Genomic DNA, 57,671 nt, shown 5'->3' on the forward strand with positions numbered 1-57,671 from the left:
CGCCCGGCCACCTCGCCGCGGTCCCCGGTCCGGTCATCACGGCCGACGGAGACGGAGGCCCGGCCGGGCCGCACGCGACCGCCGAGCCCGGCGCGCCCCTCTCGGCGGTAGGCGACGGCCGCGCCGACAACCCAGCCGCGAGGGACAGCGGCCGGGGTTCCGGCGAGTCGGACGCGGCCGGTGGCCACCACCAAGCCGCCGAACCCGGCACGGCCGGCAGAAGTCAGGGCGTCGCCGAACCCGGCGCGGCCCTCTCGGCGGAAGGCGACGGCCGCGCCGTCGGCCCAGTCGCGCAGGACACTGGCCCGGGTTCCGCCGAACCGAACGCGCACGGTGGCCACCACCGGACCGCCGAATCCGGGACGGCCGGCAGAAGTCAGGGCGTCGCCGAACCCGGCGCGGCCCTCACGGCCCTCGGGAGCCAGAGCGCTTCCGAGCCCGACACTCCCCTCGCGGTCGGCGACGGCCCGGGTCCGGCGGATGAGCCGTCCGAGGCGGCGTTCCCGGCCCGGGCGCTGGTGATGCTGGGAGAGCCGCACGTCGGGGCCTACGCCCTGGCGGCGCGTCGGCGTCTGGAGTTGCTGTCCGAGGCCAGTACCCGCATCGGCACCACCCTGGATGTGCGCCGCACCGCCGAGGAACTGGCCGAGACCGCGGTCCCCGGGCTGGCCGACTTCGTCACCATCGACCTGCCCGACGCCGTGCTGCGCGGCGAGGAGTCCGCCGATCCCCTCGCCGACCTGCGTCGTACGGTCGTCCACGGGATTCGTGAGGGCCTGCCCTTCACCGCGCCCGGCGAGCGCATCGACTTCGGTCCGACCGCGCCCCAGTTGCGCTGTCTCACCAGCGGCGAGGCCGTGCTGGAACCGGACCTGAAGGCCGCCGCGGGCTGGCTCGCCCAGGACCCCGAGCACACCGCGCGCCTGCTGGCCCACGTCCAGTCCCTCATCGCGGTCCCGCTGCTCGCCCGCGGTGTCGTCCTGGGGATCGCCAGCTTCTACCGATTCGGCGCCTCCTTCGGGGACGACGACCGCTCGCTGGCCCAGGAACTCGCCTCCCGTGCCGCCCTGTCCATCGACAACGCCCGGCGCTACACCCACGAGCGCAGCATGGTCCTGGCACTGCAGCGCCGGCTCCTCCCACAGGGCCTGCCCGACCAGGACGCCGTCGAGGTCGCCCATCGCTACCTGCCCGCCGAGTCCGACGTGGGCGGCGACTGGTACGACGTCATCCCCCTGTCCGGCTCCCGCGTCGGGCTCCTCGTAGGCGACGTCGTCGGTCACGGCATGCTCTCCGCGGCCACCATGGGCCGCCTGCGCACCGCCGCCCGCAGCTTCGCCGAGCTCGACTTCCCGCCGGACGAGGTCCTCACCCACCTGGACAACCTCGTGGGCCGCCTGGACCGGGAGGATCCGGACGGCAAGGGCGCCGGCGTCATCGGTGCGACCTGCCTCTACGCCATCTACGACCCGACCACGCAGCGGTGTCTGATGGCCCGCGCCGGGCACCCACCGCCCGCGCTCGTCCACCCCGACGGCACCGTGACCTACCCCGAACTCCCCGCCGGGCCCCCGCTCGGCCTCGGGGGCCTGCCCTTCGACGCCGCCGAGGTCGATCTTCCTGCGGGCAGTCAGCTGGTCATGTACACCGACGGGCTCATCGAGGACCGGCACCGTGACGTCGACGAGGTCCTGGAGCAGCTGCGCGAGGCCCTGGCCCGCCCCGAGCGCGCCCCCGAGGAGACCTGCCGGGCGGTCCTGGACACCGTCGCTCCCGCGCACCCGCACGACGACATCGCGCTGCTCGTCGCCCGCGTCCACGCCCTGGACCCCGACCGGATCGCCGGCTGGGAGATGGCCGCCGACCCGGCCCTCGTCGGCGACGTGCGGGCGTCCGCCATGCGGTGGCTGTCCGACCGGGGACTCGACGAGGCCGCGTTCGCCGCGGAGCTGATCCTCAGCGAGCTGATCACCAATGCCATCCGGCACGGCGCGGAGCCCATCCGGGTGCGGCTGCTCTACGGCCGGACCCTGATCTGCGAGGTCTCCGACGCCAGCAACACCGCCCCGCACCTGCGCCGCGCGGCCAGCACCGACGAGGGCGGCCGCGGTCTGTTCCTCGTCGCGCAGCTCTCGCAGAGCTGGGGCACGCGCTACCTGCCGGAGGGCAAGGTCATCTGGGCCGAATGCGGGCTCGACGCCGCGTGACGAGGCACGGCCCCATGCCCGCGCCTTTTCCGTCCAGCCTTCCGTCCAAGAGGGCGTTTCATCGGTGTCGCGCCGACCCGAAGGATGCCCGAAATGCTGTAGTTTGATCAGGTGTGTGATGCTCCCGGCATGCAGGCGAAGGCGGCTTCGCCCTTCGGGCCCGAATCCCTGGTCCGTATCCGCGGACTCAGCAAACGATTCGGCGGCACCGTCGCGCTGGCCGGGGTCGATCTGGACGTCCACCCCGGCAGTGTCCTCGCCCTGCTCGGGCCCAACGGCGCCGGGAAATCAACCCTCATCAAGATCCTCGCCGGAGTCCACGACGCCGACGCTGGACAGATCACCGTCGCCGGAGAGCCGCTCGGCCACCCGACCGCCACCCGGAGCATGTCCTTCATCCACCAGGACCTCGGGCTCGTGGAGTGGATGACGGTCGCCGAGAACCTCGCCCTGACCACCGGGTACGCACGACGGTCCGGGCTGATCTCCTGGCGACGCACCGCCGAGCGCTGCGCCGATGCCCTGCGGATCGTCTCCGCCCGGCTCGACCCCGGCGCTCCGGTCTCCGCACTCGCGGCGGCCGACCGCTCGCTGGTCGCCATCGCCCGGGCACTGGCGGCACACGCACGGATCATCGTCCTCGACGAGCCGACCGCCCGCCTGCCCGCCGCGGACAGCGCCCGGCTCTTCCGCGTCCTGCACGACCTGCGCGACCGAGGGCACGCCATCCTCTACGTCACTCACCGCCTGGACGAGATCTACCAAGTCGCCGACGCCTTCGCCGTCCTGCGCGACGGCCGTCTCGTCAGCCACGGCCCGCTGGCCGGTCACAGTCCGGCCCGGCTGGTCCACGACATCGTCGGCGAGGTGGACGAACCGGCCCTCCACCGCACCGCCGGAGCCGTGGCCTACGCGCCGCCCGCCCTGACCCTCGACGGCGTGCGCACCACCGGGACCGGGCCCGTCAGCCTCGAACTGAGAGCCGGGGAGATCCTCGGACTGGTCGGCCTCTCCGGAGCCGGGCACATGGACCTGGGCCGCGCCCTCGCCGGCGCCCGGCCCCTCCTGGACGGGCGGGCCGTGCTGCACGGGCGGCCGTACCGCCCCCGCACGGTCACGGAGGCCGTCGCCCTCGGGGTCGGCCTCGTACCGGGCGACCGGCTGCGCGAGGGCTGCCTCGCCGAACTGACCGTACGTGAGAACCTCCTGGCCAATCCGGGCGCCGGAGGCCCGCCCGCACCACGCTGGATCGGCCCCCGCAGCGAACGGGCCCGGGCCGCAGCCCTGATCGAACGGTTCGCGGTGCGCCCCCGGGACACCGAGACCCCCATCGCCACGCTGTCCGGCGGCAACCAGCAGAAGGTCATGATCGGCCGCTGGCTGCGGTCGGACCTGCGGCTGCTGATCCTGGAGGAGCCGACCGCGAGCGTCGACGTCGGCGCCAAGGCCGCGATCCACCGTCTGCTCCAGGAGGCACTGGCGGCCGGCCTCGCAATCCTGCTGCTGTCCACCGACTTCGAGGAGGTGGCGAGCCTTTGCCGACGCACGCTGGTCTTCGTCCGCGGGACCGTCACGGCGCAGCTGAGCGGCCCCGACCTGACCATCGCCGGACTCACCCGGGCGGCCTCGGCCCTGCCCCCGTCCACGACCCGGCACTCATGACGCCGCCGCCCCGGCCCCGCAACCGCACCGGCGGCCACCTCGTCGGCGCCTACGGCCTGCTCGCCCTCACCGCCCTGCTCTACCTGGCCTTCTCCCTAGCCCTGCCGGACACCTTCCCCACCCAGGACACCGTCGACTCGATCCTGTCCAACCAGTCGATCCCGGCAATCCTCGCGCTCGCCGCCATGGTGCCCATCGTCACCGGCGCGTTCGACCTCTCCATCGGCTACGGCCTCGGCCTGGCGCATGTGATGGTGCTGTGGCTCGTCATCGAGGAGGGCTGGCCCTGGCCGCTCGCCTGTCTCACCGTGCTGGCCGGAGGACTGGCCGTGGGCGTCCTCAACGGCGTCGTCGTCGAGTTCGGCCGGATCGACTCCTTCATCGCCACCCTCGGCACCGGCAGCATGATGTACGCCATGACCGGCTGGATCACCGACGGCAGCCGGATCGTCCCCGGCCCGCAGGGCCTGCCGCCCGCGTTCACCGACCTCTACGACTCCTCCTTCCTCGGCCTCCCGGTCCCCGCCTTCTACGTGCTCGCCCTCGCCGCCGTCCTCTGGCTGGTGCTGGAGCGGCTGCCGCTCGGCCGGTACCTGTACGTCGTCGGGTCGAACCCGCGCGCTGCCGACCTCGTGGGCATTGCGACCCGCAGGTACACCGTCTACGGATTCGCCGCCTCGGGCCTGATCGTCGGCTTCGCCGGTGTGCTGCTCGCCGCCCAGCAGCAGATCGGCAACCCGAGCGTGGGCCTGGACTACCTGCTGCCCGCCTTCGTCGGTGCCCTCCTCGGCTCCACGGCGATCAAGCCCGGCCGGCCCAACGCCCTCGGCACCGTCGTCGCCGTCGCCGTCCTCGCCGTCGGCCTCACCGGCATCGGCCAGCTGGGCGCCGAGTTCTGGACGGTCCCGCTGTTCAACGGCGGCACCCTGCTCATCGCCGTGGGCCTGGCCGGCTACGCGGCCCGCCGACGGCTGCGCGGCGGCGTGGCCCGCGACACACCGGCCGCGCCGCCCCCGCCCCCACCTTCTCCGGCGCCGGAGAGCGGGACGTCACCGCCCTGACCCCGCGGCACGCCCGCCGCGTCGATCCCCTCCCTGGAGCTCCCGTGCACCGCACCCGCAAGGCCGCCCCCGCAGCCCGCACCGCGCGGCTCGCCTCCTGCGCCCTGCTGGCCACGGCCGCCGCCCTCGTCGGCTGCGAACGCGGTTCCTCCTCCGACGGCGCTGAGGAGACCGCTACGGGCCCGAACGGCTGCCCCGCCGTCCACACCCGGGCCCGGGAAGCCGTCACGCGGGCGCAGCGCAACGACATCCCCTGGGCAGGGCCCACCAGCGGCCCCAAGGCGGTGTCCGGCAGGACGATCGTCTACGTCGCCCAGACCATGACCAACCCCGGCGTCGCGGGCGCCGCCAACGGGGTGCGGGACGCCGCGCGGGCCATCGGCTGGAACGTCCGGGTGATCGACGGCGGCGGCACCCCGGCCGGCATCCAGTCGGCCATGAGCGAAGCCGTGGCCCTGCGGCCCTCGGGCATCGTCATCGGCGGGTTCGACCCCGACTCGACGGCCCAGCAGACCGCCCGGGCCAACGCACAGGGCATCCCGCTCGTCGGCTGGCACGCGGTCCCCGAGCCCGGCCCCAGCCGGCAGCCCGACCTCTTCACCAACGTCACCACCCGCGTCCAGGACGTGGCCCGGATCAGTGCGCAGTGGATCATCTCCGACTCCGACGGCCGCGCCGGGGTCGTGCTCATCACCGACGCCTCGATCCCGTTCGCGCGGAACAAGTCCGACCTGATCCGCAAGGACCTGGCGAGGTGTCAGGGGGTGCGGCTGCTCTCGGTGGAGAACATCCCGATCCCCGACGCCAGCGTCCGCACCCCCCAGGAGATCTCCTCCCTGCTGTCCCGCTTCCAGGACCGCTGGACCCACTCCGTGGCCATCAACGACCTGTACTTCGCCGACGCCGCCCCCGCCTTCCGCGCCGCCGGTGAGAAGGGCTCCGGCCCGCCCTTCAACATCGGGGCCGGCGACGGCGATCCGTCCGCCTTCCAGCGCGTGAACAGCAGGCAGTACCAGGCCGCCACCGTGCCCGAGCCGCTGTCCCTCCAGGGCTGGCAGATCGTCGACGAGTTCAACCGCGCCTTCTCCGGCCGCCCCCACAGCGGATACGTGGCGCCGGTGCACATCGCCACGGCCGACAACAGCCAAGGCGCCACCACGTGGGACCCGTCGGGCTACCGGGAGGCATACCGGAAGATCTGGGGACAGTGACGCCAGATGATCGTGGGCCATTCCGACGTGTCCGGCCTCTTCGACTCCACCCCGGATCTCGGCAGCGCACCCTGGCCGTTGAACAAACTCGGCCGACGTTGGCTTCGGATCACTCTGGGGAATCTGCTCTCTTCGCCGGCACGGCTTCAGCTTCGCACTGCTCGACGGTTGGTTCGACGTGGCGCACGTACCATCCTTGCCACCGTTGCCAGTTTCAGCACAGCCGGGCTGCTTGTGGCCATGCTCTTCGACGGAGTCTTCCGCTCCCGGATGTCCGCTGCATGGGAGCGGGCGATGACTCTCTTTGTCTCGGTGGTTGTGGGTGCTGGGCTCTTCGGCGGGCTGATCACCTATGCGGGCACACTCACCTGGACGACCTCGAGTGCCGAGGGGTGGGCGTCCCATGTCTGCGTGAATGCCCCGGGCTCGGGCGTGCTTTTTCATGTGGGTGTCAGCCGCCGTTGGCCGCCGAACGGTACGACATCCCCTGCTCAGCGGTCGGCAACACATCCGCGGGCCGACGATCTGGGGGCAGTGACGTGACGGACCCGCCCCAGGGGCTCTCCATGGGGTGACCACGAAGCCACCTACGGCTTGTCAAGGGCGCGTCCACGCGCCTCTCTGCGTGAACCTGATGTCAGCCGTCCTTTGATGGGGCGGTGCCGAGGTGGAGAAGCTGCACTGGAAAATCGCTGACTCTGTCCGGTCGACACTGCAAACGCCCCGGGTCTCTTTGAAAGGGACGGTAATCAATCCATGGGGTAGCCCAGAAACGGCGCCGATGAGCCTGATCATTAGCCGAAAACAGCCGCGAAGGCCAGCCGAATCCCGCGGGTTCGGTCTCGACGGCCCGTCCTCCTCACGGGCGGCGGGCAGTCCCACGCACTGATGTCATTTCGGAGGACCCCGTCTGGATTCTTGTGACCGACGATCTCGGAGATCACCCGGCCCTGGCGCAAACACGCAGATCGCGTCTTCAAACCGCCGCGACCAGCGCTGGCGCCTCGTTCAGATGATGCTCGGCGATCCTCGCATGAACTCCCGTTCGGGAAGTTCCCGTCGAGCTGTTCCGTCGGGTCACGTCTGCGGAGTCGAGGTCAGGTGGTGGGTCGGGGGGCGCGGAGGTGGGCGCGCTGCTTGAGTTCCTCTTCGTCGACGAGTTCGAGCATGGCTTGCCTGGCACGCACATCATGGTGACCACGAACTCGATCGTCTCGTCGGCCAGGGCGTTGCCGTCCTGGTAGTGGATGGCGTCACCTCGCCGCCCTGGTCCAACTCGGCCCGTCCTCGCCACCATCCCCATGAACGTACCCATGCCCGCGATGTCCGTTATCCGGCATGCGTCGCACCTTCCACGACGTCCAACACGTCGTGGGGCTGTGAGGTAGCCGAAGACATGGTGGTGAAGTGGGTCGCCCATCCCGTTGTTCATATGCCCGCTTCACCGGCACCGATCCCGACTTCCGGGCCCGCAGAGTGGCCACGTGGCCACCGCCCGGAACACGGCGTCACCAGCCCTCTGAAGTCAGGGCTTCCGGGACGCGGTGATGTCACAGAACGGACGTCTGCCCTGTCTTACCAACGGTCGGTCCGCGATGCCCTTCCCGCCGACGGCGAAGTGTGTCGTGAAGAGGGTGGTATTCGACGGATCTGACCAGCCGGTGATGCAAGTGGGCAGCATCGGCATCACGCCAATCACTCCTGCACCGAATTGGGAAACCCGTGAATTACGAAGAAGCGTCGCATATCAGCCAGGCAACAGCAGCACGGATCGAAACGCTCGACAGTCTTCGCGAGCACCTTCAATGGGCGATCGAACTGGAACACGCCACCCTGCCGCCCTATCTCTGCGCTCTCTACTCTCTCGACCCGCAGCGCAACCCTGACGCCGCCCAAGCGGTCGGCAGCGTCTTCGTCGAGGAGATGATCCATCTGGCCCTGGCGGCAAACCTGCTCAACGCGGTCGGCGGGCAGCCTCAGTTGGAGCCGGCGACACTGCTGCAGCATCATCCTCGCCCTCTCCCCCATGGCGACCCTTCCCTGCGGTTGTCGCTCGTTCCGTTCGGGACGGAGGCACTCGAGATGTTCCTCCGTCTCGAACAGCCGGCAGCACCCAGCGCTCCGCCGGAAGGAGACAACTACACGACGATCGGTCAGTTCTACGACGCGATCGAAGAAGGGCTGCGTCACCTGTGCGCAGAACTCGGGGAGACAGAAGTCTTCTGCGGTGACGGGGCACGCCAGGTGACAGCTGGTCCCTTCGCCCATACCGGCGGCACCTTGACCGCGGTCACAGACCTTTCTTCAGCGCTCGCGGCTCTGGAGGAAATCGTCGAACAAGGTGAGGGGACGGCACGTGGCGAAGTCTGGGACGGCGACCGAGACATCTTCCATCCCGACCGCGATGAGGTCTCTCATTACTACCGGTTCCAGGAGCTGCAGCTCGGACGCCGCTACCTGCGCGGTGACACACCGCAGTCGGGACCCACAGGTGAGGCCGTCGTGATCGACTCGGACGGCGTCCTGCCGATGCGCCCCAACCCCCTGCTGGCCGACCATCCCCTGGGCAGCCCCATCCGGAACGCTCAGGAGAAGTTCAACCGGACGTACTGCCAACTGCTCCAGCAACTCGAACAGGCTTTCAACGGCAGTCCGCAGATGCTCGGAGCCGCAACAGGCACGATGTACGCACTCAAGGCGCAGGCGCAGAATCTGATGACGATGCCCGACGGAGACGACACGACGGCCGGCCCGACATTCGAATACGTCGAAGCCCGGCCCTGAGAGGCTGCGAGATCTGACTGCTGCCGCGTTCCGGGAGTAGGCGAACCGCACCCGATCGAGCGTCTGCTCCCGGAGTCCGTAACGGCGAACGAGCGGCCCGTCAGACCCCTTCGGTGACCGTCATCCAGCGCCACTGGGTGAACTGCTCCAGATTGGCGGTGCCGCCGATGCGGGAGCCGTTGCCCGATGCTCCCATCCCGCCGAAGGGGGCGTTCGCGGCGTCCTTGGCGGAGACGTCGTTGAGGTGCACCATGCCGGTGCGCAACTGCTCGGCGATGGCCGCGGCCCGCGGCACCGAACGGGAGTGCACGGCCGCCGTCAGGCCGTATGCGGTGTCGTTGGCGATCTCGACGGCCTCCGTGTCGGTACGGAAGGCGACGACGGGGGCGACCGGCCCGAAGATCTCCTCGGTGAAGGCGGGCATGGTCCGCTCGACGTGGTCCAGGACGGTGGGCGGGTAGAACAGCCCGTCGCGGCGTCCGCCGGCCAGCATCCGTGCCCCGGCGGCCACGCTCTCGTCCACGATGCGTTCGATGTTCGCGGCCTGGCGCTCGCTGATCACGGGACCGAGGGCCACACCCTCCTCGCGAGGGTCGCCGACCCGCAGCGCGTTGGCCTGTCCGATCAGTGCCTCGGTGTACGGCTCCACGATGTCGGCGTGCACCAGATGGCGTCCTGCGGCGACGCAGGCCTGCCCCTGATAGCCGAAGGAACTCATCGCCCCGGCCGCCGCGGCGGCGTCGATGTCCGCGTCGTCGAGCACGACGATCGAGTTCTTGCCGCCCAGTTCCAGGGCCACCCGCTTGAGCCCGTCGCCCGCCGCGCGGGCGACCGCCCGTCCCGCCCCGGTGGAGCCGGTGAACACGACCATGGCGACGTGGGGATCGGTCGCGACCGCCGCACCGGTGCCGGGGCCTCCGGGCAGGACGTGGAGCAGCCCTTTGGGCAGTCCGGCTTCCTCGAACAGCCGCGCCACGACGACGCCGCCGGACACCGGCGTGTGGGGATCGGGCTTGAGCAGGACGGCGTTGCCCAACACCAGGGCGGGCGCGAGGGCCCGCATGGCGAACAGCAGGGGAGCGTTCCAGGGGTTGATGACGCCGACCACACCCAGCGGTACCCGCCACGCGTAGCTGGCCGGGCCGGGGGCCGGCGGGCTCAGGATCTCGCCGCGCGGCAGCGAGGCGAGCCCGGCGGCCTGCGACAGCTGACTGAGTCCGGCCGCGATCTCGTAGTCGCCCTTCGCCGGGACGCCACCGGACTCCCTGACGATCCACTCACGGACGGCACCGCCGTGGTCACGCAGTGCCCGGGCGGCACGGAGCAGGACCTCGGCGCGCTCCTGGGGTGCCGTCTCGGCCCAGGCCCGCTGAGCCCGGGCGGCCAGGGCACCGGCCCGGGCGACATCCGCGGGCGCCGCCACACCCACCTCCGCCAGCCGCTCTCCCGTGGCGGGTTCGTTCACCGGCTGAGTCCCGCCCCCGGACTGCCGCCAGCCGCCGCTGTAGATCTTCCCGGTGCAATCGGCCGCGTCCGGCCACGTCCCCTCGCCGGTGGCAGTCATGGCAGGACCCCCATCATCGATACATTGGTAGCCTTTTGGGACCTATGACCTCATTAAGCTTATATGTTCAACCACTTCCCTGTCGGTTGCTCGCGGCCGGGCCGGGACGCACGGTGGAAAGACCGAGGTGAGGGCGGATGAACGTGATGACGGGTTCTGAAGCCGCCGGCGACGACCGGGCGGCCTGGCGGCCGGAGGACCCCGTCGACGAGTCGGCCACGGCCAGAGCCACGGTGGATCCCCACGGCATCGTGACCGGGTGGAGCGAGGGCGCACGGCGACTGCTCGGATTCCGGTCCGCGGAGGTCATCGGCCGGCCCGCGGCGCCGTTGCTCGCCGGGGAGCCGCCCTCCGCGGCGCTGCGCTCCCTGCACACGCTGCCGAGGTGGAACGGGGCGGCGACTCTCCTGCACTCGGACGGCCACCACCTCACAGTGAACCTGCTGGCCCACCGCCGGGAACCCCACTCCGAAGACGACGGGGGCGGCGAGTGGCTCCTGGTCTCCCCCCTGGCCCGGCCGTCGTCGCCCCTCCAGGACGACGCGCTGCTGAGGTGGGCGTTCACCCAGTCCCCGGCCACGTCGGCGCTCTACGACACCGGTCTGCGGCTGCGGCTGGCGAACGCGGACATGGAGCGGGTTATCGGCCTGCCCGAAGCGGCGATGCAGGGGCTTCGGGTGTCGGAGATCGTGGTCGACTCGGAGGGAGACCGGACGGAAGAGTGCATGCGGCGGGCGCTGGAGACCGGGGAACAGCAGCATCTGCAGCAGGTCCTGCGCCTGGCGGGCCACAGGAGCGAGAGCATCTGGTCGACGTCGCTCACCCCCGTGAAGGACGCCGGGGGAACGGTACGGGGCGTGCTCCTTTCCGCCTCCAACGTGACCGAGGAGCACCTGGCCCGGCGCCGTCTGGCCCTGCTCAACGAGGCCAGTATCCGCATCGGCAGCACCCTGGACCTGGCCCGGACCGCGCAGGAACTGGCCGACGTCGCCATCCCGCACCTCGCGGACTTCGTCACCGTCGACCTGCTTCCCGCCATCGAAGGCGGCGACGATCCACGCGCCAGCTCGCCGCCCAGCCCGGTCATGCTGCGCCGTGTCGCCTACCAGTCGGTCCTGGAGGGCTGCCCCGAGGTCGTGGTGGAGCGCGGAACAGTGGCCGCCTACCCGGACGAGTCGACCGCGGCCAGGTGCCTGAGCACCGGCCGACCGCTGATCGAGAACGTGACCCCTTCCGCGATGGACCGGGTGGCGAGCCAGACCCCGGACCGGGCCGAGCGGATGCGACGCTTTGGCTTCCACTCGGTGCTGGCCGTGCCGATGCGCGCCCGCGGCATCACCCTCGGCGTGGCGACGTTCTCCCGCCACCGGCGCCCGGAACCCTTCGAGCGGGACGACCTGCTCCTCGGCGAGGAGATCACCGCCAGGGCCGCCGTCTGCATCGACAACGCCCGCCGCTACGACCGTGAGCGCCGCACCTCCCTCACCCTGCAGAGCAGTCTCCTGCCGCAACGGCTGCCCCCACAGGCCGCCGTCGATGTCGCCTCCCGCTACCTGCCCACCAGTGCGCAGGCCGGCGTCGGCGGCGACTGGTTCGACGTGATCCCGTTGTCCGGCGCCCGGGTCGCGCTCGTCGTCGGCGACGTCGTCGGCCACGGCATCCAGGCCTCGGCCACCATGGGACGGCTGCGCACCGCCGTACGCACCCTCGCCGATGTCGACCTCCCGCCCGACGAGCTGCTGACCCACCTGGACGACCTGGTCATCCACCTGTCCGCCGAAGCCGAAACCGCAGCCGGCACCGTCAGCGACATCGGCGCGACCTGCCTGTACGCCGTCTACGACCCGGTCTCCCGGCGCTGCACCCTGGCTCGCGCGGGCCACCCCGTACCCGCGGTGGCGACCCCGGACGGCGCCGTGGAGTTTCCCGACATCCCCGCGGGTCCGCCGCTGGGGCTCGGCGGCCTGCCCTTCGAAGCCACCGAGATCGAACTGCCCGAAGGCAGCCTCCTCGCGCTGTACACCGACGGTCTCATCGAGGACCGGGGCCGCGACATCGACGAAGGCCTCGACGCGCTGCGCGAGGTGCTGGCCCGGCCTGCTGCGTCCTTGGAGACCACCTGCGACACCGTGATCCAGACGCTTCTCCCCGACCGCCCCGCCGACGATGTGGCGCTGCTGATAGCCCGCACCCGCGCCCTGGACGCGGCACATGTCGCCACCTGGGACGTGCCGGCCGATCCCGCAGCGGTCGCCGAGACCCGAATGAACACCCTTCGGCAGCTGGCCGCCTGGGGCCTGGACGAGGCCGCCTTCGTCACCGAACTGGTCGTCAGCGAGCTGGTCACCAACGCCATCCGCTACGGCGGCGCCCCCATCCAGCTCCGGCTCATCCGGGACCGCAACCTCATCTGCGAAGTCTCCGACGCCAGCAGCACCGCCCCCCACCTGCGCCGTGCCCGCACCTTCGACGAGGGCGGCCGCGGCCTGCTCCTCGTCGCCCAACTCACCCAGGGCTGGGGCACCCGCCAGACGTACGACGGCAAGACGATCTGGGCCGAACAGGCCCTCCCCACGACCTGAAAGCATTGCGCAATCTTCTGTTGAATTCTGTCCGGAACATTGCCCGACCGCGTGGGCTCCTGTAGCACGGTGCGCGGAGTTGTTCCCTCCGCCACCCCTGTAACACCGGGAGCACGTATGTCCCAGTCCACACGGAGCCGTGCACCCAGACTGGGCGCCGTGGTCCTCACCGCACTTGCGCTACTGATGTCCCCCACGGCAAAGGCCGGGGCCGCCGACACGGCCACCACCGCCACCACCGTCACGGTGGACGACTCCGTCCAGGGAAGCGGGCGGGACCAGTTCGACTACCACGGCTCCGGCTGGGGCCACGCGAGCGGCGAGGGAGCACCCGCCAACCCCTACGAGGGCACCAACAGTTGGACCGAGACCACCGGCGACTCGGTCGACTTCGCCTTCACCGGCACCCAGCTCACCTTCCACGCGATCACCGACCCCGGCCATGGCATCGCCGCCGTCTCCGTCGACGGCGACACCCCCGTGGACGTCGACCTCTACAGCGCCGGCCGCACCGGCGACGCCCCCGTGTGGACCAGCCCCACCCTTCCCGACGGCCCGCACACCTTCACGCTCACGTCGACCGGCCGGAAGAACGCCGCTTCCAGCGGCACCGCAGTGACCGTCGACCGGATCGACTTCGTCGGTGAGGCACCCGTTCCGGGCAAGACCGACGTCACCGTGGACGGAGCCGGCACCGGCCGCACCTTCGACGGCATCGGCGCCATCAGCGGCGGCGGAGGCAACTCACGACTGCTCATCAACTACCCCGAGCCGCAGCGCAGCCGGATCCTGGACTACCTCTTCAAGCCCGGCTACGGCGCCGCCCTGCAGATGCTCAAGGTGGAGATCGGCGGCGACACCAACTCCACCGACGGGTCCGAGCCCAGCATCGAGCACACCAAGGGAACCGTGCACTGCGACAGCGGCTACGAGTGGTGGCTGATGGAGCAGGCCAAGAAGCGCAACCCGCACATCAAGCTGTACGGCCTCGCCTGGGGCGCCCCCGGCTGGATCGGCAACACGGCCAACTCCCCCGGCGGCGGCGACTTCTGGTCCCAGGACATGATCGACTACCTGACCAGCTGGCTTGGCTGTGCCCGCCAACACGGCCTGGACATCGACTACCTGGGCGGCTGGAACGAACGCGGCTACGACATCGGCTGGTACGAGAAGCTGCACGCGACGCTCACCGCCAAGCACCTCCCGATACAGATCGTCGGGGCCGACTCGGGCCTGGACGTCGCGGACGACATCGCCTCCGACCCCGACTTCGCCAAGTCCGTCGACGTCGTCGGCGTCCACTACCCCTGCGAGGGCGGCGACGGCGGCAGCGCCAACACCTGCAACAGCTCGGCCACCGCCCAGGCCACCGGCAAACCCCTGTGGGCCAGCGAGAACGGCTCCCTGGACGAGAACACCGGCGCCGGCGCCCTCATCCGCTCCATCACCCGCGGCTACCTCGACGGCAAGTTCACCGCCTATCTCAACTGGCCGCTGATGGCCGCGATCTACCCCAACCTGCCCTACGACACGGTCGGCCTCGCGGTGGCGAACCAGCCGTGGTCCGGGGCGTACGACATCGGCACCAGCCTGTGGACGACGGCCCAGGTCACCCAAGTCACCCAGCCCGGCTGGAAGTTCGTCGACAAGGCGAGCGGCTATCTCGGCGGGGACCGCGTCAACGGCAGCTACGTCACCCTGAAGTCGCCGGACAACTCGGGATACAGCACCATCCTGGAGACCTCCACCGCGAGCACCTCCCAGACCGCCGACTTCACGGTCACCGGCAGACTGCCGACCGGCAAGGTGCACATCTGGGCCACGGACCTCAAGTCCGGCAGCACCTCTGACCGTTTCGTGCACACCGGTGACGTGACGCCCGTGGACGGGCACTTCAGCGTCTCCCTCAAGCCTGGTTACGTCTACTCCCTCACCACCACCACCGGCCAGGGCAAGGGCAGCGCCGTCAGCCCGAAGCAGGGCCACCTCGCGCTCCCCTACAGCGACTCGTTCGAGCAGAAGACCCCCGGGCGGGAGGCGAAGTACCTGTCCGACATGCAGGGTTCCTTCGAGACCGCGCCGTGCAAGGGCGGACGGTCCGGCCAGTGCGTGCGGCAGATGGCCGCACAGCAGCCCATCGAGTGGCAGGACGACAGCGACGCGTTCGCCCTCCTCGGCGACATCGACTGGAAGAACTACACCGTCAGTTCGGACGTCTACCTGGAGCAGTCCGGCACGGTCGAACTCATGGGCCGGGCGGGTGACCAGCAGCGGCCGCAGTCCCACCAGGCGGGCTACTTCCTGCGGGTCGCCGACACCGGTAAGTGGTCGGTGGTCAAGAGCGACACCAGCGGCCGGCCGGCCACACTCGCCGACGGCACCACCCGGGCACTGGGCACCCGCAGCTGGCACAAACTGGCCCTGAGCTTCAGCGGCACCACGATCACCGCGAGCGTCGACGGCAAGCCGGTCGGCGCGGTGGACGACTCCGCGTACGCCTCCGGGCAGGTCGGCATCGGCGTGGTCGGCTACCAGACCGACGAGTTCGACAACCTCAGCATCACCCCCGTGAAGCAGGCCGCCGAAGCCCCGGCCACACTCGCCGCGGACCTCCCGGCGACCATCCACCGGGGCGAGTCGGCAACCCTGAAGTCCACCTTCACCGTCCCGGCCTCGGGCGACGCTGCCACCGGTCTCACTCTGCGGCCCGGCGCCCCGGACGGCTGGACGGTCACCGCCACCACACCGACGACCTTCTCGAAGGTCACCCCGGGCCACTCGGTCACAGCGAGCTGGACCGTCACCGCCCCCACTGCCGCCGCGACCCCGGTGTCCGTCACCTTCTCGCCGCTCGCCACCTACGTCCGCGGCGTCGTGCAGCACTGGACGTACGGCACCGCGAAGACCGAGGTGCCGATCCCCCCGCCCACCGGGAGCCCCTACCTGAGCGACCTGTCGTTCGTCTCCAGCAGCAACGGCTGGGGCCCGGTGGAACGCGACACCTCCAACGGCGAGCAGGCGGCAGGCGACGGACTGCCGATCACGATCCGCGGCACCGTCCACGCCAAGGGCCTGGGCGCCCACGCCGACAGCGACGTGGCGTTCTTCCTCGGCGGCAACTGCAGCAAGTTCACCGCCACGGTCGGCACCGACGACGAGGTCGCCCCGTACGGTTCGGTCACCTTCTCGGTGACCGCCGACGGCCGGACACTGACCACGACCCCCGTCCTCACCGGCACCTCACAGCCCCTGCCCCTGGACGTCGACGTCACCGGTGCCCAGCAACTGCACCTCGTGATCTCGGACAGCGGCGACGGCAACGCCCACGACCACGCGGACTGGGCCGACGCCCGGCTCGACTGCGCGGGGTAGGGCGGGGCAGCACGGTGTCCTCGTACGGGACCCCGTCCGTCTGCCTGCTCTAGTCGATCGCTTGCCGAGTGTGCAGATACTTGGCAAGCGATCCGACGTATCGCCGTCCGAACCCTTCACCCTTCTTCCGAACTCAGCGGAGCTCCCCCTGGTAGACCGCGGTGATCGGCATCCTGTGTTCCGGCCGTTTCGTATCCCGGTTCGGCACCCGGCCGGTGATCGCGCTCGGCAGTCTCGTGATCATCGCGGGCACGGTCGTCATCAGCGCGTCGGCCACCCAGGGGGCCACGCCGTCGGGACAGGTCATCTCCAGCGCGAGGATGACGTGCTCGACGCCACCGCTCGCGGCGCACGGTCGCGCCCGCAGCGGGCCCCTCACGTCGACGCCAGCGCCTCCGTAGGAGGAAGGCGTGCCGCGCGGACCGAGGGCTAGACGCCGGCCGCCATGCCGATCAGTACCGCGCCGAGGCAGCCCCCCGTGACCGAGAGCACGGGGATCACCGTAGGCCAGCCCTGGTAGGCCGCGTAGCCGACGTTGGCGAGGACACCGAACAGGGTTCCGGTGATGGCCCCGAGCAGTGACAGTCCAATGGACTCGGTGAGGAACTGGACGCGGATCTGACCGCGGGTCGCGCCCAGCGCCCGGCGGAGCCCGATGTCCCTTCGGCGCTCCAGGACCGAGATGACCATGGTGTTGGCCACGCCGATTCCGCCGACCAGCAGGGTGACACCGGCCAGGCCGAGGAAGAGGGAGGAGAAGGTGTTCTGCGTGGCGCGCTTGGCCGCCAGGGCGTCGGACGGGCGGCTGACCTGGACCTGTCCGGGCGGCTCCGGGAACATGGTGGCGGGGAGTACGTTCCGTACGTCCTCCAGATCGGCCTCCCGTGCCTTGACGTAGATCACCGTGGGGTTTCCCTCGAAGCGCAGTGTCTTCTTGGCGGTCGGCCATCCCGTCAGTACGGCGTTGTCGAGGTCGTCGGAGAGCGGTACGGAGTGCAGAATGCCGATCACGGTGAACCACGACTTGTTGATCTGTATCTGTGGCGGCGGGTCGTTCTCGGGAATTTCCCCGATGCCGAGTTGGCCGGCGGCCCGGTAGCCCAGTACGGCCGTGGGGAACTGCTAGGGCCTGTCCGGCCGATCATGCGGCTGACCGAGGACCGGTCCGATCCGGGAGGTCAGGAAACGAGGGAGCGCCGGGCCGGGGGAATCTTGGCGTGCTGGCCCTGGTAGAACATGATCGATGGGTATCCAGGAGCGCGAGCGTAAGGTGTACCGGCCGCTGCGGCGGGCCGGCCTTGAGGTGATTCCGAACGCCGTGCCGGACGGCACGATGCCGTTCGTCTTCGGATACGGTCCCGAGGACATCACTGGTGGCTTCTCTCACCGGTACGAAACCCCACGGCTCGTCGAGCGTCTCAACGAGGACTGGTATGACCTGGCGGTCTCCGCGGGCCTTTTCGACCACCGGCGTGAGTTCCTCGTCCTGCTTCCTCACGGCACCCACACGCACCAGGCCGTCCTGCGTAAGCAGAACCAGCACTATGGCCGCCGTGCCGCACCGGCGGTCTGGACCCGGGTCCGGCTCCTGGACCGCTGGGACATCATGGGCCGGGGTGCGGCATCGGCGTTCCTCGGCATACACGGCCACCCGGGCTTCGGCATGATGGCTCTCGACGGCAGCGTGTACGTCAGTGCCTCGACGGGCGAGATCGGCGTCGACGTGCGCGCGGTGGCCCACCCGGACCGCTCTCAGAACATCTTGCAGTACCTGGAATGGTACGCACATTGGGACTATCCCCTCGCCGACAAGGAGGAGCAGAAACGGATCGCCGTCTGGCTCGCGGGCCGCGCACCGGGGACCGTCAGCCGTTCCGACCGATGACCACGCGGTCCCCCGCGGCGATGTCGGCAAGATTGTCGCCCTCCAGCTGATCATGTGACTGCTCCGTTGCCGAATCGTTCACGTGGTCATGGGGCGGGGCGACCTGACGGATGCCGAATGGGAACGACTTCGGCCGTTCCTGCCGGTCAGTAACGGTCGTTGCGGCCGGTGGCGGGATCACCGGCAGGTGATCAACGGGATTCTGCACCGGGTGCGGACCGGCGTGCATTGGCGTGACCTGCCTGAACGGTTCGGCCCGTGGAAGACGGTCTATGAACGCCACCGCCTGTGGTCGGCCGACGGAACCTGGGAACGCCTACTCCAGCAGGTCCAGACCGAAGCCGATACCGCCGGGGAGATCGACTGGGACATCTCGGTCGACTCCACCATCGTGCGTGCACATCAGCACGCCGCCGGCGCCCGCACCGAACCACCGCCGACTCCCGCCTCAAAGGGGGCCGCAGCAGCAGAACACCAGGGCGAAACGCTGTGGCGGAGCCTCGTCGCCCGCCTGGTGGAGGTGGTGCAGAAGGTGAGGGCTTGGGCCGCTCGCGGGGCGGGTTCACGACCAAGCTCCATCTGAGTGCGGACGGCCGTTGTCGCCCGCTGTCTCTGATTATCACCCCGGGACAGCGGGCGGACTGCACACAGTTCGAGCCGGTGTTGGAGAACATTCGTGTTCCGCGGATCGGGCCGGGCAGGCCGCGGAAGACGCCTGACAGCCTCGCGGCGGACAAGGCGTACAGCAACGGCCCCTGCCGCGAGTACCTGCGTCGTCGGGGCATCCGGCACACGATCCCGGAGAAGACTGATAGCCAGGCTGCCCGCTTACGCAAAGGCTCTCGCGGCGGACGGCCACCCGGTTTCGACGAAGAGCGGTACAGGAAACGCAACACCGTCGAGCGGGCAATCAATCGTTTGAAGCAGTGCCGGGCGGTCGCCACTCGCTACGACAAACGCGGCTACGTCTTCCTGGGCACCGTCACAGCAGCAGCCCTCTCCATATGGCTGCGAACGTGATCGCCCGGACAAGACCTAGTCGGCGGCGCTGAAGAACCTTCCCTAGAAGACTTTTCCGCCCACCACGCTCAACAGGTCGCGTCGGGCCGCGAGCACGCTGAGTCCGGTGCCGGAGAAGTCCTCATCGCCGATGAGGTCGGAACGCCGGACCTCGGCATGGGTGTTGGCCACCGCGCTCGCCTCGGTGACCGGTTGGATGCGGTGCACCATGTCGACCGATTCCTCGGGCAGCCGAACCGGCACACCCTGTCCCGAAAACGGCTGCACGCGCAGCATGTTGGACCCCAGCGCCGAGATCTCGTCCATCAGCGCGCGCTGGCTGGACCGCCCGCGCTCACGCGCAGGTGGCCGACGCACGGCGCGAGTTCCACCACCAGCTCTCCACGAGGATCATTCGCGCTCACCAAGCGATTGCCGTTGAGGACCTGGCGGTGAAGGGGCTCGCCCGTACGCGCCTGGCCAAGTCCGTCCACGACGCGGGATGGTCCGCGTGCGTGACGATGCTGGAGTACAAGGCCGCGAAGTTCGGCCGCAGCTTCCACCGCATCGGACGGTTCGAGCCGACCTCCCAGGTCTGCTCGCGGTGCGGCGTCAAGGACGGCCCCAAGCCCCTGCACATCCGCGCGTGGGAATGCGGGGCTTGCGGGGCCGAACTCGACCGGGACATCAACGCGGCGGTCAACGTCGCCAAGGCCGCCGGACTGGCGGTGCCAGCCTGTGGAGCGCGGGTGAGACCGGTACTCGTATCGGCCCAGCGCGGTGAAGCAGGAACCCACCGAGACGGTCAGCCGACCGTGGTAGGAATCACCTCCCCTTAGGGAGGTGAGCGGAAGTCAAAACCGCCGGATCCTGGCCGTGCTGCGGTATCTGGAGTCGTGACGGCAACGACGTGCCTGGCGGCGCAGCCAACCACTCACCCCACTCATACGGATCCTTGTACCTGAGCGGCCAGGGAACCTGCTGACATGTTCCGAACAGGAGGATTCGAGGGGGTCGGAGAGGCTGCACCAACATCTTCGCTGCGTGTGTCTCATAGTGAAACGATCGGTTAGCCAGTGGCGTTGTCAGTGGTGGGAGGCAGGATGACTGCATGACCACACCAGTTGCGCAGATCGTGGACGCCGCTGCCTACGCGCAGGCCGTCGAGGACGTCGTGGCGGCCGCGGCCGCCTACTACACGGACGGCACCTCTCCGCTCGACGACGACGCCTACGACCAGTTGGTGCGCGGCATCGCCGTGTGGGAGGACGCGCACCCCGACCAGGTACTGCCGCACTCCCCCACGGGCAAGGTCGCCGGCGGCGCGGTCGAGGGCGATGTGCCGCACACGGTGGCGATGCTGAGCCTGGACAACGTGTTCTCGCCCGAGCAGTTCACCGCGTGGACGGCCTCACTGACCCGCCGGATCGGACGCGAGGCGGCACGCTTCAGCGTGGAGGCCAAGCTCGACGGTCTCGCCGTCGCGGCCCGCTACACCCAGGGGCGCCTGACCCGGCTGATCACCCGCGGCGACGGGATCGCCGGAGAGGACGTGTCGCACGCGATCGGCACCCTCGAAGGACTGCCGGAGAAGCTGGACCAGCCGGTCACCGTCGAGGTGCGCGGCGAAGTCCTCATGACGACGGCACAGTTCGAGCACGCCAACGAGGTGCGCACCGCACACGGCGGGCAGCCGTTCGCCAACCCGCGCGGCGCGTCCGCGGGCACGCTGCGGGCCAAGGAGCGGGCGTACACGGTGCCGATGACGTTCTTCGGCTACGGCCTGCTGCCCCTGCCGGACACCGATACCGAGCTCGCCGAACGGCTGGACGGGCTCGCCCACAGCGAGCTGATGGCTCTGGCCGCCCGGCTGGGAGTCCACACAGCCGCCGCCACCGCGGTGCCCACTGTCACGGCCACGACCGTGGACGAGGTCCTGGAGCGCGTGCGGGAGATCGCCGCGCTGCGCGCCGAGCTGCCCTTCGGGATCGACGGCATCGTCATCAAGGCCGACCTGGCCGCCGACCAGCGAGCCGCCGGTTCCGGGTCGCGCGCGCCCCGCTGGGCGATCGCCTACAAGCTCCCCGCCGTGGAGAAGATCACCCGCCTGGTGGCGGTGGAGTGGAACGTGGGCCGCACCGGGATCATCGCCCCGCGCGGCGTCCTGGAGCCGGTGCAGATCGAGGGCGCCACCATCACCTACGCGACCCTGCACAACCCGGCCGACATCACCCGCCGTGACCTGCGGCTGGGCGATCACGTCATGGTCCACCGCGCCGGCGATGTCATCCCGCGCATCGAAGCGCCGGTCGCCCACCTGCGCACCGGCGACGAACAGCCCATCGTGTTCCCCGAGATGTGCCCGCGGTGCGGCTCCGCCATCGACACCAGCCAGGAGCGCTGGCGGTGCGAGCAGGGCCGTAACTGCCATCTGGTGGCCTCCCTCTCCTACGCTGCCGGCCGCGACCAGCTCGACATCGAGGGCCTGGGCGCCACCCGCGTGATCCAGCTCGTCGAGGCCGGCCTCGTAGCGGATCTGGCCGACCTCTTCGCCCTGACCCGTGAGCAGCTTCTGACACTGGAGAGGATGGGCGAGACGAGCACCGACAACCTGCTCGCGGCCCTCGCCACGGCCCGGACCCAGCCACTGTCACGGGTGCTGTGCGCACTCGGCGTACGCGGCACCGGCCGCTCCATGTCCCGCCGCATTGCACGGCATTTCGCCACCATGGACAACATCCGTGTCGCCGACGCCGAGGCCCTGCAGCAGGTCGAGGGCATCGGCCCGGAGAAGGCCCCCTCCATCGTCACAGAAATCGCCGAGCTCACGGAGCTCATCGACAGACTCGCCGCGGCCGGGGTGAACATGACCGAACCCGGCGCCACTCCCCCGGCTGCTGCAATCGACGACCCGGCAGCACCGGCCGACACCCCCGACGACCGTCCGCTTGCGGGTATGGCGGTCGTCGTCACCGGCGCGATGACCGGTCCCCTGGAAAGCCTCAGTCGCAATCAGATGAACGAGCTCATCGAGCTGGCCGGCGGCAAGTCCTCCTCCAGCGTCTCGAAGAAGACCTCCCTCGTTGTTGCCGGCGAAGGCGCCGGCTCCAAGCGGGACAAGGCGGAAACCCTCGGCATCCGACTCGCCGCGCCCGACGAATTCGCGCTGCTCGTCGCCGACTACCTGCCCTGAGCCCGTCACCGCCGGCAGCCTGATCGCTGCGCCCAGCGGCACGGGCCAAGGCAATGGACGTCCTCCAAGGCGAGGAGGCCGCCGGCCACGCCGGGAAGCAGAGGCCCGGTCAGTGCGAGCGCGGCCTTTCCGCCAGGTAGGTTTCGGGCGACCGTTCAGTGGTGGCCAGGTCCTGGCGCGCCCCAGGGCCAACTCCTTCGCCGACTCGGCGAACTGGCAGGCGGAACGTTTGGCTCAGCGGGGAGCGAGGACGTCCGTCCCGCCCTCCCGCCGGGCACGCCGCCAGCGTTCCACCGACCGCTCACTGAACGTTTTCAGCTTTGCCACTCCAGGGTGAGGGCGGCACTGGCGACTGACGTCATGTGGTGGGGGTGAGCGGGCCCTCCGGCCAACTGGCCCGGCAGGCCGAGAAGAGTTCACCTTCGCAGGACGCTGGCATACAAGCGGCCTCGTCCGAAGGGCCAGGTGCAACCGCGACTGCTCTGGTGGTACCGGAAAGCGCGGCCTGGTACACGACCCCGTACAGCGCCCAGGTGCGGCCCAGCGGTGCGTCCGGCTGCCAGTGCGGCGGGGCGGGACCGCCTCTCAACACCAACTCCCTTGCACAGGTGTGCAGTCGGACCTCGACGCTGGCCTCGCACAGCAGCGCCGCGCTCTCCTGCGCAGACTGTCCGGCGCCCACCACGACGACATCCGTCCCCGGAGAGCCGCACGTTGGCACACGACCGGCTGGCGGAGTTGCTGACCGAGCCTGCACAGACCGCCACAGAGCCCGCGCAGACAGCCGCACAGCCTGCCGCACGACGACCACCGCCCCGCCGAAATCCGCAGGCGTCACCCACGCCCGCCAGGCAGAATCGACCTCATGTCCCAGCGTGCCGAACACCTGCTCACAGCCGTCGACCGGCTCTCCTACCCCCACCGCATGCGTGAGCTGGCCTCCGCTGCCCGGCGCGCCGCGGCAATGGGGGCGGTCGACGAGCTTGTGACCGGGCTCGCCGCCCACGGCGTCCACGGGCGGCGGCTCGCCGCCACCGTGGCGGACATGGGGCGCCACGACGCGTATCTGGAGGGCTGCCTCGCGGACCCCGACCGCCTCGTCCGCGCCCCCGCGATCAGGGCGCTGCTGCAGGGGCGGCTCACGGACGCCACCGTGATCGAGGCCATCGAGGACGCACCCGCCGCCGTGCGGCAGCAGCTCGTGCACGCCATCGCCGTGGCGGGGCGTACGGGCCTCGCCGAGGCGCTGGTCGAGCCGACGTACCGGCGATGGGGCGCCGAGGCCGCCGCGGAACTGCTCGCCGCCTGCACGGCGGAGACCGCCGCCCGGCTGCTGCCCCGCCTGTTCCGCGGACTGAGCTCCTACCGGCTGTTCGCCGCCCGCCATCCCGCTCTGCTGCTCGCCGAGATGGAGCGGCAGCTCGACACCCTCCCCGCCGTCGTACGGGACGGCTGGCTGGCGTCCCACGCGGATGCGCTCGCGCTCCTCGCCGAACGGGATCCGCTCGGTGTGCTGGCTGTGCTCGAGCGTTACGAGACGCTGCCGATGCCCGTGGACCGCAAGCTGCACCTCCTGGTCGAGGCGGATCCCGGCCGCACCGTGCGGCTGCTGCTACGCCCGAAGCTGCGGTCCCGGCTGAACAGCGGCCACCTCGAACCCGCCGTGCTGCGCCGCCTCGTCCGCCACGCCCCGGCGGAACTCACCGACCTCGCCCGCGCCTGGAACGACAACGCAGCCGCTCTCGCCCGGCTGCTGGCCTGCCTGCCGCCCTCCCGCCGCGGCGCCCTGTTCGACGCGGCGATGGAGGGCAAGGACCTCGCCCACGCGGACCTCAGCCCCGCCCTGCTCGACGTACTGCCGTACGAGCGGCGCACTGCCGAGGCTCGGCGAATAGTGACGCTGGCCCGCGGCAGGGGCGGGCACTGGACGCAGATACTGACGGCAGCCGCCTATCTGCCGCCGGACGAGGTCCGTGACGACCTTCTCACCGCCGTCCGCCGCTCCGCCGCGGACGACCGCGCCACGGCGTACCCACTGCTCGTCCGCAACGCAGCACGCTCCCGCGACCCACAGGAAGTGAGCCGGTTGCTGCGTGCGCTGCTGCGGCTGCGCAATGAACAGGACCCGGTCCGCAGCGCCGCCCTCTCCGCACTGGCAGAGGTGCCCGCTTCGCTGTTCGCGGAGGACGCCGCCGAGGACCTTGGACGAATCTCCATCGACGCCGTCGAAGCCCGCGACTCCTCCTGGAGCACCCGTCACGCGCTCAGCACGCTCGCCCTGTCCGTGCTGCGCGAGCACGCCGTCACGGGCGGCACGCGGCTCATCGGCTGGGCCCTCGACACCCTCACCCGGCTGTCCGGCCACACCGGCGGCGCGAACGTCGGCCGCCTCGACATCGTGCTGCGGCGCGGCCAGGAGTACGAGGTGCTGGCGGCGCTACGGCCGTGGCTGGAGGCCGCCACCGACAAGGCCGACTACTCGCTCGTCTTCGCACTCGTACGGGCACTCGGGCGGCGCGCGTGGGGGATGGCCGAACTCCAGGAGTACCTGTGGCAGGCCGTCCAGTTCGGAAACGACGCGTCCGTCCGCACCGCCGTCGACCTCTGGCTGGAGCAGCCGAAGGGGCGCGACGAGCGGGTGGAGCGGATCGTGCGGCTGGAGCCGTCCGCCGCCGTCCTGCCGTCCGTTCTGAGAGTCCTGACGGGGCGGCGTACGGACCTACTCGACCCGGTGCTGGCGGACACCCCACCATACGGCCGCTTCCTGACCGCCCGCAGCCACTGGACGCCACCCACCCACCGGGCGCACCGCTGGGTGCCGCGCCAGCAGCGGGCGGCGGCGGAGCTGCTCGCGCGCACAGTGGGCGACGCGGGGCAGCCGGTGCATGTGCGCGTCCAGGCCCTCTCGGCGGCGGCAGTGATCCCGGAGGCGGGCCTGGAAGTCGTCCGCCGCTACACGGGCTCGTCGAACGTCCCGCTGGTGGAGGCGGCCCTCGGCGCACTGCCGTGGACCGACCGCCCCGACGAGGTGCTGCCGCTGCTGCTGGAGCACGCGGGCGGCGACCGCGCCCGGGTCGCGGTCTACGCGGCGACGCGGGCCGCGCAGTACGTCGCGCCGTCGCGGCTCGCGACGGAGCTCCGCAGGCTGCTCACGCCGAAGGACCCGCGGACGGTGAAGGTCACCAGCCGCAAGGAGGCGGTGCGCCTCGCCGCGACGATGCTGCCCCCGGCGCAGGCGGCGCCGCTGCTGCGGGAAGCGTTCGAGCTGCCCGGGCAGCACCACGACGTGCAGTCGGTGTGCGTCGCGTTTGCCCAGGGCATGCTGGCGGAGCCGGCCAGCTGGCCCATGCTGGAGTCGGCCGCGCAGGGACGCACGGAGCTCCGCCGGGAGCTGGCACGGGCGGCCGTGTCCGAGGTGGACGAGGAGCATCGGGCCAGGTACGCAGGGCTGCTGCATCACGCCTGCGAGCCGCTTGAACCGGAAACAGCTGCGGCGCTGTTCCCAGCACTGGCGGAATGGGCACCGTGGCAGCCGGAGATCGCCGAGATGCTGGTGGCCGCCACCACGGACCTTGCCGATCGGGCGGTGTGGGCGATGGCCGGGCAGGAGCTGGTGGAGCTCGCGGCGGACGACGACGGCCCGTACCTTCGGGCCCTGCGGGCGATGCTGGAAGCCACAGGAGACCCGGACCAGCCCGACGCCGAGCCCGAACGCGACCAGCCGGCCCGGCAGCGGGCCGCGAGCCTGCTGCGCCACCTCCTGCTCCACCATCGCTACCGGGGCGGGGGCCGGCCGACGGCGGACGTGCTGCTGCGCGCCGCCGACACCGCCGCCGGGCACGAGGATTTCGCGCGCTCCGTCGCCGAACTCCGGCTGTACGCCCTCGAACTGAACAAGGACGCCACCGCACTGTCGTCGGGCCTGCGCCGATTGGCTGCCGACTGCGAAGGACGTCCGCTGCTCGCCCGGGACATCGCCGAAGGGCTCAGCTCGCGGCTCAGCGCGATCAGCGGCCCCGCGCCAGAGGCGTGGTTGGAGACCGCCCGCACGCTGGGTGCGGAGCCGGACCTGGCCCGGGGCCTGTTCGCCATCAGGCTCACCGTCTCCGGCGGCAGCCGCTCTCGGTGGACGGAGCCGTGGCGCGGCCGGCTCCGCACCCTGCGCCGGCACGCACACCCCGACGTCCGCGCGTCGGCACGCGAGACGGTCACGGCACGGGAGGCGCCGCCGTCGGTCCCAGGGACGATCCAGTGGTGACCGGGGCCCGCGCGGTGGCGCCGGGCCGGTGGGCGGTTCCGAGCCCTCGCCCGTACCTGAGTGCAGACCACTCCTGTCCCTCCTCGTCACCATGGCATCACGCATGCCCGCCGAACACCTCAGCCTGGAAGCCGGGATGACGTGCATGCCGTACAAACTGCGCCGGCATCCCGAAGAAGGGCTACGCATTCTGCATCCCCGGCGGATGACGTGCTCAGGCCCAGTCCGAAGCGGACCCGTCCTCCGGGAAGTCCGGTGGCCAAGCGGACGCCCACTCCGCAGCGCCCCGAGCATCTCCCGTATGCCATGGCGCTCCCCGCGGATAGGGTGGACGGTGATCGACAGGACGGGCTGGGCGAGGGTGGCGGACGGCGTGGGCGGTGCCGAGGAGAGCAGGAGCACGGGCACCGGGCGCCCGACGTCACGGGACGTCGCCCGGCTCGCCGGCGTGTCGCACACCGCGGTGTCCTTCGTGTTCAACGGACGAGCCGAGGGCAACCTCTCGCCCGCCACCCAGGAACGCATCCAGGAGGCCGCGGCCCAGCTGGGCTACCGCCCCGACCCGGTGGCCCGCGGTCTGCGCCGTCGCCGTACGGCCGTGATCGGGCTGGTCACTGACGAGATCGCGTCCTCGCCCTTCGCCGGTCGGCTGCTGCGCGGCGCCATGGAGACCGCCTGGGGCAGCGACCATCTGATCCTCACCGTCGACTCCGGCGGTGACCCGGTCAAGGAGGACGCGGCCGTCGCGGAACTGCTCGACCGGCGCGTGGACGGCATCATCTACGCGGCCATGTCACTGCGCCGGGTCCGCGTCCCCGAGGGCCTGCACCGCACCCACTCCGTGCTGGCCAACTGCCTGCCCGAGGACGGCTCCCTGCCCGCCGTGGTCCCTGCCGAGCGCGCCGGTGGCCGTACCGCGGCCCGGCTGCTGCTCAGTGCGGGCCACCGCCGGCTCGCCGTGATCGGCGGTCTGGACGACATCGCCTCGGTGGAACGTACCCGCGGCTTCCGGGACGTGCTGCGCGCCGAGGGCGTCACCGTGCCCGAGGAATGGATCGTGCGCGGCGGCGGGGAGATCTCCGCGGGATACGCGGGGGCGCTGCGCCTGCTCGAAGGGGTCGAGCCGGGCCGTCGCCCCACTGGCGTCCTGTGCTACAACGACCGGGTCGCGGCGGGTGTCCTGCACGCCGCGACCCGGCTCGGGATCGACGTGCCCGCCGATCTGTCCGTGGTCGGTTACGACGACCAGGAGCACATGGCCGCCTTCCTCACACCGCCGCTCACCTCGGTCGCGCTGCCGCACCGGGCGATGGGTGAGGCGGCGGCCCGGCTGCTGTTGGACGCCATCGAAGCCGGCCATACGCCGCCCGCGACCGTCCGGCGCCTGGCCTGCCCTGTGGTCAGCCGCGCCTCCGTGGGTCCGGCGCCCATCCGGTGACCCGGGCACCCGGACCGTCGACGACCAGCTCGGCGATGTCGGTGGGGCGCCGGTAGACGCGCTCGGTGACCATGGCCCGTTCCGCGACGAAGAGTTCGAGGAGCGAGCCGTCGACGAGCAGCCGGAGCGCGAGTTCCGGCCCCTTCGGCACCTGCACGGTGATCGGGGCGGAGCCTTCCCTGCCGGTCCGGGGCCAGGCGCTGCGGTCGAGCACGACGGTCCCCGAGGCGGGGTCCGCCCGGACGGTCAGCTCCCGGCCCGACGCGTCCCGGAGCAGGCTTACCGTGGTCGGTCCACATGCGGTGACCGCCAGGTCGTACGTGTGGGGAAGCGGAACCCGGCCCGGCACGGTGACGAACGGGTCGGCCGGGCGCAGCAGTTCGAGTTCCGGGGCCGGACTCACCCGCAGTGAACCGTCGGGGTGGATGTCGACGACCCGTGGCGCGGTGAGGACGCCTGCCCATCCGGCCCGGCGCACCTCCTCTTGCGAGCGGGCCTCCCACGACCAGCCCCACAGCAGTACGCGGTCCGGCTCCTGGAGCACCGCGGGAGCGTAGAAGTCCCGCCCCTGGTCGAGCCGGCCGCCGACGCGCGGCACCAACCTTAACGACCTCTGGCCATCGGCCTGCAGACGGCCGGTCAGGTATCCGGTGGAGCAGGGATCCCCGTCCCACAGGGACACCACCAGCACGTGGTCGCCGCCTGCTGTCCGGTACAGGTGCGGGCACTCCCAGCCCACCGACTTGTCGCCGAACGCGCCCGCGGCCACCGGGTCCTTGCCGTCCAGCAGCACACCGGCGAACCGCCAGTCGGTCAGGTCGTCGCAGTCGTAGAGCAGGACCGACGGCGTGCCGTCGGCGTGCCCGGCCCCGACGAGGGCCCAGCGCCTGTCCGCGCAGCGGAAGACGAACGGGTCGCGGAACATCACCACGTCCAGTCCCGGCGGCGGCCCTGCCACCACCGGCGTCGGCAGCGGCTTCCACTCGGTCAGCCGCTCGTCGTCCGGGTCCGCCGCCCGCGCCAGGCAGATGGTGCCGAGTCCCGCGTGGGCACGGTCGACTCCCGTGTACACGGCGGTCGGTGTGCCGGCGTCGTCGACCACGCAGCCCGACCAGCAGCCGGCCTCGTCGGGGCCGCCGGCCGCCGGGGTGAGCGCGATCGGATGGTGCTCCCAGTGCGCGAGGTCGGCGCTGGAGGCATGACCCCAGTGGACGTTCGCGTGCACCGGTGCGTCAGGGTTGTGCTGGTAGAAGAGGTGGTAGCGGTCCCGCCAACGGAACGGCCCATTGGGGTCGTTGATCCAGCCGACCGGCGGACGGACCCTGAAACGCGGCACGTTGGGGTCGTTGCTCAACGGTTGACTCCTGCCGAGGTGATGCCCTCGCGCAGAGGGCGCTGGCCGACGACGAACACGGCGAGGGCGGGGAGCATCGAGAGCACGACCCCGGCCAGGACCACCGAGATCGACCCGGTGCCGAGATTGCCCTGCAGGGAGACCAGACCCAGCGGAAGCGTGTAGTTCTGGCTGGAGGTCTCCAGGATCAGCGGGCGGAAGAACTCGTTCCAGTGGTAGTTGAAGGCCAGCACGCCGACGATCGCCAGGCCGGGTGTGGCCAGCGGCGCGTACACCGAGCGGAAGATCCGCCAGGGTCCCGCGCCGTCCAGCATGGCCGCCTCGCCCAGGTCCTTCGGCATACCGAGGAAGTACTGGCGCATCAGGAAGGTGCCGAAGGCCGTCGGGAAGGCCGGGATGATCAGGCCGAGGAGCGTGTCGGTGAGGCTCATCGACTTCAGCACCAGGAATACCGGCACGATGGTGACCTGCAACGGCACCATCATGGTCGCCAGGACCAGGCCGAAGAGCGGCTTCTTGAAACGGAACTCCAGGCGCGCGAAGGCGTATCCGGCCAGGCCGGCCGTGATCATCTGGCCGACGGCGATCAGTGCGGTCACCAGCGTGGAGTTCAGGGCGAGCAGCCACACGTCGATCTGCTGGAAGACCCCGCGGTAGGCCGCGGTCGTCGGGTGCGTCGGGATGATCTGCGGGGGCAGGTCGAAGGACTGGGCCGGAGTGCGCAGTGAGGTGGCGACGGTCCAGATGACCGGGCCCAGCGTCAGCAGGGCGCACACGGTCAGTGCGGCGATCCGGGCCCAGGGGGTGAGTGAGTGACGTACGCGACTGAGGGTCGGGGTTGCTTGGCTCATGCAGTTCACCGGCTCACTGGTAGTGGACGAAACGCCGGCTGAGCCGGAACTGGAGGGCGGTGACCGCCATGATCAGCACGAAGAGCAGCACGCCCACCGCGGATGCCTCGCCGAAGTCGAGCTGTTCGAAGGCCCTCTCGTAGATCACCATCACCACGGTGCGGGTGGCGTCGCCGGGTCCGCCGTCGGTGAGGACGTAGGGCTGTTCGAAGACCTGCAGGGCATTGATGATGCCGACGACCGACGCGACGAGCAGCGTCGGCGACAGCAGCGGCAGCGTGATGCCGAGGTGTTTGCGCAGGCCGGTCGCGCCGTCGAGAGCGGCGGCCTCGTGGATCTCCTTGGGGATGTTGTTCAGACCGCCGACGAACAGCAGGAAGGAGAAACCGAACTGCTGCCAGACGTAGACCAGGATCACCGTGGCCATCGCCGCGTGCTCCGAGGTCAGCCAGGGCACGGGCGCGACGCCGACCAGGCCGATCAGCCAGTTCACCACCCCGAAGTCCTGGTTGAACAGGTACTTCATCACCACCGAGATCGAAGCGGCGGACAGCACCAGCGGGAAGAAGAACGCCGAACGGAACACCGACCGCAGCCACACCGGCATCCGCCCGTTCAGCGCGAGCGCCAGCGCCAGCGCGATCAGCAGTTGCAGCGCGACCGCGAGGACCATGAAGAGGAGCGTGTTGCGGAAGGAGACCAGGACGGTCGAGTCCGTGAAGGTCGTGCGGTAGTTGGCGCCGCCGGCGAAACGGGGCGGGTCGATCACGTTCCAGTGGAACAGGCTCAGCACGATGGACCCGATGATCGGCACGACCGTGAAGACGACGATGCCGACGACCGTGGGCGCCAGGAACAGCGCGGCCAGCAGCCGGGCGCCGCGGTCGCGGACCGACGGCCGCACGGCGACGACGGGTGGCGTGGCGGGCCGCGGACGTACGGCCGGGGCCTGGGTGTTCGTCATACCTCACGCTCCATGGCCTGCTCCAGGTCGCCCTGCATCCGGCGCAGCGCGGGACCCACCGCACGCGGCGAGGCCAGCGCCGTGCCGGTGTACTTGAGCAGGACGTCGGTCACCTCGGCGACCTGCGGCGGCGCGGGGATCGGGCCGGTGTCGGGAAACCGGTCGAGGGTGTCGTAGAAGACCTGCCAGTGTGCCGGGCCGCTCGCGGCGTAGCGGGCGGCGTTCAGCATCGAACGCCGGGCCGGGGTGGTCTGGTTGCTCTGGAACAGCCGGGTCATGGTGTCCTTGCGGGCCGCGTATTTGATGAACTCCCAGGCGGCTTCCTGCTTCTTCGAGGTGCGCAGCAGCGCGTAGCCCGCCGCGCCGAACTGGTGGCGCTGGGTACGCCAGCGCGGGAAGTACTGCACGTCGTAGTCGGCGGCCCGCATGCCGGCCAGGTGCAGGCCGCCCGCCCAGAATCCGCCCGCCGGTGTGACGCCGACGCGGCCGGTGGAGAACACGCCGACCAGATTGCTGCCGTTGCCGCCCTCGGGCCGGCTGCACAGGTTCTCCTGGACGAGGGAAGCGAGATAGTCGTACGCCTCCTCGACCCGGTCGGCGGTGGCCTGCGGGGTCGTCCAGCGGAAGCCTCCGCCGCGTCCCTGCCGGTGGGCGGCCGGGTAGAAGGTGTCCCACAGCCAGGAGCCGCCGGGCGCCTTCGACTCCTTCAGCAGGTTCGTGCCGTTCGCGAAGAGCCAGGGCATCACGCCGCCCCACAGCCGGTTGGTCCAGAAGTACGGCGTGAAGTGCGCGTCGCCGGCACGTTTCATCTCCCGCAGCAGCGCGGTGAAGTCGTCGCGGCTCCAGTCGGCCGCCGGGAAACCCGCGCCTGCCCGTTTCAGCACCTGCTTGTTGAGGTAGATGTCGGCGGCGTTGAACTCCATCGGCAGCTGGTAGAGGTTCCCCTCGTACATCATCGACTCCACCAGCGAGGGGTGGACGTCGGCGAAGTACTCACGCAGCTCCGCCGCGTCCCGCCGCACCCAGCGGTCCAGGGGCACGCCGAGCCGTTGGGCGAACAGCTGCACGCCCTCGGTGGCCACGTACACAAGGTCGGGGGCGGTGCCCGCGGCGATCTGGGTGAGGATCTTCGCGAAGAAGTCCGACCAGTCGACGGCCTGCACCGCGTTCACCCGCAGCGGGATGTCGGGGTGGAGCCGGTGGAAGCCCTGGGTGAGGGCGTCGACGGTGGCCGGGTCGAAAGCGGAGCCGAGGGTGGCGACGACGAGGGAGCCGTCGTCACGGCCGGGGATGTCGGCTCCGGTGAGCCGGTCCCAGCTCGCGGCGGTCGCGGCCAGGGCGGCTGCTCCGGCCCCGTAAGCGCCGTACCGCAGCAGTGTGCGGCGGGGGAAGTGCGAGTCAGTCATCAAACGGGCCTAACTCGTGTTAGATCAGGGCTGATGCCCCAGATGATGGGAACCGGGCGGCAGACCTGTCAAGGGGTCGGGAACGCTTGACCTTTAACGAGTTAGGTCTACAGTCCTCGTTTCACATGAGCCGAATTTTCACGCCCTCGCGTTGTGAGCCGCACTCGCGTGCGTGACGAGCCGCCACGGGCCCTCATGGGCCGCCACGAGAGGAACGATGCGTCATGCCCGGAACATCGGGGATTTCCAGGAGATCACTGTTCGCGGGATCGGCGGCGGGCACCGCCGCCGCGCTGCTGCCCACCGCAGCGGCCACGGCCGCCCCGCAGCCCAAGGCCGGGGCCACGGCCAAGAACAAGCCCAAGTCCGCGGCGAGCGGGGCGAGTTACCGCGCCGCGTACCACTTCACGGTTCCCGACCAGTGGAAGAACGACCCGCAGCGGCCGGTCTGGATCGACGGCGAGTACCACTACTACTACCTCTACAACGCCGACTACTTCACCGGTGCCGTCGGCACCGCGTGGCGCCTGGCCACCACCAAGGACCTGGTCTCCTTCGCCGACCGCGGGGTCGCCGTGCCCAAGGACACCACGCTCAACGGCGATCTCTGGTCGGGCTCGGCGGTGGTCGACACCGGCAACACGGCCGGGTTCGGCGCGGGCGCGGTCGTCGTCATCGTCACCATGTCCCCCGGCGGTGGCACCGACCACCAGGAGCAGTTCCTGTACTACTCGACCGACGGCGGTCTCACCTTCGACAACTACGGGACCGACCCCGTCCTGCCCAACCCCGGCGTCGCCGACTTCCGCGACCCCAAGGTGATCCGCGACGAGGACCGGGGCCGCTGGGTGATGGCCCTCGCCGAGAACGACAAGATCGGTTTCTACCACTCCGACGACCTCAAGTCCTGGACGTACGTGAACGGTTTCGTCCACGACGGCATCGGCGTTCTGGAGTGCCCCGACCTGTTCCGCATCACCGCCGACGACGGCACCGTGAAATGGGTGCTCGGCGCGAGCGCCAACGCGAAGAGCTCGGGACTGCCCAACACATACGCCTACTGGACGGGTTCCTTCGACGGCAGCGCCTTCACCGCTGACGCGAGTGACCCGCAGTGGCTCGACCACGGCTGGGACTGGTACGGCGCCGTCACCTTCGAGAAGCGGGACGCGAGCGGCGCGGAGGATTCGGCCGCCCGGTACGCGATCGGATGGGTCAACAACTGGGACTACGCCCACACCACCCCCACCATCGACTGCGACGGCTTCAACGGCACCGACTCCATCGTCCGCGAGATCACCCTGAAGAAGGCATCCGACAACACCTACTACCTCGCCTCCCAGCCCGTCGCCGGCCTCGACTCGCATGTCTCCCGCACCGTGAACCTGGGCGACGTGACCGTGAACGGCACGAAGGTGCTCGACTACACCGGTATCTCCTACGAGGTGACGACCGAGATCACCTGGTCCCAACTCACCGGCGCCGGCCTCCAGCTGAGGCGCTCACCCGACGGCGGTCGGCACATCGACGCAGGGATCTACGCCAACTACGCCTTCCTCAACCGACGCAACACGGTGAACGCCGACACGTCCGGCAAGTGGCAGGAGAGCCACACCCCCTTCGACCCGTCCGCCGGCACGGTGAAACTGCGCATCCTCGTGGACCGCACGTCGGTGGAGATGTTCGTCGACGACGGCCGCTACGTGCACACCAGCCAGGTGTTCCCGTACCTGCTGGACACCCGGCTCGCCCTGTTCACGATCGGCGGCAGCGCGGTGTTCCGCAACACGGTGATACGCGAGTTCTCGGTGTGAGGCCGCCAGGAGGATCCGCGCTCCGCCCCGTCACGCGGCGATGCCGACCATCTTCCGCGTCCGGGTCGTATGGCTCATGCCGGCGAGGCTGTCCTGACCTCCCACCGATTCCGAGATCGAACCGGTCGAACGTGGCTCTCCCCGGACCTTGCCCCGGCGGATGCCCCTGCGCGCGGGAAGGGGCATCCGCCGCGGGCGGGTACGAGCCCCGTTCGCGCGCCGGCCCTTGCGGCCACGACGCGGCCTCGATCAGGCCCCATGGAGCCAGGCGAGCGCCGCGCCGGAAGGTCGACAGGAACAGACCGTGGTGCTGTGGTCGATGACCATGTTCATGAGCGGTCGCCCGGCCGGACGCCGCTCGGCTGGTTCAACGGCCGGCACCGCGAGCGCGATCAACACTCCCGACCGCACTTGGAGTGCCCACCTCACTCGCCTGCCCACCGGCCAGTCTCGATTCCAGCAAGGACAAGCCCGGCCCGCGTCGGGCTGGGCCGTCAGCGCGATGAGCACCTGATTCCAGTGCGTGGCCCGCCCTTGTCAACACCGGGTGTCCCGCACGCGGACGGCCTCCGCGTGCGGGATCGGGTGCTTCCTTCGGGAGGGTCAGCTGGTCGTCAGGGCCGTGTCGTCCACGACGAAGCTGGTCTGGAGGGAGGAGTCCTCCACTCCGTTGAACTTCACGGTGACGGTGGAGCCGGCGTACGAGGACAGGTCGAAGGACTTCTGGGCGTACCCGGAGGCCTTGTTGAGGTTGGAGTAGGTGGCCAGGGTCGTCGAGCCCGCGGTGACCGTCAGCTTGTCGTACGCGCTGCTGGTCGAGGTCTCCGCGGTGTCGATGTGCAGGTAGAAGGTGAAGGTGGCCTTGCAGCCGCTCGGCACGGTCACCGACTGGGAGAGCGTGTCGGTGTGCGCGGAGCCGTAGCCGTCCAGCCAGGCGTAGTAGGAACCGGCGTGCGCCGCCTCGCTGGTGGAGTTGGTGATGACCCCGCTGGAGGTGGTCCAGGTGGTGTTGCCCGACTCGAACCCGGCGTTGCCGAGCAGTTGGGCCGAGGTGCAGGTGCCGCTGCCGGAGCCGACGGTCCAGGTGAAGGACGTCGAGCCGGAGGCGCCGGTCGAGTCACTCGCGGTGACGGTGACCTGGTAGGTGCCCGCGGTGGACGCCGTTCCCGTGATCTTGCCGGTCGAGCTGCCGATGGACAGGCCGGTCGGCAGTCCGCCGGCACTGTAGGTGAGGGTCGCGCCCGCGCTGTCGCTCGCGCTGATCTGCAGGCTTGCCGCGCCGCCGGTCGTCGTCGACTGGCTGCCGGGGTTGGTGACGGTGACCGTGTTGCCGGAGGTGCTGCCGGAGGCGAAGGCGGTGGTGCCGTTGGGGGTGCCCCAGCCGGTCGGGCCGTCGTAGCCGGTGGTCGCGGTGCAGAAGTACGAGGTGGAGCAGGAGCCGTTGTTGCCGCTGGTCACGTCGTACAGGTTGCTGGTGTGGGTGTACGGGTACTTCGCCGGGTAGTCGCTGGAGCCCGGGGTGCCTGCGAGGGCGTAGACGCCGGCGACGATCGGGGCGGAGGCGCTGGTGCCGCCGTAGACCGCCCAGCCGGAGCCGCCGTAGGTGTCGTACACGGCCACACCGGTCGCCGGGTCGGCGACCGCGGAGACGTCGGCTTCCATCCGCTTGGTGCACCCGGTGTCGGTCTGCCAGCTCGGCTTCGGGTCGTACGCCGAGCAGCCGGAGCCGGCGCCCTCGGTGGAGCTGGTCTTCCACACGGACTCGGTCCAGCCGCGGGAGTTGGAGGACGTGGACAGGGCGGTGCCGCCGACTGCGGTCACGTACTGGGAGGTCGCGGGGTACTCGGCCCCGTAGGCGGAGTCACCGGAGGAGACGGTGATCGCGACACCCGGGTGCTTGAAGTACGAGGTGTCCTCGCTGGTCTGGGAGGAGGACTCGTCGCCGCCCCAGCTGTTGGAGACGAACTTGGCGCCGAGCGAGACGGCCTCGTTCTCGGCGATGCCGAGGTCGGAGTCGTTGGCGGAGGTGGCCTCGACGAGGATGATGTTGCAGTTCGGGCAGACGGCGCTGACCATGTCGATGTCGAGGGCCTCCTCGCCGGCCCAACCGCTGTCGTTGGTCGGCAGCGAGGTGGTCGAACCGGTCTGACTGACCTGCTTGAAGCAGCCGTTGGCCTTGGTGCAGGCGGACAGACCGTAGGTGGAGCGGTAAGTGGCGAGGTCCGACTCGGCGTTGGGGTCGTTGTAGGCGTCGACCACGGCGACCGTCAGGCCGCTGCCGCCGGTGGTGGGCAGGTTGTAGGCGCTGTGCAGGTTGGCCGGGGAGAGGCCGGAGGGGGCGGCGGCGAGCGCCGAGGCGAGGCGCTGCTTGATGTCGGTGCGGCGCTGGGCGAAGCAGGACGCGTGGCCCGGCTCGGCGGTGGCGCACAGGTGAGTAGTGGGTACCTTCTGGCCCGCCTTGCCGGTGGTGTGGAAGGTCTGATGGGCGGGGTCGGTCAGCGCCTTGTTGTTCTGCGTGACCTTGGTGGTGTACGGGTGGGCGGCAGCGGGCTGGGCGCCGGCCGTCGGCGCCGCGACGAGTCCGGCGACGGTGAGGGCGAGGGCCGGGAAGGAGACGGCGAGGAGTCTTCGCAGACTCCGTCTCCGCTTGCTCAGACGTGACTCACGCATGGGGTTCTGCCTCCGTTGACGAGGGGGTGCGACTGGATTGGCAGGCCCGTGACGCGCGTAGCGGCGGCGAACCGCGCAGCCATGAGCATGACACTCAACTGACCCGGAATGCCTAATGAACGTGGCATGACAGGGTGCGAGAGGAACGTAAATCCGAGGCGGGCGAACCGGCAGTGCCGCAAGGAATTCTTTGCTCCGCCATAGGATGAGATTGGCCACTTCATTGGCGGTGACAGGGGCTGGCTTGGCGCAGAGCAGAGGAAGACTGAGGCAGGGTCAGCCCCGGGGCTGACCCTGCAGCGTTTCGAGGGCCTCTTCAGTGGTGGCTCATTCCGCCCATCAGCCTCAATGCCCTTTGCCGTCGCGGTGGTACGCACGCCGGTGGCACGCCCCATGCACACCGCAGTGAATGACGACGGCTCCACGGGAGGCGAATCGCTGATCCACGACATCGTCCACGAGGGCGCGCGACGCGTGCTCACCACGGCCCCTGAGGGCCCAGCTCACCGCGCACCGGTCCGACCTGATTGCCGACCGGGTTCGCCTGCTCAACCGCATCCACGACGTACTCACCGGCATCAGCCCGGCCCTGGAAGCAGCCTTCGACTACGCCGACGACAAGGGCGCCCTCGTCCTGCTCACCGGCTGTCAGGCCCCCGCCGCCCTGCGCCGGTGCGGGCAAGCCCGCCTCACTCGTTGGCTCGCCACCCGGGGCACGCCGCCCCGACGCGGCGGCCACGACCGCTCTCACAGCCCCCAGGCCCAGCGCATCACCCTCCCAGGCCGGGGCGCCGCGGCCAGCATCACCGCGGACCTCGCCCAACAGGTCCTGGCCCTGGACGACCGGCTCTAGCAGCTCGGCCGGCAGATCCGCGACGCCTTCCATGCCCATCCGCAGGCCGCCATCATCGAGCCGATGCCCGGCATGGGACCCATCCTGGGGGCTGAGTTCCTCGTCGCCGCGGGTGATCTGGCGAACTACCCCGACGCAGGCCACCTCGCCTCCGCCGCCGGTCTGGTCCCGGTCGCCAAGGAATCCGGACGCCGCACCGGCAACCTGCACCGCCCGCAGCGCTACAGCCGCCGCTCACGCCGCGTCTTCTACCTCTCCGCCCAGACCAGCATCATCCGCGACGGCCCCAACCGCACCTACTACCTCAAGAAACGAGCCGAGGGCCCCCAACCCATCCCCGCCGTCATCGCCCTCGCCCGCCAACGCGTCGACGTCCTGTGGGCGCTCCTCCGCGACAACCGTCCTTCACCACCACCCCACCAGTGGCCAGAGCGGCCTGACTCAGCCCATTCAAGATTCTCGAGGCCTTGCTCAGCCCGTATCCGGTGGCCAGTTGGGTACTTTGAGCCGTCGATACAGGGGGCAGAGCATGAGATACGTGATCATCGAACAGCAAGCGCACGGCACCTACTGGCACGATCCCAACCCATACCTTGCCAAGTTGCCCCGACTCGCGCCGGCCCTCCCGCCCGGGGCGCGCGCTCTTGCCACACACCCTGAGCACTACGATTTCGCGGCTCCGCAGTGTGTGAAAGACCTCAGACCCACCGCGCTGCCCCCGACTGCCGGCGCCGCAGATCAGTTCCAGATCCATTTCACCTGGCCAGCCAGCCAGGACCACGTGCTGACAGTTCACTACTACGGCGTCACCAGCGTCCAGGTGGAAGCCGACGGGGGCGGCGTGCTTGAACTGTCCGACTTCAACACCGTCCGCCTGGACGAACTCCTGCCCCACGGGATCTATTAGCGGCAGTGAGGGGGCTGCTGCTTGGGGCTCGGCGTGCCAGGCCGCCCGGGGCCCCAGGGCCGGGATGTCAGTGGCCCGTGCAGGGTGCCCCCATGGACTCTTCAGGAGTGGTCGAGGCATTGTGGGATCGGATCCAGGCGCGCGATTGGTCAGCTGTCGCCGACTTGGTCGCGGAGGACGTCGTGGTCGAGTGGCCGATCAGCGCGGAGCGCATTGTCGGCAACAAGAACTTCGTCGCGGTGAACAGCGAATACCCGGGGGGCTGGTCGATTCGGGTACTGCGGATCGTGGCTGACGGCAACGAGGTGGTCTCCGAGGTCGAGGTGCCGCATGACGAGTTCGGCGTGTTCCGCGCGGCCTCATTCTGGACCGTCCAGCAGGGACGGATCGTGCGTGGCCGGGAGTACTGGACGAGTGTTGGGGCTGATCCGCGCCCGGAGTGGCGGGCGGCTCTGGTTGAACCCATGTGAAGCGGCTGCCGCTCGCGGCGACGTTCCGGCTGATTTGGCCGTGACATGAGAAGGGCCGCGCGGGTTGGGTGAGTTGTGAAGCTGACCTGGGCCCGCGCGGCCTGTTCCCATCCGGCCCTGTCCGGTGTCTCCCGCGCACACTTCGGCGAGTTGTTCGCCGAACTCGCCGCCCCGTGGGAGGCGGCACGTCAGTCTGGACTTCGCGAAGCCAGGGGCGGTGAACGCCGCAGGGCGGCCGGTGCCGGGCGCAAGCCGAAGCTGGTCTTCTGCGACCGGCTGCTGCTCACCCTGGTACACCTGCGCCATCAGCTGCCGCACGAGGTCCTGGCCGAGCTGTACGACGTCGACCGCTCGACCGTTTCGACGGCGATCCGACAGGTCCGTCCGTTGCTCGCGGCCCGCGGCTTCGCAGTGCCCGACCGGCCCGGAATGAGACTGCGGACACTGGAGGATCTCTTTGCCTACGCCGAGGCCGAAGGCATCGAGCCTCGACTCGATGGCGCCGAGACCCAGGTCAGGCGCCCACAGGCGGGCAGACCCGGGCGCCGAGCCTTCGTCTCGGGCAAGCGCCGCCAGAACACGGTCAAGACCACCACATTCAGCGACGGGCAGGGCCGCATCCTGCTGTCCGGGGTCGTGCGACCCGGCCGGATGCACGACCAGACTGCCGTACGCACCGAGGGCATCGCCGAACAACTCCGCCTCCACCCATCGGTGAAGTCCCAGGCCGATGCCGGGTATGCAGGACTGGCCAAGGAGTTCCCCGACCAGGTCACCGCCCCGCCGAAGAAGCCGAAGGACGACGCGTGCGACGGCGACAAGCGGGCCTGGAGCGAAGCGCGGCGGCGCCAGTCCTCGGCCCGGATCTGCGTCGAGCACACCAACGCCGAGCTTCGGCAGTGGGCACCTCTGCGGCGCTTCACCGGACGCCGTGAAAACTACGCCGAGACACATCTGGCGATCGCCGGGCTGGTCTCCGACCGGTCCGCGCAGCGCCCCACCCGACGCCGGACAAGCACCGAACTCGTCCTCGTCCGCAACAGCACCTGCTGATCACACACCAGCCGAACCGCCAGGCCAGCACGTCCCGACCTCCATTTTCCCCGAGGTCGTAAGACTCACGACCGGCAGCATCCGCATCCTCTGCCAGGACCTGGACGCCCAATGGGCCCTGCCCAGCAGCGACCGAGCCCAGCCCGCTTGACCGGGCCCATTTAGACTCCACCGACCTACGTGTCCCAGGGCGCCGCTACTCGTCGGGGTAGGTCCATTCCTCGATCGTCCAAACGTCGTACCTGGTCGCGCGCCAGGCGACGTGGCCAGGTGGCATGGTGGCCAGCCGAGCAAGTGACGGATCCAGGTCCACGACGTGGTGCAGATGGCGAAGCTTCGAAGCCCCGTCATTGGGATCGTGCACGCCGTCGCTCACAAGCCAGTCGCCCTCGTCGTCATGGATCACGGTCAAGGCAGGAAACTCCCCTGCCGAGACCGTCTTCTGGACGACCGCCAGCAAGCCTTGAGGGAAGACCTCACCCTCAAACGGCCAGCTCAGCTCCGGTTGCATAGATCCCATGCGGGCGATTCTGCGTACCGCAGCGAAGTACAGCAACTCTGCCGACCCTCACCCGTCACCCCTCACCCCTCACCCCTCACCCCTCACCCGGGACCATCCTCCGCCTGCCGCCTCAGTACTGTGACGTCGTATGACCGACACCGAGATCGAGATCACCGCAGACCTGGTGCGCGACCTGCTGCAGGAACAACATCCCGACCTTGCGGGGCTGGCCATCCGAGAGGTGGCGGGCGGTTGGGGCAACCAAATGTGGCGCCTCGGGGACGAGTTGGCAGTGCGCATGCAGCGCATGGACCCCACCCCGGAGCACCAACTGAAGGAGCGGCAGTGGCTCCCCGTGCTGGCCCCGCGCCTGCCGCTCCCGGTGCCCACGCCGGTGCGGTTCGGTGAACCGTCCAAGCGCTTCCCCAAGCACTGGACCGTGATGACGTGGGTTGACGGCGAGCCGCTGGACCACGGCTTGATCAGCCGGGGCGACCACGCGGCCGACACGCTGGCGGGCTTCCTGCAGGCGCTCCATGTGGAGGCGCCCGCCGAGGCGCCGATCGCTGCCGACCGCGGCGCCCATCCCAGGAACTGCACCGACGGCTTCGAGAACTTCCTCCAGGCCGTGGCCCTCGACGACATCGTCGCCGACGTCCGAGCCGTCTGGGACGACGCGGCTGCGGCCCCCGCATGGCAGGGACCGCCGGTGTGGGTGCACGGCGACCTCCATCCCGCGAACGTCGTCGTCTCGGACGGAACACTCTCCGGCATCGTCGACTTCGGTGACATGTTCGCCGGCGATCCGGCGTGGGACCTCGCCGCGGCGTGGGTGCTGCTGCCGGCGGGCACGGCCTCACGGTTCTTCGACACGTACGCGCACGCAGACGAGGGAGCGATCCGGCGTGCCCGCGGTCTGGCCGCGATGAAGAGCCTCTTCCTGATACTCATGGGCCAGAACGGAGACCGGGGCCTTCCCGGCGGCAAGCCGAACTGGGGACCCCTAGGCCGTGCGGCACTCGATCGTGTCCTGAAGGGCGTCTAGTGTCCTGCGCTGGAGATTCGTCGGCAGAGGCGAAGGAGAGAGGGTGGGAGGGGAGTCGAGCCTCTCTTCGGCTGTCTAGGTCCAGATGAAACAACGGCGTCTGATGCGCCAGGTAGCCGAACCGTCGCTCGACTTGGTTGATCCACGAGGAGCCCGGTCGGGGTGAAGTGGAGCCCGAACCTGGGTGTTCGGCCAACCAGGCCTTGATCACAGGTGTCTTGTGGGTGCCGTAGTTGTCCACGATCAGGTAAGGGAGGGAGAGGCGGGCAAGCGCTGGGACACCGCCCGGATGACCGCGCTCAACGAAGTCCTCGGCCTCGGCCCGCTTTGGCAGAGCGACAACGCCGCTGCCCGCGACCGTGCCGCACAATTCCTCGCCCAGGGCGAGGTGTTCGCCTTCGGGAAGACCCACGGCGTCGACATCTACCTTTGGTCTTGCGCAGTGCTCCGCACTTCAGGGCGGGGGCAAGGCGCATCTCAGGACTCCTCTGACCTTGGCTGTGGCCACGGAACCGCGCTGCTGACCCGCACTCATGGCGGCCGTCACACCGGCGGACGTGAGCGTCGTGACCTGAGCGATCTGAGGCGGACTGCCGTGTCACTCCGCGGGTCATGTCATCTTCTTATGCACAAGCGGGAGTTGAGGAACGGCGCCAGGACGGACCACAGCCCGGTGTCGCGGCCCCATTCCGCCTGCGCCGCCGGCGCCAAGGCGAGCTCCGGGTACACGACGAACGAGCTGACTACGCCCGCTGCGGCCAGAACCTGCCGTGGAATACGGCCAGTTCGCCGGGCTGGCTGGTCTCGGTGAGCAGCAGCCGGCGTGCTCGGCGTCGTGTTGCTGATCGTTCCACTCGTCCTCGTCGCGAGGTGGCCAGAAGTCGGGCAGCGCCGGGGCTCAGAGCTATCCGGTGAGCCATCCGTGTGGTCCCGGCCGCCGTCCCGCCGACGGGGTCCCGTAAGTTCCCGGCGAGAGGACTGTCCGAGGTTCTCAGAATGAGGGTCATCAAATGACCGTGGAGTCGATACCGGTAAAGGCCCCGCCGAAAGCGCTGGTGTGGCAAGGCGACGAACTGGTCTCCGGATGCGGTCGGCGCTGGGGCGCCGACGGGGTGGAACGGAAGGCGGTCCTCGCGTGGAGCTTTCCGTTCGACGCCGGGATCACCTCGGCCTCGGGGCCGTACTCCGCGGTGTACCAGGAACGCGGCACCGAGGGGGTGTTGCTCGAGCGAGAACGGGTCGTGCGAGAGCTGAACCGCAGCGACTATAAGGCGCCGAACTACGACTACCCGCTCGCATTGGGCACATTGAGTGACGGGCGCGAGGTCGTCGTGCACTGCCCCGACGAGTACAACGTGCTCCAGATCGAGGACGCGGCGAGCGGCGAGCTGCTCACGCCCGGCAGTCGTGAGCCGCAGGACGTCTTCCACTCCAGGCTCAGCCTGAGCCCCGACGGACGGTACTTGCTGGCGGTCGGATGGTTTTGGCATCCCTTCGGGATCGCCACGGTCTACGACACGGCGCTCGCGCTCACCGACCCCGGCACTCTGGACGGCGACGGTCTGCTGCCGGCAGCGGCGGTCATGGACGGCGAGGTGACAGCGGGCTGCTGGCTCGACGCCGATCGGCTGGTACTGGCGACGGGGGCCGAAGCTTGGAACGACGGAGAAGAGTCCGCGCTTCCGCCTCGCCACCTCGGTGTGTGGTCGGTGTCCGAGGGACGGTGGCTCCACCGCAACCCGATCGCCGACGCCGAACCGGGCATCCTGCTCCTCCCCCGCGGCGACCACGTGATCTCTCTCCTAGGCCACCCGCGACTGCTCGACACGGCTACCGGGCGCCTCGTGGCGGAATGGCCCGAAGTGGGCATACCCGTCAAGGCCACATGCTTCGGCGGCAGCCACGTCCCCTCTCCCGTGGCCGCCCTCCACCCCGACGGAACCCGGCTGGCCATCGCGCAGACGGAAAGCATCGCCCTCATCACGCTCCCGTGATCCGGCCCGCTGCACCAAGCGTGATCGTGCGCACCGAAGCACGGTGCCAAGCCGCTGCCCACGAACTCCCGACGCGGACCAGGGACAGCGTTTCGGTGTCGTGCGCGAGGCCGCCAGGCGGCGGGACGCGGTCAGCCGTTTCGTCGCACGCGATAAAATCCGGCGACGTCAGCGATCGTCCCCGGGATACTGGTCGCCCATGGATGAGGTCAAAGTCGTCGTCGCCCATTCCGAGCGCGCGACTCTGCGCGTCGGCGACGTGTTCTTGAAGGTGGACGCCGATCAGGCGCGCATCGACGTCGAGGTCGAGGCGATGGCCCTCGCGCCGGTCCCGACCCCGCAGGTCCTGTGGCGCAAGCCGCCCGCGCTCGCGATCGCCGCGGTCCCGGGGACGGCGCTCGGCCGCCTCGGCGAGCCGTCGACCGCGACACCGGCGGCGTGGGCCGCGGCGGGCGCCGCCATCCGAAAGCTGCACGACGCGCCGTTGCCGCCGTGGCGCGGCCGGCGCCGCCAGGATCCCGACGAGTTGGCGGCGGAACTCGACGGCGAGTGCGAGTTGCTCGTGAAGAACGGTGTCCTGCCCGCCGACCTGGTCATCCGCAACCGCCAGGTCGCCGAGGCCGCGCTCCGGCCGTGGACGCCGGCGTTCACGCACGGCGACCTGCAGATCGATCACGTCTTCGTCGACGGCGACGAGGTCACCGGCATCATCGACTGGTCCGAGGCGGGCCAGGGTGATGCCCTTTTCGACCTCGCCACCCTCACGCTCGGACACGAGGAACACCTCGACGACGTCATCGCCGGCTACGGCACCGACATCGACCTCGAAGAGATCCGCGCGTGGTGGTCGTTGCGAAGCCTGCTGGGGGTTCGCTGGCTGATCGAGCACGGCTTCGACGCGTTCGCACCGGGCTGTGAGGTCGACGTGCTGAGATCCCGTATGTGAGGCTGCGCGGCCTGACCACCCGTCCAGGTGGTGTCTTCGGTCAGGACCACTTCCAGCTGGGGCACATTCAGCTCATTCAGGGCGTGGACGTAGCTCGCCACCGCCTGCTGAAGTTCGGCGATCACGAGACCACCGTCAGCACGATCTTGCCTTGGATGTGGCCCTGCGCGGCCCGCATGTGTGCACTGCGCGCCTCGGGGAGCGGGTAGGTGCTGTCCACCCCGACCTGGAGCTTGCCCTCGTCGAACAGGCCCCCGATCTCGGCGAGCTGAGGGCCGTTGGAACGCACCTGAATGTTCGAGACCGTGATGCCCAGACTCGCCGTCTCCTCCGGATCGTACTGGGCGAAGAACACCGGAAGCATGGTGCCGCCGCGCTTGAGCACGGTCAGGAAGCGTGAGCTGTCCGGGCCACCGACGGCGTCGATCACCAGGTCGACACCGCTGACCACGTCCGCGACCCGTGTCCTGGTGTAGTCGATGAACTCATCGGCGCCGAGCTTCCGCAGGAACTGCTCGTGCCGGCCCGAGGCCACCGCGATGACGTGTGCCCCCTTCCATTTCGCCAACTGCACCGCGAAGTGGCCCACTCCACCGGCGGCCCCGTTGACCAGCACGGTCATCCCTGGCGTGATCGGCACCGGCTGGTGCACCTGGCCGGTGAAAGGGGACGGCACGTCGTGGCCGAGATCAACCAGGTACTGCCAGGCCGTCAGCACAGCCATCGGCGCCCCAGCCGCCTGCACGTGATCGATACCGGCCGGCTTGTGTGCCAGGTCCGAAGCCGGCGCGGCCACGTACTCGGCGTACGTCCGGCCGTCGAATCCGGGGAACCGCAGCATGCCGAAGACCTCGTCACCGACGGCGAACCCCAACACGTCCGGAGCGACCGCCTGAACCACGCCCGACAGGTCCGTTCCAGGAATCAGGGGGAACTCCAGCGCCGGCCTCATCTCGGCCGGCATGACCTTCATCCCCTCACGCAGGTACCAGTCCGGCGGGTTGACGCCCACCGCGTGCACCCGCACCAGCACCTCGCCCGGGCCGATCTCGGGAACCGGCACCTCGTCATACTGCAAAACTTCCGGCCCGCCCGCTTCGTGGAACTGGATCGCCTTCATCGCGCCTGTCGCTTTCTCGGGGAAACGTTGCTCCTTCAGTCAAGGCCCAGGACGTCATGGCCGTCCAAGACCGGTTCGGCAACCTGCTCATTCTGAAACGGCATGACACGTACCCTGGAAGGGTGAACGATCTCGGACAGGACCTGGAACTGCGGCTCGTGCGCTACTTCACCGTGGTGGCCGCGCACCAGCACTTCGGCCGGGCCGCCGCCGACCTCCACGTGGCCCAGCCCGCCCTGAGCCGCCAGATCCAGCGGCTCGAGAAGTATCTCGGCGTCCAACTGCTGGACCGCGCGCCCCAGGGCACCCGGCTCACTCCCGCCGGCGAGAGGTTCCTCCCCCGGGCCCAAGCCCTGCTGCAGGCCGCCCGCCAGGCCGAGTTGGTCGCGCGTGAACAAGCCGAGACCGAACGCATCGCCATCGGCTACGTCGAAGACCTGGTGATCACTGCCGCCGTACGGGAACTGCGCCGCCGGCACCCGGGCGCCGAGATCGCCACCCGGCATCTGAGCTGCCGCGACGTCGGGGCACTGTCCGACAAGCGCGTCGACGCCCTGATCGCGCGGGCTCCGCTGCCGCTCGCCACGGACGACGTGTTCACCACGCCGCTGTACGAGGAGCCCCGGATGCTGGTGGTCCCGCGCAGCCATCCCTTGGCCGACCGCGCGTCGGTGACCGCGGACGAACTGGCCGACGAGGAGGCGGCGCCGTGCGCGTTCGAGACCGCGGACTGGGCTTCCTACCGGATCCTCGGGGCCGGCGTGCCGCCGATCGAGAGCTACGAGGACAAGCTCGAACTCGTCGCGAGCGGCAGGGCGATCGCCGTGCTACCGGTCGGCGATCGGCGTAGCTCACTGCGTCCCCACCTCGTCACCGTCCCGATCGAGGGCGCTCCCCCCAGCCAGGTCGTCCTGGCCAGCCGCAAGGGTGACCCCAATCCGATGATCAGGAATCTCCGCCAGGCCGCCAAGGCCGTCCTGACCGCCCCGGCCGCCTGACCGCGACCAGCCGACCGGCTTGGCGCTGAACCGCACCAAGCGGCGCTCACACGCGCCGTGTCCGGCACACATCTGCCGGTATCGCTCGGGGTTTGGTTGTGCCGGCCCAACGTCCGACCCCACGTAACGGCGATCAAGCACGCCCTCTCGACCAGGAGCCATTGCCGTGTCACGTGAGGATGCAGGGAAACTTCAGATCCGACCGGGTCCGTGAATGCCCAGGCCACCGCTCTTTCCTGCGCGGACACGCCGAGGAGGAAACCCCGGCGCCCCTGGTGGCGACCGTCACGATCACCGGGTTTCCGCCCACCGCGCCGCCCCGCGCCCGGATCATTGAGCGGGCCTGCAGCGTCACGCCGACGTCCACCGGCTCGTGCACACCGGCTGGACCAACAGTGCCATCCGACGTCTCCGCACCCGGCCATGAGCTTCACGGAATGCGGGCAGAACCTTGAATCCTGTGTTCGACCCGCCGGAGGTACCTCCTGCGCTCGCACGTGCCGGTCGGCCCTGGGCGCTCCACTGTCTACCACGCATGCCAGAGCTCACCGTGACGATACGGGTTCTGCTTTCCTGGAAGCCCGGGGCGACAAGCGGGTGCCCGCAGTTACGCTCCCCGCGTGATGCATCGGTGGAAAGGTCACGTAAGCCGCCAACCCGGCGGCGCGCGGGCGATCGCCGAGTTCGGTATCGACACCGCGCGGCCGCAGGGGGACACGACCAGCGTGTACGTCCATGGCGCGCACACCAAGCAGGACCAGGACCAGCAGTACCCGCTCAATTGCTCCGGTCCCGGCCACGCAGGTCGAGGGAGACGTCAGGTGCCGAGCGGGCCGAGATCACGTACGGCCCCGTGAACCCCTTCACCGCCATGTTCGGTGCGTTGCTCATCCTGCTGACGGGCTCTGTGCTGCTGGCCAGTGTCGCGTTCGCGCTGGTGGGGGCGGTGACGCCAGCCATTTGATCTTCTGCCAGGAGCCCGGAGCAATGCCCGTTGGACTCTCGGCTGTGGGGTGACGGCCAGGTCATCCGAAGTCAGCGACCTGCGAAGCTCGGGGCCAGGCGGCCCGGTTTCGTACCCTTGCACGCATGCGGACGCGCCCCACACTTCACTGGACCCCTCCCCCGGACCTGCCGCCGGGCACGGTCGACCTCCAGCCGGTGGTCGATGCGCTGAGCGCCGGCAGGGTGCTGGTGCTCAGCGGGGCGGGCATGTCCACGGAGTCGGGCATCCCCGCCTACCGGGGCGAAGGCGGAAGTCTGAGTCGGCACACGCCGATGACGTACCAGGACTTCACCGCCTCCGCGCAGGCACAGCGAAGATACTGGGCACGAAGCCATCTCGGGTGGCGAACCTTCGGCCGCGCCCGTCCCAATGCGGGGCACGAGGCCGTCGCCGCGTTCGCTCGGCACGGTCTGCTCTCGGGAGTGATCACCCAGAACGTCGACGGTCTGCATCAGGCCGCCGGCACCGAGGGGGTCGTGGAACTGCATGGGAGCCTGGCACGAGTGCGGTGCCTGGCCTGCGACGCCCTCACCTCACGCCAGGACCTCGCCCTACGGCTGGAAGAAGCCAACGCGACCTTCGAGCCGGTGGCCGCGGGAATCAACCCCGACGGTGACGCCGACCTGTCCGACGAACAGGTCGCCGGCTTTCGTGTCCTGCCCTGTACGGACTGTGGCGGCATCCTCAAGCCCGATGTGGTGTTCTTCGGCGAGACCGTGCCCGCGCAACGGATCGAGTACTGCCGCCAGTTGGTCCGTGAGGCGAACACACTGCTGGTTCTGGGCTCCTCGCTCACGGTGATGTCCGGACTCAGGTTCGTCCGCCAAGCCGCTCAGGCGGGCAGCCGTGTCCTCATCATCAACCGGGATCCCACCCGCGGTGACCAGCTCGCCCATACCCGCGTCAGCCTCCCGCTGGGAACCGCCCTGCACTCTGTCGCGGATGTTCTGAACATTCCCGTCGACGGGGCATAGCCAGGCCTCGGGGTGGTTTTCCCGGTCACCGGGTTCCAGCGGCAGGACTCGGGGCGGCGCATCTCGTCACGATGGCCAAAACTTGACCTGTCTGTCATGACCACGGTCTGTGATGATCATTACTTGTCCGCGATCAAGGGGGTCGTGGTGAGGGAGGGATCAGCATGCGAGTTGCACGAATGGGCGTGGGGATGACAGTCGCCATCACTTCCGTTGTCGGGGTGAGCCTGGCTACTGCCGGCCCCGCCGCAGCGGCGGATGGCACCTGGCGTGCTTACGGCAACACAAATCCGATCACCTCCAGCACCAGCACGTGGCGTTGCGCCAGCTCCCGCGAGCTCACCGACGATGTGCACGCGCAGGTCTGTGCGATCAGGTCGTCAGGCGGAGACAGCGTGCAGGCGGCAGTGATCGTGCGCAACGACCGATCCAGCCTTTACAGCGCGTCCGCGTACATGGACCTGCGTACCTCCTCCACCGGCCTGGGCAATTGGTCGTGCGCGTCGTCGGGGGTCGGGGCGAACTCCTGGTCGGTGTGCTTCGGAAAAACCCTCACCCAGAGCAGCGCGGTGAACTCGTCAGGGGGCGCCCAGGGTGTATCCCTCCGCGTGTCACCGTATGTCTGAACCGGCACACATGGTGCCGAGGAACTGAGGGACGCGGCGAACTCGGAGGCCGTCGGGTCGCCCGACGGCCGCTTCGGCTGAGCGTCGACGAGACCGTCCAGCAGCCCGAGCTTTCACAGACGCACCTGCCCCTCCGGGACAGGGCCATCGTGCACTCCTCCGGTTGAACTGCCCATTCACCAGGGGAACTTGCGCGATGGCCTGCCCTGGTTCAGGGAGCCAACTGCGTCAGCGGATGCACGCCCCGGGCGGACGCACGCGTCCACGAACCTTGACCGGCTGCGCTGCTCGGCGGGGCACCCTCTAGCGTCCTCGGGTGAGCAGCTTTAACACGCACCGGAGACGGGTCTACGACGAGGGCCTGCCCACGCGCGTCCGGCATACGAACTGGGATCTGGAGAAGGATCCGAGCTCACTCGTACGAGCCGTCGAGGAGTTGCGCCACGCCCGACGGCTCTGGCTCGCTGACGAACGCGCCTATGCCGACAGCCGCCGGGCGGACAAGGCGCGTGGACTTCGGGAGGTCAAACGAGACGAGTCCTGGCGAGGCCGGCAGCGCGGGTGGGGGAACATCGCCTACTGTCCCGAGCCGACGCTTCATCCCGACGAGCCGCTGCCGACGGTGGTCGAACGCGCGCTCCGCTCCTCAGTGCCGCCGGATGAAGCTCCTGCGCTGACATGCCACATATGCCAAAACCGGGACAACACCAGCGCCTGGCACGACGGCGCCTACTGAATCCATCAACGGTACAGGGAATGCGGGGTCAGTCTCGCGATGCACCGGGCCGACGGGCTCGACCGTGATGGGCGGCAGCGGCAACTTCGCTGAGACCCCAGCCCCTTTTGTGTAGAGCAGCACCAGGGAATGTGCGCGCGGCGATGGCTCTCGTGCGGCAGCGCTGGCCCCCGCCGCCCGGGTCCCGAGGGGCCCGAGCGGCGGAGTGCCGTTGGCGCCGGGTCAGGGTGTCAGCTGCCAGCGGGCGATGTATCCGACGTCGATGGACGCCCGGTCCTGTACGCGCAGCTTCCATGTGCCGTTGAGCGGTTGCGTGGAGGTGTCGACCGTGAAGGTCTGGTCGACGTTGTCGGCGGAGCCTCCGCTGCGGTTGAGCAGGGAGTAGACGGTGCCGTCGGGGCCGACGAGGTCGACGGTCAGGTCACCGCGGTAGGTGTGGACGATGTTGACGTAGACCTTGGTGGTCGCGGAGGCGTTGCCGTCGCGGCCTGTGATGGTCACCGGGGATTCCACGGCGGCCCCGTTGTCGGGGATGTCGACGCGGGAGGCGTTGGCGTAGACGTAGGCGATCTGCCAGTTGAAGGTGACCGAGGCGGTCGCTCCCGTGCTGTCGGTCACCTTGATCGTGACGTCGCCGGTGCCGAGCGTGGTCGGGGTGCCGCTGATCAGACCGTTCGGGCTGATGGTCAGACCGTCCGGCAGACCGGTGGCCTCGTAGGTCAGCGAGGCTGCGTTGTTGGTGGTGTAGGCGTCCAACTGCAGGCTGACGACCTGGTTGACGCCACTGATCTGGTCGGCCACCGGCGCGACGTTGACGCCGAGGGCGATGCGGTTGCCGACGTTGATCGCGGCCCAGGCGTCGGCGACGGCGAGGTAGGTGGGGCTGTAGGTGCCGAACAGGTCGCCGGCGGCCGCCAGGGTGGCGGTGCGGGCGCCGGCGTAGTTCGTTGTGGAGGTCATGTACGTCGTCAGCGCCCGGTACCAGATCGCGGCCGCGTTCTCGATGCCGATGCCGCTGACGGCCTGGCCGTCGTAGGTCGGGCTGTCGTACGGGACACCGTTGACGGTCTTGGCGCCGCTGCCCTCGGAGAGCAGGTAGAAGAAGTGGTTCGCCGGGCCGGAGGAGTAGTGGACGTCGACGCTGCCCAGGGTGGAGCTCCAACTGTCGCGGGAAGAGCCGTCCTTGGAGGGTTTGTCCATGTAACGCAGGGGGGTGCCGTCGCCGTTGATGTCGATCTTCTCGCCGACGAGGTAGTCACCGGGGTCGGCTGCGAGGTTGGCGTGGAACTCGACGGCCGCCGCGAAGATGTCGGAGGTCGCCTCGTTCAGGCCGCCGGACTCGCCCGAGTAGACCAGGCCCGCGGTGGCGGCGGTGACACCGTGGCTCATCTCGTGGGCGGCGACGTCGAGCGCCGTCAGCGGGTGGGTGTTGCCCGACCCGTCGCCGTACGTCATGCAGAAGCAGGAGTCCTGCCAGAAGGCGTTGACGTAGTTGCTGCCGTAGTGGGCGCGGCTGTAGGCGGCGACCCCGTCGTTGCGGATGCCGTTGCGGCCGTAGGTCTCCTTGTAGAAGTCCCAGGTGGCCGCGGCGCCGAAGGCCACGTCGACACCTGCGGTCTGGCGGTTGGACGGCAGGCCGTCGCCCCAGACATCGTTGTCGTCCGTGAACAGGGTGCCGGTGCCCGAGGTGCCCTGGCCCAGGTCGTAGGTCCGGTGCCCGGCGCGGTCGGGGTCTGCGAGCTGGTACGTCGATCCGGACGGGGTGGTGCCGAGCGGGACCGTGCCCACGTACTGGCCGGTGCCGGTGCCGGTGTGCACCTTCTCGGCAGCCAGGAGTTCCTTGCCGGTGGCAGCGTCGGTGACGACCTGGAGCTCGCTGGGGGTGCCGTCCTTCTGGACGCCTTCGACGACGGTTTCCCAGGCCAGGACGGGCTTGCCGGTTCCGGCCCAGACGATCAGACGGGAGGCGTCGGCCACCTTGGCGCCCCTGACCTGATCCTGTTTCGAGGCGGTGAGGGCCTTGGCGGTGGCGCCTGCGGTCGTGACCTTGGGGCTGAGGGAGGGCACCGACAGCTTCGCCGAGTTGGCCTTGGTGACGGTCGTACGGCCGCTGTCGTCGTGCACGACCAAGTCACCGCCCAGGACGGGCAACCCGGCGTAGGTGCGCTCGTAACGGGTGTGTGTGGTGCCGTCGGCGTCCCTGATGACGTCCTTGACGACGAGCCTCTCCTTGGCGCCGAGGCCGATGCGCTGTGCGGTACCGGCCGCCTCGGACTGGGCGCTCCTGATCAGGGCGGTGCGGCGGGCGGGGGACAGCGGGGTCTGGGCGGCGTCGGCCCGAGGCGTGGCGGTGATCTTCGCGCGCGCCGGGTGCGCTGGTGCCGCGGTGGCGGAGTCCGGGAGGGCCAGGGCGAGCAGGGAGCCCACGGCCGCCAGAGCGAGGGCGGTGAGGCGTCTGGGGCGCACGAGGGCGTTCTGTCGCAGGGACAAGGGGGGGTTCTCCTTCGGTACGACGGCCGACCCGTGGTGGGGGCCGTGGACGAGACGGATCGGCGGGGTGGGCCGGTCCGGAGCGCTGCACGGCATGCGGGTGGAAGGAGGTGGGGGGTGGAGGAGACGCGCCTATCCGCGTGATGAACCTGTAAGGGAGCTGTGAATTCCCGGAGCAGAGTGACACCGCGGATGCGTTCTTGTCATGCAAGCCTCAAGTCAACGGCTTGAATTGATCACGCAGGTCAGGCAAATCGGTACACCCGGCGCCGGTTTTCGGCCTCCCGCGATCACTGTGCGGCCCACCACGCGCCCTCTCGTACCGGACGGGCGGACGGATCGTGACACGCTGCGGCATCAGCGGTGAGCAGAGGCCGCACCAGTTCAGGCGGTCGCCGCCGCGGCGCGAGTCTGCGGTCGGTCCAGCTCCTGGCACGTCCCTGCGCTCGACCCTGGGCGTAGATGATCAATTCCAAGGGATGCCTGCCGCGGGTGTGGGGTGGGCGGCGGCCGAAGCCACCGCGCGACGGTCAGGCGGCGGGCTGCCGGCCGTGGTTGTCGAGTGGCAGCGGGCGGTCAGGCGTCAGGGTCGACTTCGGGGTGCGTGAACCGCACGGGCTTGCCCAGCGACCGGGCGTAGACGATTTCGGCTCGGGTGCTGTCTCCGATGTAGTCCCCGACTACGAGCACCTCATCAGCGAGCCGGATCTTCGCCCGGTGCAGATCGTCGAGTCGAACCTTCAGCGCCTCGGCCTCGACAGGATCGGACCAAAGTTCGTGCGGCGACTTCATGTCACAGCCCGGTTTGACGACGATTCTTCCGGCTTTGGTCTCCCGCAGATCGGCCTCGGTTATCTCGGTCATGAAGCGGGTGGAGCCGCAGATCACGACGATACCCGGGAGGCTCAGCTGCTTCTTCACGTCGGCGAGCCTCTCCGCGGGGGTGAGCGGCTGCGGGTATGACACTGGTTCCTCCTGGTGGTGTGGTCCAAGGGGTGCCGGCACACTATGCGACGACCGACGACATGCTCTCAGGGGGTCAGGTCAGCACCTCTGGGTCTCGGTGACTTCCTTGAGCATCGCCCCGGATTGCGTGGGGTGTTGGCGGGCACAGGCGACACCGCGGGGAACGATGTGCCGACATCCAAATCGACAGCAAGGCGACAGCGCGCTTTTACTCACCCCTGGACTTGAACAGGTCAAGATCTCGACACGGTCTGAATCACAGGCGATCGGCGCCTGTGCCCCATGGACAGATCTACGAAATGTGCCTGCGAAGGGAACGTCAGCATGACCAGCGAATCACTTCAGCCCGCCGGGACACCTGCCCGTCGTACCATCGTGGCGGCGGTCGGAGCAGCGGGGCTCGCCGTCGCGCTGACCGCGTGCGGATCGGACGACGGGTCCTCCGACTCCACCTCCTCGAACACACAGGCTGGCGCCAATGCAGGCGGCGGCGATGCGAGCAGCAGCGCCTCGTCCGGCTCCGGCGGCACGGCCTTCGCCAAGACCTCCGACATACCGGAGGGCGGCGGCAAGATTTTCAAGGACCAGGGCGTGGTGGTCACCCAGCCGACGGCGGGCACCTACAAGGCGTTCTCGTCCAAGTGCACACATCAGGGCTGTGCGGTGGCCAGCATCGCCGACGGCGTCATCGTCTGTCCGTGCCATAAGAGCGAGTTCTCGGTGGCGGACGGGAGCGTGAAGAAGGGTCCCGCGACCCAGGCGCTGCCCGCGGAGCAGATCACCGTGAGCGGGGACTCGATCGCCCTGGCGTGACGCCCGTACGCCGGGGCCGCTTGAAGCAGTCCAGCACCTCGTCCGTGGTCGCGACCGTGCGACCGGCGGGAGTGTGGGGCGGATCATCGTGGGGGTGCAGTCGGAGGGCACCCCCACGATGGCCTCGCTCGGGGCGACGGCTGTAGCCGCCGCGGTTCACGGCGTCAGAGAATGGCGTCCAGCGCTGCGGCTGCGCGGGCCCGGCCGGGGCCACTGTGACTTTTCCGTCCAGCCGGGTGTGGCGACTTCCGGCTCAGCCGTCCGGCCGCAAGGGTGCCAAGTGACCAGTTCCGGTGGTCCTCGTCCTGCGGTTACCCCCTCGCGGTGATCGGGGCCAGCGGCTTCGCCACCCTGGGCGCATCACCCGACCGCAAGGACTGACCCGGTCACGGAGCTCCGGGCCCACCTGCCTGCGCCCCCGGCCGCCGACATCGGCCAGGGGCGCAGACGTCCGTGGGTCAGCGCGCAGTCAGTTTCCAGAGGTGGTCGGCGGTGCCGTTGTCGGTCCACTGGAGGACCTGGGCGCCCGAGGACGTGTTCATGTCCTGCACGCCGAGGAGCAGGCCGCTGTTGTAGTTGGCGATCTTGTAATAGCCGTCGCGGGCCGGGATGAGCTGCCAGAGGTGGTCTGCAGTGCCGTTGTCGCCCCAGATCAGGGCGGTGCCGCCGTCACCAGTGCCCGCGTTGGTGATGCCGAGCAGCAGGCCGCTCTTCTGGTTGACGATCTTGTAGAGGCCGGAGCCGGCGGCCACCAGGGTCCAGTTCTGGTCGGTGCCCGTGGTGGACGTGGCCTGGACGACCGAGGTGCCCTGGGCGGTGCCCGCGTTCAGGGTGTCCAGGGCGAGGCCGCTGTTCCTGTTGGTGATCTGGTAGCGCCCGGCGAGTGAGGAGTTGGTGCCGCTGGGGGTGACGACCACGTGGTAGCCGTCGGTGGCGTTCATCGTCACCGGTACGGTGATGGAGCCGCCGGACACCGTGTAGTCGGTGTCCGAGATGGTGATCGGGCCGGGGGACGCCGTGGTGCGGCCGGTGCCCGGGCTGTACTCCACCTTCACGTGGACCGTGCCGCCGAAGGCCGACAGTGACGACAGGCCGTTGACCGTCACCGCGCAGGAGCCGGTGCAGCCGCCGGCGACGACGCTGATCTGGTTGCCGGCGCTGTTGCGGGAGGCTATGCCGTCGATGCCGGTCTGTGCAGGTGGCGTGGTGACGAGCATGTTCCCTGACATGTCGCCGTACCACTTGTACGTCCAGTACGAGCCGTTCGGCGAGCCGCCGGTGTCGGTCAGGGTGTCGCCGAGGGTGCCGTAGTGGTTCCAGAAGGCGAGTTCGGCGTCCCGGACACCGGTCCGCTCGAACTTGGCGGCGTAGCCGATGAGGGCGCCGGAGTTGCCCATCTCGGCGGGCGTGCCGTACTCCTCGATGGAGATCGGCCGCGGGCTGATGCCGAGGCTCGACTCCAGGGACCGGTACGCGGAGACGTGCGCGGCGATGTCCTTGCTGCCGTTCAGCTCATGCCAGGCGATGACGTCGGGGACGGTGCCGCTCGCCTTGGCGTCGGTGAGGAACGAGCTCATCCAGGACTGGTTCCACGCCGAGTAACTCGGGCCCTGGATGGGGGTCGTGGCGTCCTTGGCGCGAACCTCCTTGAACGTGCGCGCCCAACCGGCGTTGAACGCGCCCGCGTTGGTGGTGTCCCAGGTCCAGTCGGGCTCGTTCCAGAGCTCGTAGGCGCTGATGTTGGTGGCGCCGGAGGACTGTACCGAGGCGACCTGCTTGTCGACGGCGGACAGCCAGTCGGCCCAACTCACCCACTTGTAGGGGAAGTTCGGATACCAGTCCGGCATGCGGACGACCACCTTGGCGCCGGCGCGGGCCGCCTTGGGCGCTACGACGAGCGCGTCGCCGGCGGGCCTCGGCTCGCCGTTGGGCAGCTGGCTGCCGCCCGGGGCCATCTGCACGAAGGTGTTCGGCTTGAGCGCCTGGACCACGCTGTCGGCGGGGGTGGCCCCGTCGGCGAGGCCGTAGAGGCTGCCGGTCGCGACGTGGGTGACCGGGCGCAGGGTCTGGTTGGCGTTGACGACCAGGGTGGTGGCGGAGGTGGGGACCGCCTCGGCGGACGGCACGGTGAGGGCGAGTGCCGTGACGGTCAGTGCGGCGGCGCCGAGGGCGGAGGTCAGACGACCGGGCGTGGGGGGTCTTGTGCGGCTCATGACAGGGGTTCTCCTCAACGGAGGGGGATGGGGGTTGGAGGTCGTGCGCGGCTCAGTCCTTCACCGCGCCCGCGGTCACACCCGCGGCCACGTAGCGCTGCGCGAGGACCAGCAGGACCGTGGCGGGGATGGACGCGACGACGGCGGTGGCCATGATCGCGTTCCACTCCTGGTTGTTGTTGCCGATGTACTTGTAGATGCCGAGGGTGATCGGCCTCCAGTCGCCGCCGCCGTCCAGGGTGTTGGCGAAGACGAAGTCGGACCAGGCCCACAGGAAGCTGAAGAGCGAGACGGTGACGACGGCGTTGCGGCTCACCGGCAGGACGACCGACCAGAAGGTGCGGAAGGTCCCGGCGCCGTCGATGCGGGACGCGGCGATGAGCTCGCCGGGGATGCCCGACATGAACGCGGTGAAGATCATGACGCCGAACGGCACGGCGATGGTGGAGTCCGCGACGATCAGGCCCCACCAGGAGTTGAGCAGCCCGAGATCGAGGAAGATGCCGTAGAAGCCCATCGCCATGACGATGCCGGGGATCATCTGGGCGACCAGCAGCACCAGGCCGAGGGCGCCGCCGCCGAACGGGCGGAGTTTCGCCAGCGCGTAGCCGGCCGGGGCGGCCAGGACGAGGGTGAGGGCGACGGTGCCGAGGCCGATGAGCAGGCTGGTGCCGAGGTAGGGCA

Annotated in this window: 39 protein-coding genes and 3 pseudogenes (2 of these 42 cut by a window edge); 26 read left to right on the top strand and 16 right to left on the bottom strand. The window is 69.8% G+C overall.

Translation table 11 applies throughout. The features are described from left to right. The 5 genes from AQJ46_RS56890 to AQJ46_RS55245 form a co-directional block, all read left to right on the top strand. On the top strand, positions 1–2,207 hold the 3' portion of the coding sequence (locus AQJ46_RS56890; RefSeq protein ID WP_059203617.1) for a SpoIIE family protein phosphatase. Its footprint begins 1,015 nt before the window's first position; 2,207 of the gene's 3,222 nt are visible here — the last part of the coding sequence; the start codon falls outside the window, past its left edge; the stop codon is at positions 2,205–2,207. A 129-nt stretch (positions 2,208–2,336) separates the two neighbouring features. Next, positions 2,337–3,869, top strand: a complete 1,533-nt coding sequence (locus tag AQJ46_RS00290; RefSeq protein ID WP_059203618.1) for a sugar ABC transporter ATP-binding protein — start codon at positions 2,337–2,339, stop codon at positions 3,867–3,869. Further along, positions 3,866–4,930: an ABC transporter permease gene (locus tag AQJ46_RS00295; protein ID WP_059203619.1), complete on the top strand. Its 1,065-nt coding sequence runs from the start codon at positions 3,866–3,868 to the stop codon at positions 4,928–4,930. Before AQJ46_RS00290 ends, AQJ46_RS00295 begins: the two co-directional genes overlap by 4 nt. 44 nt (positions 4,931–4,974) lie before the next feature. After that, the gene (locus AQJ46_RS00300; RefSeq protein ID WP_059203620.1) at positions 4,975–6,141 is read left to right on the top strand and encodes a substrate-binding domain-containing protein; all 1,167 of its coding nucleotides are present in this window, start codon (positions 4,975–4,977) and stop codon (positions 6,139–6,141) included. A 6-nt stretch (positions 6,142–6,147) separates the two neighbouring features. Further along, positions 6,148–6,684, top strand: a complete 537-nt coding sequence (locus AQJ46_RS55245; protein ID WP_159063964.1) for a hypothetical protein — start codon at positions 6,148–6,150, stop codon at positions 6,682–6,684. Positions 6,685–7,238: 554 nt separating this feature from the next. On the opposite strand, the pseudogene AQJ46_RS51495 reads toward AQJ46_RS55245, so the two are convergent. Beyond that, positions 7,239–7,399: pseudogene (locus tag AQJ46_RS51495) on the bottom strand (cupin domain-containing protein); the annotation flags it as partial. A 464-nt stretch (positions 7,400–7,863) separates the two neighbouring features. Between AQJ46_RS51495 and AQJ46_RS00305 the strand changes: the two are divergent. Next, entirely contained in the window at positions 7,864–8,925 is a 1,062-nt protein-coding gene (locus AQJ46_RS00305) for a ferritin-like domain-containing protein (protein ID WP_059203621.1), read from the top strand. A gap of 100 nt (positions 8,926–9,025) precedes the next feature. Here AQJ46_RS00305 and AQJ46_RS00310 read toward each other — a convergent pair whose 3' ends face one another. Further along, positions 9,026–10,489 (bottom strand): aldehyde dehydrogenase family protein, encoded by a 1,464-nt coding sequence (locus AQJ46_RS00310; RefSeq protein WP_059203622.1) that lies wholly within the window; start codon positions 10,487–10,489, stop codon positions 9,026–9,028. A 137-nt stretch (positions 10,490–10,626) separates the two neighbouring features. On the opposite strand from AQJ46_RS00310, the gene AQJ46_RS00315 reads away from it, so the two are divergent. Both AQJ46_RS00315 and AQJ46_RS00320 read left to right on the top strand, forming a co-directional pair. Further along, positions 10,627–13,071 (top strand): SpoIIE family protein phosphatase, encoded by a 2,445-nt coding sequence (locus tag AQJ46_RS00315; protein ID WP_079072044.1) that lies wholly within the window; start codon positions 10,627–10,629, stop codon positions 13,069–13,071. Between the two features lie 186 nt (positions 13,072–13,257). Continuing rightward, the gene (locus AQJ46_RS00320) at positions 13,258–16,443 is read left to right on the top strand and encodes an NPCBM/NEW2 domain-containing protein (RefSeq protein ID WP_159063965.1); all 3,186 of its coding nucleotides are present in this window, start codon (positions 13,258–13,260) and stop codon (positions 16,441–16,443) included. A gap of 133 nt (positions 16,444–16,576) precedes the next feature. Here the strand turns inward: AQJ46_RS00320 and AQJ46_RS55250 are convergent, their stop codons facing one another. Together AQJ46_RS55250 and AQJ46_RS00330 are read right to left on the bottom strand one after the other, a co-directional pair. Then, a complete protein-coding gene (locus AQJ46_RS55250) occupies positions 16,577–16,822 on the bottom strand; it encodes a hypothetical protein (RefSeq protein ID WP_059203624.1) in 246 nt (81 codons plus the stop codon). Positions 16,823–16,872: 50 nt separating this feature from the next. Continuing rightward, positions 16,873–17,565: pseudogene (locus AQJ46_RS00330) on the bottom strand (ABC transporter permease); the annotation flags it as partial. Positions 17,566–17,686: 121 nt separating this feature from the next. On the opposite strand from AQJ46_RS00330, the gene AQJ46_RS00335 reads away from it, so the two are divergent. Both AQJ46_RS00335 and AQJ46_RS51505 read left to right on the top strand, forming a co-directional pair. Continuing rightward, positions 17,687–18,328, top strand: coding sequence for a hypothetical protein (locus AQJ46_RS00335; RefSeq protein ID WP_059203625.1), 642 nt, complete (start codon positions 17,687–17,689; stop codon positions 18,326–18,328). Between the two features lie 88 nt (positions 18,329–18,416). Beyond that, positions 18,417–19,348 (top strand): IS5 family transposase gene (locus AQJ46_RS51505; protein ID WP_404828347.1). Its coding sequence is split into 2 segments (ribosomal slippage): positions 18,417–18,750 and positions 18,750–19,348, totalling 933 coding nucleotides; the frame shifts between segments, so codons are not numbered across the junction. Between the two features lie 42 nt (positions 19,349–19,390). On the opposite strand, the gene AQJ46_RS00345 is transcribed toward AQJ46_RS51505, so the two are convergent. After that, the gene (locus tag AQJ46_RS00345; protein ID WP_059203626.1) at positions 19,391–19,654 is read right to left on the bottom strand and encodes a hypothetical protein; all 264 of its coding nucleotides are present in this window, start codon (positions 19,652–19,654) and stop codon (positions 19,391–19,393) included. A 38-nt stretch (positions 19,655–19,692) separates the two neighbouring features. Between AQJ46_RS00345 and AQJ46_RS00350 the strand changes: the two genes are divergently transcribed. From AQJ46_RS00350 to AQJ46_RS00365, 4 genes are all read left to right on the top strand, one after another. Further along, complete coding sequence (locus AQJ46_RS00350; protein ID WP_404828348.1) at positions 19,693–20,166, top strand: RNA-guided endonuclease TnpB family protein; 474 nt, start codon at positions 19,693–19,695, stop codon at positions 20,164–20,166. Between the two features lie 272 nt (positions 20,167–20,438). Continuing rightward, positions 20,439–22,520, top strand: coding sequence for an NAD-dependent DNA ligase LigA (gene ligA / locus AQJ46_RS00355; RefSeq protein ID WP_059203627.1), 2,082 nt, complete (start codon positions 20,439–20,441; stop codon positions 22,518–22,520). Positions 22,521–23,385: 865 nt separating this feature from the next. Further along, the gene (locus tag AQJ46_RS00360; protein WP_059203628.1) at positions 23,386–26,778 is read left to right on the top strand and encodes a hypothetical protein; all 3,393 of its coding nucleotides are present in this window, start codon (positions 23,386–23,388) and stop codon (positions 26,776–26,778) included. Positions 26,779–27,151: 373 nt separating this feature from the next. Next, positions 27,152–28,216 (top strand): LacI family DNA-binding transcriptional regulator, encoded by a 1,065-nt coding sequence (locus AQJ46_RS00365; protein ID WP_208616873.1) that lies wholly within the window; start codon positions 27,152–27,154, stop codon positions 28,214–28,216. On the opposite strand, the gene AQJ46_RS00370 is transcribed toward AQJ46_RS00365, so the two are convergent. From AQJ46_RS00370 to AQJ46_RS00385, 4 genes are read right to left on the bottom strand one after another with little or no spacing between them, the layout of a single operon-like run. Continuing rightward, positions 28,179–29,570 (bottom strand): glycoside hydrolase family 32 protein, encoded by a 1,392-nt coding sequence (locus AQJ46_RS00370; RefSeq protein WP_059203630.1) that lies wholly within the window; start codon positions 29,568–29,570, stop codon positions 28,179–28,181. The genes AQJ46_RS00365 and AQJ46_RS00370 overlap by 38 nt on opposite strands. Then, on the bottom strand, positions 29,567–30,421 hold the full coding sequence (locus AQJ46_RS00375; protein WP_059203631.1) for a carbohydrate ABC transporter permease: 855 nt from the start codon (positions 30,419–30,421) through the stop codon (positions 29,567–29,569). The genes AQJ46_RS00370 and AQJ46_RS00375 overlap by 4 nt, the downstream gene beginning before the upstream one ends. Positions 30,422–30,434: 13 nt before the next feature. Continuing rightward, positions 30,435–31,385, bottom strand: coding sequence for a carbohydrate ABC transporter permease (locus AQJ46_RS00380; RefSeq protein ID WP_059203632.1), 951 nt, complete (start codon positions 31,383–31,385; stop codon positions 30,435–30,437). Further along, on the bottom strand, positions 31,382–32,791 hold the full coding sequence (locus tag AQJ46_RS00385) for an extracellular solute-binding protein (RefSeq protein WP_059203633.1): 1,410 nt from the start codon (positions 32,789–32,791) through the stop codon (positions 31,382–31,384). Before AQJ46_RS00385 ends, AQJ46_RS00380 begins: the two co-directional genes overlap by 4 nt. 224 nt (positions 32,792–33,015) lie before the next feature. On the opposite strand from AQJ46_RS00385, the gene AQJ46_RS00390 reads away from it, so the two are divergent. Continuing rightward, entirely contained in the window at positions 33,016–34,605 is a 1,590-nt protein-coding gene (locus AQJ46_RS00390) for a glycoside hydrolase family 32 protein (RefSeq protein ID WP_059203634.1), read from the top strand. A gap of 603 nt (positions 34,606–35,208) precedes the next feature. Here the strand turns inward: AQJ46_RS00390 and AQJ46_RS00395 are convergent. Further along, positions 35,209–37,275, bottom strand: coding sequence for a putative Ig domain-containing protein (locus AQJ46_RS00395; protein ID WP_059203635.1), 2,067 nt, complete (start codon positions 37,273–37,275; stop codon positions 35,209–35,211). A 496-nt stretch (positions 37,276–37,771) separates the two neighbouring features. Between AQJ46_RS00395 and AQJ46_RS53955 the strand changes: the two are divergent. From AQJ46_RS53955 to AQJ46_RS00415, 4 genes and pseudogenes are all read left to right on the top strand, one after another. Continuing rightward, positions 37,772–38,530: pseudogene (locus tag AQJ46_RS53955) on the top strand (transposase); the annotation flags it as partial. Between the two features lie 136 nt (positions 38,531–38,666). After that, on the top strand, positions 38,667–39,035 hold the full coding sequence (locus AQJ46_RS55255) for a hypothetical protein (protein ID WP_059203637.1): 369 nt from the start codon (positions 38,667–38,669) through the stop codon (positions 39,033–39,035). A 92-nt stretch (positions 39,036–39,127) separates the two neighbouring features. Beyond that, on the top strand, positions 39,128–39,505 hold the full coding sequence (locus AQJ46_RS00410; protein ID WP_059203638.1) for a nuclear transport factor 2 family protein: 378 nt from the start codon (positions 39,128–39,130) through the stop codon (positions 39,503–39,505). A gap of 75 nt (positions 39,506–39,580) precedes the next feature. After that, positions 39,581–40,558 carry a transposase family protein gene (locus tag AQJ46_RS00415; RefSeq protein ID WP_059203639.1) on the top strand — a complete coding sequence of 326 codons (978 nt, stop codon included), beginning with the start codon at positions 39,581–39,583 and terminating at the stop codon, positions 40,556–40,558. 196 nt (positions 40,559–40,754) lie between these two features. On the opposite strand, the gene AQJ46_RS00420 is transcribed toward AQJ46_RS00415, so the two are convergent. Next, positions 40,755–41,078, bottom strand: a complete 324-nt coding sequence (locus AQJ46_RS00420; protein ID WP_159063966.1) for a hypothetical protein — start codon at positions 41,076–41,078, stop codon at positions 40,755–40,757. Between the two features lie 130 nt (positions 41,079–41,208). On the opposite strand from AQJ46_RS00420, the gene AQJ46_RS00425 reads away from it, so the two are divergent. The 3 genes from AQJ46_RS00425 to AQJ46_RS00435 all read left to right on the top strand — a co-directional run bounded on the left by AQJ46_RS00425 (position 41,209) and on the right by AQJ46_RS00435 (position 45,045). Next, a complete protein-coding gene (locus AQJ46_RS00425; protein ID WP_059203641.1) occupies positions 41,209–42,105 on the top strand; it encodes an aminoglycoside phosphotransferase family protein in 897 nt (298 codons plus the stop codon). 1,010 nt (positions 42,106–43,115) lie between these two features. Further along, positions 43,116–44,099, top strand: coding sequence for a hypothetical protein (locus AQJ46_RS00430; protein ID WP_063803742.1), 984 nt, complete (start codon positions 43,116–43,118; stop codon positions 44,097–44,099). A gap of 199 nt (positions 44,100–44,298) precedes the next feature. Beyond that, positions 44,299–45,045, top strand: a complete 747-nt coding sequence (locus AQJ46_RS00435; RefSeq protein ID WP_059203642.1) for a phosphotransferase family protein — start codon at positions 44,299–44,301, stop codon at positions 45,043–45,045. Positions 45,046–45,166: 121 nt separating this feature from the next. Here AQJ46_RS00435 and AQJ46_RS00440 read toward each other — a convergent pair whose 3' ends face one another. Then, the gene (locus AQJ46_RS00440; protein ID WP_059203643.1) at positions 45,167–46,165 is read right to left on the bottom strand and encodes an NADP-dependent oxidoreductase; all 999 of its coding nucleotides are present in this window, start codon (positions 46,163–46,165) and stop codon (positions 45,167–45,169) included. A 122-nt stretch (positions 46,166–46,287) separates the two neighbouring features. Between AQJ46_RS00440 and AQJ46_RS00445 the strand changes: the two genes are divergently transcribed. From AQJ46_RS00445 to AQJ46_RS51525, 3 genes are all read left to right on the top strand, one after another. Further along, complete coding sequence (locus tag AQJ46_RS00445) at positions 46,288–47,163, top strand: LysR family transcriptional regulator (protein ID WP_059204347.1); 876 nt, start codon at positions 46,288–46,290, stop codon at positions 47,161–47,163. 1,089 nt (positions 47,164–48,252) lie between these two features. After that, positions 48,253–49,143: an NAD-dependent protein deacetylase gene (locus tag AQJ46_RS00455; protein ID WP_059203645.1), complete on the top strand. Its 891-nt coding sequence runs from the start codon at positions 48,253–48,255 to the stop codon at positions 49,141–49,143. A gap of 942 nt (positions 49,144–50,085) precedes the next feature. Beyond that, positions 50,086–50,505, top strand: a complete 420-nt coding sequence (locus AQJ46_RS51525) for a hypothetical protein (protein ID WP_208616847.1) — start codon at positions 50,086–50,088, stop codon at positions 50,503–50,505. A gap of 222 nt (positions 50,506–50,727) precedes the next feature. Here AQJ46_RS51525 and AQJ46_RS00465 read toward each other — a convergent pair whose 3' ends face one another. Continuing rightward, a complete protein-coding gene (locus tag AQJ46_RS00465; protein ID WP_059203647.1) occupies positions 50,728–52,995 on the bottom strand; it encodes a M4 family metallopeptidase in 2,268 nt (755 codons plus the stop codon). Between the two features lie 576 nt (positions 52,996–53,571). Then, entirely contained in the window at positions 53,572–53,961 is a 390-nt protein-coding gene (locus tag AQJ46_RS00470) for a hypothetical protein (RefSeq protein WP_059203648.1), read from the bottom strand. A gap of 324 nt (positions 53,962–54,285) precedes the next feature. On the opposite strand from AQJ46_RS00470, the gene AQJ46_RS00475 reads away from it, so the two are divergent. Then, positions 54,286–54,774, top strand: coding sequence for a Rieske (2Fe-2S) protein (locus AQJ46_RS00475; protein ID WP_059203649.1), 489 nt, complete (start codon positions 54,286–54,288; stop codon positions 54,772–54,774). Positions 54,775–55,232: 458 nt separating this feature from the next. Here the strand turns inward: AQJ46_RS00475 and AQJ46_RS00480 are convergent, their stop codons facing one another. Continuing rightward, positions 55,233–56,987: an RICIN domain-containing protein gene (locus tag AQJ46_RS00480; RefSeq protein WP_059203650.1), complete on the bottom strand. Its 1,755-nt coding sequence runs from the start codon at positions 56,985–56,987 to the stop codon at positions 55,233–55,235. Between the two features lie 52 nt (positions 56,988–57,039). Further along, positions 57,040–57,671: the 3' portion of a carbohydrate ABC transporter permease gene (locus AQJ46_RS00485; protein ID WP_059203651.1), read on the bottom strand. The gene runs 190 nt beyond the window's last position; only the last 632 of its 822 coding nucleotides appear in the window; its start codon lies off the right edge, out of view — the gene reads right to left on this strand; the stop codon is at positions 57,040–57,042.

It is taken from the genome of Streptomyces canus, assembly GCF_001514145.1.
GTDB lineage: Bacteria > Actinomycetota > Actinomycetes > Streptomycetales > Streptomycetaceae > Streptomyces > Streptomyces canus.

Coding starts and splice junctions, on each gene's coding strand:
- AQJ46_RS00290 (WP_059203618.1), top strand. CDS start 2,337: ATGCAGGCGAAGGCGGCTTCGCCCTTCGGGCCCGAATCCCTGGTCCGT.
- AQJ46_RS00295 (WP_059203619.1), top strand. CDS start 3,866: ATGACGCCGCCGCCCCGGCCCCGCAACCGCACCGGCGGCCACCTCGTC.
- AQJ46_RS55245 (WP_159063964.1), top strand. CDS start 6,148: ATGATCGTGGGCCATTCCGACGTGTCCGGCCTCTTCGACTCCACCCCG.
- AQJ46_RS00310 (WP_059203622.1), bottom strand. CDS start 10,489: ATGACTGCCACCGGCGAGGGGACGTGGCCGGACGCGGCCGATTGCACC.
- AQJ46_RS00315 (WP_079072044.1), top strand. CDS start 10,627: ATGAACGTGATGACGGGTTCTGAAGCCGCCGGCGACGACCGGGCGGCC.
- AQJ46_RS00320 (WP_159063965.1), top strand. CDS start 13,258: ATGTCCCCCACGGCAAAGGCCGGGGCCGCCGACACGGCCACCACCGCC.
- AQJ46_RS00335 (WP_059203625.1), top strand. CDS start 17,687: ATGGGTATCCAGGAGCGCGAGCGTAAGGTGTACCGGCCGCTGCGGCGG.
- AQJ46_RS00345 (WP_059203626.1), bottom strand. CDS start 19,654: ATGGACGAGATCTCGGCGCTGGGGTCCAACATGCTGCGCGTGCAGCCG.
- ligA (WP_059203627.1), top strand. CDS start 20,439: ATGACCACACCAGTTGCGCAGATCGTGGACGCCGCTGCCTACGCGCAG.
- AQJ46_RS00360 (WP_059203628.1), top strand. CDS start 23,386: ATGTCCCAGCGTGCCGAACACCTGCTCACAGCCGTCGACCGGCTCTCC.
- AQJ46_RS00375 (WP_059203631.1), bottom strand. CDS start 30,421: ATGAGCCAAGCAACCCCGACCCTCAGTCGCGTACGTCACTCACTCACC.
- AQJ46_RS00380 (WP_059203632.1), bottom strand. CDS start 31,385: ATGACGAACACCCAGGCCCCGGCCGTACGTCCGCGGCCCGCCACGCCA.
- AQJ46_RS00385 (WP_059203633.1), bottom strand. CDS start 32,791: ATGACTGACTCGCACTTCCCCCGCCGCACACTGCTGCGGTACGGCGCT.
- AQJ46_RS00390 (WP_059203634.1), top strand. CDS start 33,016: ATGCCCGGAACATCGGGGATTTCCAGGAGATCACTGTTCGCGGGATCG.
- AQJ46_RS00395 (WP_059203635.1), bottom strand. CDS start 37,275: ATGCGTGAGTCACGTCTGAGCAAGCGGAGACGGAGTCTGCGAAGACTC.
- AQJ46_RS00410 (WP_059203638.1), top strand. CDS start 39,128: ATGGACTCTTCAGGAGTGGTCGAGGCATTGTGGGATCGGATCCAGGCG.
- AQJ46_RS00420 (WP_159063966.1), bottom strand. CDS start 41,078: ATGGGATCTATGCAACCGGAGCTGAGCTGGCCGTTTGAGGGTGAGGTC.
- AQJ46_RS00425 (WP_059203641.1), top strand. CDS start 41,209: ATGACCGACACCGAGATCGAGATCACCGCAGACCTGGTGCGCGACCTG.
- AQJ46_RS00430 (WP_063803742.1), top strand. CDS start 43,116: ATGACCGTGGAGTCGATACCGGTAAAGGCCCCGCCGAAAGCGCTGGTG.
- AQJ46_RS00435 (WP_059203642.1), top strand. CDS start 44,299: ATGGATGAGGTCAAAGTCGTCGTCGCCCATTCCGAGCGCGCGACTCTG.
- AQJ46_RS00440 (WP_059203643.1), bottom strand. CDS start 46,165: ATGAAGGCGATCCAGTTCCACGAAGCGGGCGGGCCGGAAGTTTTGCAG.
- AQJ46_RS00455 (WP_059203645.1), top strand. CDS start 48,253: ATGCGGACGCGCCCCACACTTCACTGGACCCCTCCCCCGGACCTGCCG.
- AQJ46_RS00475 (WP_059203649.1), top strand. CDS start 54,286: ATGACCAGCGAATCACTTCAGCCCGCCGGGACACCTGCCCGTCGTACC.
- AQJ46_RS00480 (WP_059203650.1), bottom strand. CDS start 56,987: ATGAGCCGCACAAGACCCCCCACGCCCGGTCGTCTGACCTCCGCCCTC.